This is a genomic window from Chryseobacterium potabilaquae, assembly GCF_902728265.1.
Lineage (GTDB): Bacteria > Bacteroidota > Bacteroidia > Flavobacteriales > Weeksellaceae > Chryseobacterium > Chryseobacterium potabilaquae.
Window position 1 is genome coordinate 1 of the sequence record NZ_CACVBR010000007.1, and the last position, 57671, is coordinate 57671.

The 57671-nt window shown below is 33.9% G+C and carries 43 protein-coding genes (1 of these 43 running past the window's edge); 13 read left to right on the forward strand and 30 right to left on the reverse strand.

Annotated features, from left to right (window positions below; translation table 11 throughout):
• Nucleotides 1-207: 207 nt before the first annotated feature.
• Together CHRY9293_RS05680 and CHRY9293_RS05685 are read right to left on the reverse strand one after the other, a co-directional pair.
• Nucleotides 208-390, reverse strand: a complete 183-nt coding sequence (locus CHRY9293_RS05680; RefSeq protein ID WP_162032007.1) for a DUF6496 domain-containing protein — start codon at nt 388-390, stop codon at nt 208-210.
• Between the two features lie 10 nt (nt 391-400).
• A complete protein-coding gene (locus CHRY9293_RS05685; protein WP_162032009.1) occupies nt 401-874 on the reverse strand; it encodes a hypothetical protein in 474 nt (157 codons plus the stop codon).
• 121 nt (nt 875-995) lie between these two features.
• Here CHRY9293_RS05685 and CHRY9293_RS05690 point away from each other — a divergent pair, with 121 nt between their 5' ends.
• The 6 genes from CHRY9293_RS05690 (at nt 996) to recG (ending at nt 11238) form a co-directional block, all read left to right on the forward strand.
• Nucleotides 996-3125, forward strand: coding sequence for a S9 family peptidase (locus CHRY9293_RS05690; RefSeq protein ID WP_162032011.1), 2130 nt, complete (start codon nt 996-998; stop codon nt 3123-3125).
• A 155-nt stretch (nt 3126-3280) separates the two neighbouring features.
• Nucleotides 3281-4936: a peptide MFS transporter gene (locus tag CHRY9293_RS05695; RefSeq protein ID WP_162032013.1), complete on the forward strand. Its 1656-nt coding sequence runs from the start codon at nt 3281-3283 to the stop codon at nt 4934-4936.
• A gap of 129 nt (nt 4937-5065) precedes the next feature.
• A complete protein-coding gene (locus CHRY9293_RS05700) occupies nt 5066-6820 on the forward strand; it encodes a peptide MFS transporter (protein WP_162032015.1) in 1755 nt (584 codons plus the stop codon).
• Nucleotides 6821-6976: 156 nt separating this feature from the next.
• Nucleotides 6977-8488 carry a peptide MFS transporter gene (locus tag CHRY9293_RS05705; protein WP_162032017.1) on the forward strand — a complete coding sequence of 504 codons (1512 nt, stop codon included), beginning with the start codon at nt 6977-6979 and terminating at the stop codon, nt 8486-8488.
• A 41-nt stretch (nt 8489-8529) separates the two neighbouring features.
• Nucleotides 8530-9063 carry a thioredoxin family protein gene (locus CHRY9293_RS05710; protein ID WP_162032019.1) on the forward strand — a complete coding sequence of 178 codons (534 nt, stop codon included), beginning with the start codon at nt 8530-8532 and terminating at the stop codon, nt 9061-9063.
• A gap of 90 nt (nt 9064-9153) precedes the next feature.
• The gene (gene recG, locus CHRY9293_RS05715; RefSeq protein WP_162032021.1) at nt 9154-11238 is read left to right on the forward strand and encodes an ATP-dependent DNA helicase RecG; all 2085 of its coding nucleotides are present in this window, start codon (nt 9154-9156) and stop codon (nt 11236-11238) included.
• A gap of 534 nt (nt 11239-11772) precedes the next feature.
• On the opposite strand, the gene CHRY9293_RS05720 is transcribed toward recG, so the two are convergent.
• The 4 genes from CHRY9293_RS05720 to dapA all read right to left on the reverse strand — a co-directional run bounded on the left by CHRY9293_RS05720 (nt 11773) and on the right by dapA (nt 14557).
• Nucleotides 11773-12219 (reverse strand): response regulator, encoded by a 447-nt coding sequence (locus tag CHRY9293_RS05720; protein ID WP_162032023.1) that lies wholly within the window; start codon nt 12217-12219, stop codon nt 11773-11775.
• Nucleotides 12212-12793, reverse strand: coding sequence for a helix-turn-helix domain-containing protein (locus CHRY9293_RS05725; protein ID WP_122548175.1), 582 nt, complete (start codon nt 12791-12793; stop codon nt 12212-12214). Before CHRY9293_RS05725 ends, CHRY9293_RS05720 begins: the two co-directional genes overlap by 8 nt.
• Nucleotides 12794-13077: 284 nt before the next feature.
• Complete coding sequence (locus CHRY9293_RS05730; RefSeq protein WP_162032025.1) at nt 13078-13590, reverse strand: GNAT family N-acetyltransferase; 513 nt, start codon at nt 13588-13590, stop codon at nt 13078-13080.
• A gap of 94 nt (nt 13591-13684) precedes the next feature.
• Nucleotides 13685-14557, reverse strand: a complete 873-nt coding sequence (gene dapA, locus CHRY9293_RS05735; protein ID WP_162032027.1) for a 4-hydroxy-tetrahydrodipicolinate synthase — start codon at nt 14555-14557, stop codon at nt 13685-13687.
• Between the two features lie 107 nt (nt 14558-14664).
• On the opposite strand from dapA, the gene CHRY9293_RS05740 reads away from it, so the two are divergent.
• The 4 genes from CHRY9293_RS05740 to recO are packed head-to-tail and all read left to right on the forward strand — an operon-like array spanning nt 14665 to nt 19305.
• Nucleotides 14665-15423, forward strand: coding sequence for a 5'-nucleotidase C-terminal domain-containing protein (locus tag CHRY9293_RS05740; RefSeq protein WP_162032028.1), 759 nt, complete (start codon nt 14665-14667; stop codon nt 15421-15423).
• Nucleotides 15423-16373 carry a bifunctional metallophosphatase/5'-nucleotidase gene (locus tag CHRY9293_RS05745; RefSeq protein WP_162032030.1) on the forward strand — a complete coding sequence of 317 codons (951 nt, stop codon included), beginning with the start codon at nt 15423-15425 and terminating at the stop codon, nt 16371-16373. The genes CHRY9293_RS05740 and CHRY9293_RS05745 overlap by 1 nt, the downstream gene beginning before the upstream one ends.
• 2 nt (nt 16374-16375) lie before the next feature.
• On the forward strand, nt 16376-18619 hold the full coding sequence (gene porZ, locus CHRY9293_RS05750; protein WP_185153195.1) for a type IX secretion system anionic LPS delivery protein PorZ: 2244 nt from the start codon (nt 16376-16378) through the stop codon (nt 18617-18619).
• Nucleotides 18619-19305 carry a DNA repair protein RecO gene (gene recO / locus CHRY9293_RS05755; protein ID WP_162032032.1) on the forward strand — a complete coding sequence of 229 codons (687 nt, stop codon included), beginning with the start codon at nt 18619-18621 and terminating at the stop codon, nt 19303-19305. The genes porZ and recO overlap by 1 nt, the downstream gene beginning before the upstream one ends.
• A 29-nt stretch (nt 19306-19334) precedes the next feature.
• Here the strand turns inward: recO and CHRY9293_RS05760 are convergent, their stop codons facing one another.
• From CHRY9293_RS05760 to CHRY9293_RS05770, 3 genes are all read right to left on the reverse strand, one after another.
• On the reverse strand, nt 19335-19808 hold the full coding sequence (locus CHRY9293_RS05760) for a GNAT family N-acetyltransferase (RefSeq protein WP_162032033.1): 474 nt from the start codon (nt 19806-19808) through the stop codon (nt 19335-19337).
• Between the two features lie 46 nt (nt 19809-19854).
• On the reverse strand, nt 19855-20472 hold the full coding sequence (locus tag CHRY9293_RS05765) for a DUF1684 domain-containing protein (protein WP_162032035.1): 618 nt from the start codon (nt 20470-20472) through the stop codon (nt 19855-19857).
• An 88-nt stretch (nt 20473-20560) separates the two neighbouring features.
• Nucleotides 20561-20959, reverse strand: a complete 399-nt coding sequence (locus CHRY9293_RS05770) for a hypothetical protein (RefSeq protein WP_122548183.1) — start codon at nt 20957-20959, stop codon at nt 20561-20563.
• A 333-nt stretch (nt 20960-21292) separates the two neighbouring features.
• Between CHRY9293_RS05770 and CHRY9293_RS05775 the strand changes: the two genes are divergently transcribed.
• Nucleotides 21293-21895: a hypothetical protein gene (locus CHRY9293_RS05775; RefSeq protein WP_162032037.1), complete on the forward strand. Its 603-nt coding sequence runs from the start codon at nt 21293-21295 to the stop codon at nt 21893-21895.
• A gap of 157 nt (nt 21896-22052) precedes the next feature.
• Here the strand turns inward: CHRY9293_RS05775 and mqo are convergent, their stop codons facing one another.
• From mqo to CHRY9293_RS05795, 4 genes are all read right to left on the reverse strand, one after another.
• Nucleotides 22053-23558, reverse strand: a complete 1506-nt coding sequence (gene mqo / locus CHRY9293_RS05780) for a malate dehydrogenase (quinone) (RefSeq protein ID WP_162032039.1) — start codon at nt 23556-23558, stop codon at nt 22053-22055.
• Between the two features lie 548 nt (nt 23559-24106).
• Nucleotides 24107-24439, reverse strand: coding sequence for a DUF6150 family protein (locus tag CHRY9293_RS05785; RefSeq protein WP_162032041.1), 333 nt, complete (start codon nt 24437-24439; stop codon nt 24107-24109).
• Nucleotides 24440-24701: 262 nt separating this feature from the next.
• Entirely contained in the window at nt 24702-25130 is a 429-nt protein-coding gene (locus CHRY9293_RS05790) for a lipocalin-like domain-containing protein (RefSeq protein ID WP_162032043.1), read from the reverse strand.
• A gap of 93 nt (nt 25131-25223) precedes the next feature.
• Nucleotides 25224-26264 carry an NAD(P)H-dependent glycerol-3-phosphate dehydrogenase gene (locus CHRY9293_RS05795; RefSeq protein ID WP_162032045.1) on the reverse strand — a complete coding sequence of 347 codons (1041 nt, stop codon included), beginning with the start codon at nt 26262-26264 and terminating at the stop codon, nt 25224-25226.
• A 226-nt stretch (nt 26265-26490) separates the two neighbouring features.
• On the opposite strand from CHRY9293_RS05795, the gene CHRY9293_RS05800 reads away from it, so the two are divergent.
• Nucleotides 26491-27462, forward strand: coding sequence for a M23 family metallopeptidase (locus tag CHRY9293_RS05800; RefSeq protein ID WP_162032047.1), 972 nt, complete (start codon nt 26491-26493; stop codon nt 27460-27462).
• Nucleotides 27463-27545: 83 nt separating this feature from the next.
• Here the strand turns inward: CHRY9293_RS05800 and CHRY9293_RS05805 are convergent, their stop codons facing one another.
• The 17 genes from CHRY9293_RS05805 to CHRY9293_RS05885 all read right to left on the reverse strand — a co-directional run bounded on the left by CHRY9293_RS05805 (nt 27546) and on the right by CHRY9293_RS05885 (nt 55477).
• Entirely contained in the window at nt 27546-28196 is a 651-nt protein-coding gene (locus CHRY9293_RS05805) for an NAD(P)-dependent oxidoreductase (protein ID WP_162032049.1), read from the reverse strand.
• 60 nt (nt 28197-28256) lie between these two features.
• Nucleotides 28257-28664, reverse strand: coding sequence for an Rrf2 family transcriptional regulator (locus CHRY9293_RS05810; RefSeq protein WP_162032051.1), 408 nt, complete (start codon nt 28662-28664; stop codon nt 28257-28259).
• Between the two features lie 89 nt (nt 28665-28753).
• Nucleotides 28754-29704, reverse strand: coding sequence for a hypothetical protein (locus CHRY9293_RS05815; protein WP_162032053.1), 951 nt, complete (start codon nt 29702-29704; stop codon nt 28754-28756).
• 127 nt (nt 29705-29831) lie between these two features.
• Nucleotides 29832-30266: an FKBP-type peptidyl-prolyl cis-trans isomerase gene (locus CHRY9293_RS05820; protein WP_122548193.1), complete on the reverse strand. Its 435-nt coding sequence runs from the start codon at nt 30264-30266 to the stop codon at nt 29832-29834.
• Between the two features lie 51 nt (nt 30267-30317).
• A complete protein-coding gene (locus tag CHRY9293_RS05825) occupies nt 30318-33227 on the reverse strand; it encodes a reprolysin-like metallopeptidase (RefSeq protein ID WP_162032055.1) in 2910 nt (969 codons plus the stop codon).
• Nucleotides 33228-33839: 612 nt separating this feature from the next.
• The gene (locus tag CHRY9293_RS05830; RefSeq protein WP_162032057.1) at nt 33840-34361 is read right to left on the reverse strand and encodes a hypothetical protein; all 522 of its coding nucleotides are present in this window, start codon (nt 34359-34361) and stop codon (nt 33840-33842) included.
• A gap of 70 nt (nt 34362-34431) precedes the next feature.
• Nucleotides 34432-34917: a hypothetical protein gene (locus tag CHRY9293_RS05835; RefSeq protein ID WP_162032058.1), complete on the reverse strand. Its 486-nt coding sequence runs from the start codon at nt 34915-34917 to the stop codon at nt 34432-34434.
• 72 nt (nt 34918-34989) lie between these two features.
• Complete coding sequence (locus CHRY9293_RS05840) at nt 34990-44034, reverse strand: lectin-like domain-containing protein (RefSeq protein ID WP_162032059.1); 9045 nt, start codon at nt 44032-44034, stop codon at nt 34990-34992.
• Nucleotides 44035-44990: 956 nt separating this feature from the next.
• A complete protein-coding gene (locus CHRY9293_RS05845; protein ID WP_122548198.1) occupies nt 44991-45317 on the reverse strand; it encodes a helix-turn-helix domain-containing protein in 327 nt (108 codons plus the stop codon).
• Between the two features lie 100 nt (nt 45318-45417).
• The gene (locus tag CHRY9293_RS05850) at nt 45418-45864 is read right to left on the reverse strand and encodes a transposase (RefSeq protein WP_162032061.1); all 447 of its coding nucleotides are present in this window, start codon (nt 45862-45864) and stop codon (nt 45418-45420) included.
• Nucleotides 45865-45917: 53 nt separating this feature from the next.
• Entirely contained in the window at nt 45918-46577 is a 660-nt protein-coding gene (locus tag CHRY9293_RS05855) for a LuxR C-terminal-related transcriptional regulator (RefSeq protein ID WP_162032063.1), read from the reverse strand.
• Between the two features lie 58 nt (nt 46578-46635).
• A complete protein-coding gene (locus tag CHRY9293_RS05860) occupies nt 46636-47775 on the reverse strand; it encodes a glycosyltransferase (protein ID WP_162032065.1) in 1140 nt (379 codons plus the stop codon).
• A gap of 641 nt (nt 47776-48416) precedes the next feature.
• Nucleotides 48417-48851, reverse strand: coding sequence for a hypothetical protein (locus CHRY9293_RS05865; RefSeq protein WP_162032066.1), 435 nt, complete (start codon nt 48849-48851; stop codon nt 48417-48419).
• 417 nt (nt 48852-49268) lie between these two features.
• Entirely contained in the window at nt 49269-50984 is a 1716-nt protein-coding gene (locus tag CHRY9293_RS05870; RefSeq protein WP_162032068.1) for a hypothetical protein, read from the reverse strand.
• A gap of 186 nt (nt 50985-51170) precedes the next feature.
• Nucleotides 51171-52886, reverse strand: coding sequence for a hypothetical protein (locus tag CHRY9293_RS18595; protein ID WP_185153196.1), 1716 nt, complete (start codon nt 52884-52886; stop codon nt 51171-51173).
• Between the two features lie 253 nt (nt 52887-53139).
• A complete protein-coding gene (locus CHRY9293_RS05880; RefSeq protein ID WP_162032070.1) occupies nt 53140-54843 on the reverse strand; it encodes an FISUMP domain-containing protein in 1704 nt (567 codons plus the stop codon).
• Between the two features lie 22 nt (nt 54844-54865).
• Nucleotides 54866-55477 (reverse strand): hypothetical protein, encoded by a 612-nt coding sequence (locus CHRY9293_RS05885; RefSeq protein ID WP_162032072.1) that lies wholly within the window; start codon nt 55475-55477, stop codon nt 54866-54868.
• 971 nt (nt 55478-56448) lie between these two features.
• On the opposite strand from CHRY9293_RS05885, the gene CHRY9293_RS05890 reads away from it, so the two are divergent.
• On the forward strand, nt 56449-57671 hold the 5' portion of the coding sequence (locus CHRY9293_RS05890; RefSeq protein WP_162032074.1) for a site-specific integrase. Its footprint extends 19 nt past the window's final position; the window shows 1223 of its 1242 coding nt (coding positions 1-1223); its start codon is at nt 56449-56451; its stop codon lies beyond the right edge, outside the window.

A 57671-nucleotide genomic window follows, 5' to 3' on the forward strand; every position in this document is an offset into this window, starting at 1 on the left:
ACAATCCGCACAGGATGATCCATAGGAATCAGGTCGTCAAAAGTATGCGGAAATAAAACCAGCTGATTTTGATTATAATGCCTAAAAGCCATATATCTAATTGATTACTAAATAAATATACAAAAAAACAAATCAAAATGTATAAAAATTATTCACTTTTTAACAAGAAAAACCGCCTCAGTTGTGAGACGGCTTCTTTATATTGAATTACTTTTTCTTCTTAGGAACTTTTAATCCTTTTTCTTTAGCTTCAGAAATACCAATAGCAATAGCTTGCTTCCTATCAGTTACTTTTTTTCCGGAAGAGGATTTTAATTTCCCTTCCTTAAATTCATGCATTACGGTTCCTATCTTGTCCTTTGCTTTTTCTGAATACTTTGTTTTACTCATACTGTAATTTTTAAGATTTTAGTACTGCAACACCTATTTCATACACTTTTGCATGTTTCAAATATTTTGAACGCTCTCTTGAAGTTACCGATTCAAAATGGTCATTTTTAATCACAATAATCGGATCTTCTACATTTTCAATCTCAAAATTGGCAAAATACCTTTCCTCTGGACTATACTGTTTTTCGTTTGATTTTATTTTTTGTAATTCATCTGCATATTTTCTAAAACCTGGATCTGATGAATGGATAAACTTATATTCTTCACCGGCATCGACATAATAATGTAGCTTTTTTTCAATCAGTCCCGCTTCTGTCGTAATTTCAGGATTATCATTTCCATCCTTAAATCCTACTTCTACTAACACACCTTCTTTTTTTTGTGCACATTCTTCAGCCTCTTTAAAGCTTGAAAACCCCGTATAAACAATTTGATTATTCAAAATATATCGGTTCAATTTCTGATTAAAAGCATTCGTTTCCATAATTATTATTTGATTTGATTATACCTAAATATATTCAATTTTTTTGCCAAAGCTCATTATTTAAAAAGCTTTTTTATGCATTTAATAAAATTATTATCTTTGAAACCTATTAAATTTGGAAATGAAAAAGTTTTTATTAGCACTTACTCTTGCTGTCTGTTTTCAAAACGGATTTGCACAGGAAATTACATTAGATAAAATATACTCAGGATACTATCGCGGAAAAGGCATTGCAGGAATATCTTCTATGAAAAACGGAGAAGATTATTTGGTTATTGAACCGAATGGGATCGCAAAATATTCCTATAAAACTTCACAAAAAGAAGGAAATATTGTTGATGGACAATTTAGCAGCTATGAATTTTCTGATGACGAATCAAAAATTCTTTTATTAAAAGAAAGCCAGCCTATATACCGTCATTCTTTTTTAGGAAAGTTCGATATAAAGGATCTGAAATCCGGTAAAATAATCAGCCTAAATGAAGGGAAACCTGTCCAAGAACCTAGATTTTCACCTGATGGTACTAAAATAGCTTTTATTGTTGATAATAATATTTTCTATCAAGATTTAGATAATGGAAAAATCGTTCAAGTAACGGAACACGGTGTTAAAAATAAGGTATTAAATGGCCTCGCTGATTGGGTGTATGAGGAGGAGTTCGGACATGCCCGACTGTATGAATGGACAAAAAACTCTAATGCGATTGTTTTCATAAAATCTGTAGAAACCGATGTTCCAGAAATTTACATTCCTATTTACGGAAAATCTCTATATCCGCAAGAAATGCGTTATAAATACCCTAAGGCGGGGGAAAAAAACTCTGTTGTTTCTGCTCATATTTATCTTTTAGAAGGAGAAAAAAAAACAAAAGTTAATTTAGACAATTTTAAAAATTATTATATTCCGAATGTCATCCAGACCGCCAAACCTGATGAAATTGTTTTAATCACTTCAGAAAGAACTCAAAATGCATCAGATATTCTAAAAGTAAATATCAAAACAGGCTCAGTCCAAAAACTTTTTACAGAAACGGATGAAAAATGGATTGATACTGATAATGTAACATTAGAGTTTTTAGAAGATAATTCATTCCTTTGGGGCTCAGAAAGAGATGGAAATCGTCATTTATATTGGTATGACCCCAATGGAAAACTGAAAAAACAAGTCACAAAAGGAAATTGGGAAGTCATTGATTACTATGGCTACGATCCAAAATCTAAAGATATTTATATTCAGACTACGGAAAAAGGAAGCATCAATAAAGTAGTTTCTAAAATTAATATAGAAAGTGGTAAGTCCCAATTAATTTCCAATACGGAAGGCAATAATTCAGCCAATTTCAGTAAAAATTATCATTATTTTATCGAAAATACTTCAACATCTGCAAAGCCTAATACGTATACTTTGAAAGATGGAAATGGTAAAATTATCAAAGAACTTCAGAATAATAATGACCAACTTCAAAAATTAAAAGCTGATAATTTTGTTGAGAAAGAGTTTATTACAATTCCTAATGAAGCCGGTGATCAAATGAATGCCTGGGTTTTAAAACCTAAAAACTTCGATCCAAATAAAAAATATCCATTATTTATGTTTCAATATTCCGGACCAGGTTCTCAACAAGTTTCAAATTCTTGGGATAATGGCAATACTTTATGGTTCAACCATTTAGTTCAGAAGGGCTATATCGTAGCCTGTGTTGATGGTCGTGGAACAGGATATAAAGGTGCTAAATTTAAAAAGGCAACTTATATGAATCTGGGAAAATACGAAATTGAAGATCAAATTTCTGCTGCCAAATGGTTTGGAAACCAACCTTATATAGATAAAACTAGAATCGGAATGTTTGGCTGGAGTTTCGGAGGATATATGACTAGTTTGGCTATGACAAAAGGAGCCGATATTTTTAAAGCAGGAATTGCAGTTGCCCCTGTTACGAACTGGAGATACTATGATTCGGTATATACGGAAAGGTTTTTGAGAACTCCTCAGGAAAACCCTGATGGTTATGATAAAAATTCGCCTACTGAGTATGCTGATTTACTAAAAGGAAAATTCTTACTCATCCATGGAACAGCTGATGATAATGTACATTTTCAAAACTCTATGGAATTTTCCGAAGCGTTAATTCAAAATAAAAAACAATTTGAATTTATGGCATATCCGGATAAAAACCATGGAATTTATGGAGGACAAACAAGACCACAGTTGTATCAAAAAATGACTGATTTCCTTCTCCAAAATCTTTAATAACTCTAATCAAATTTTGATATCAAATCCGGTTTCTCGTTGAAGCCGGATTTTCCTGTAAAATATATTAATTTAATTAATCATATTGGAAAGTATTATTTATTTTATCAATTAAAATTAAAAACTTATTTTTGGGAAATTTGAAAATTGAAACTATGAAGACTAAACATCCCAAGGGGTTACCTTTCCTCTTTTTCACAGAAATGTGGGAGCGTTTTGGATACTATTTGATTCTGGGAATCTTTGTTCTATATGTTATTGAACCGACAGGTTTAAAAGGAGGACTTGGCCTTCCTGATAAAACGGCTGATGATATTTTCGGAACTTATATTGCTTTAACATACCTTACCCCTTTCATTGGAGGTTTTCTAGCTGATCGAATTTTAGGATATATTAAATCAATTTATTTGGGAGGAATTTTAATGGCAGCTGGCTATATTGGATTGGGTATTTTTAAAGACCTTCCTTTGTTTTATGGATCTTTGGCGTTAATTATTATTGGAAATGGCTTTTTTAAACCTACTATTTCAACCTTATTAGGAAATCTTTACTCTGAAGAACCTTATAAAGCTAATAAAGATTCCGGTTATAATATTTTCTATATGGGAATTAATATTGGAGCTTTCATTTGTAATATTATTGCTGCCTTCATGCGTAATAAGTTTGGCTGGGGGGAAGCATTTATCACTGCGGGAGTCGGAATGATTATCGGTCTTATTATTTTCACTATTGGCAGAAAACACTACATCCATGCAGCTCAAATGAAGCCTGTACAGGAAGGAGACACCAAACTTTCTGAAATTTTAATTAAAGTTTTCTTACCTGCTATTATTGCAGGAGCTATTGGGTGGTTTATTCCTAATAACATTTTTGGAAGTGATAATACAGACGCTTTTATTTTTGCTTGTATTCCTGTAATTTACTTCTATGCCTCTCTTTATTTTAAAGCAAAACCCGAAGAAAAATCATCAATTGGTGCTTTGCTATCCGTTTTCTTAATCAGTATGTTTTTCTGGGCAGTATTTAAACAAAATGGCACAGCCTTAACGAGATGGGCCAATTATTATACTGATAGAAGTGTTCCTGCTTCGATGGAAAAACCTTTGGAAGGCATTTATATGGTAGATGGAAAAAGCTATGAAAATAAAGAAGTTCCGGTCTATGATGATCAATTCCAGTCTCAAAAGGATAAAGATGGCAATACGATTAAAGAACAAGGAAAAGATGTTTACTTCAAAAATATCTCTTCTGAACAACGTTCAGAGTTAGAAAATAATCCACAAAATAAAGTGTATTTATATAACACGGAATTATTCCAGTCTATTAATCCATTCTGGGTAATTGCTCTCACTCCCTTAGTCGTAGGATTTTGGGGATTATTAAGGAAAAAAGGCAAAGAACCCTTGACTCCCACAAAAATTGTTCTAGGGTTATTTATTTCAGGACTTTCTTGTTTAGTGATGGTGCTAGCCGTAATAGCCGGGGATAATGGAGCTATCAAAGTTTCACCATGGTGGCTAGTTGCAAGCTATGGAGTCATTACTGTTGGAGAATTATGTCTTTCTCCAATGGGGCTATCTTTTGTTTCAAAACTTTCTCCTGCAAGAATTACTGCATTAATGATGGGGGGATTCTTCTTAGCAAACTCAGTAGGAAATAAACTTTCAGGAATTTTGGCCAGCACGTGGTATAATTACGAGAATAAGATGAATTACTTCCTAGTCAACTTCGCATTATTAATTTTTGCGACATTATTAGGACTTTCTATGTTAAAAAGATTAAATAATATCATAAAAGAAAAAGGACATTAATTTTGATATTACGTAAACAATATTAAGCTGTAGAAGGTTTCTGCAGCTTTTTTATTTAATTATAAAATTAAAACATTGCCAAAAACTCAAAAAAAACTATATTTGTCAGTCTTAACAAAATTTAACATTATGGGTCAAACTGAAGCATTACATCCGAAACCGGATGAATTTGTAGAGAAAAGCAATTCCAGGCATCCGAAAGGTTTATGGGTTCTTTTCGGAACGGAAATGTGGGAGCGTTTCAACTTTTATGGAATGAGAGCACTTTTAACGCTCTTTATGGTAAATTCCTTATTAATAAAAGAAGCTGATGCGGCAATCATCTACGGTGGATTTTTGGCTTTATGTTATTTAACTCCTCTTTTAGGAGGGTTTATTGCAGATAAATATATTGGAAATAGAAATGCTATTTTAATTGGTGGATCATTAATGGCAATTGGTCAGTTTTTCCTTTTCATTAGTGCTTCAACTTTTTCCACAGGTTTAGAAACATCTAAACTTATTATGTGGCTGGCTTTATTCATTATTATTTTTGGTAATGGATTTTTCAAGCCTAATATTTCCTCGATGGTAGGAAGTCTTTATCCAAAACAGGAAAAATCAAAATTAGACTCGGCTTTTACCATATTCTATATGGGAATTAATATAGGTGCATTCTTAGGGCAATTCATTTGTCCATATTTAGGAGATGTTAAAGATGCCTCTACAGGTGTAAGAGATATTTTCGCTTTTAAATGGGGATTCTTAGCTGCATCAATCGCGATGATAATTGGAACTATAACCTTTTTTATCCTTAAAAACAAATATGTAGTAACTCCAGAAGGAAGACCGATTGGAGGTTTACCAAAACATAATACGAGTGAGGACTTTGAAGAAGGAGAAACTCAAACAGCAAAATTTTCAAGCCAATTTTTAGCGATTACCGGGGTTTTATTTATAGGCTTATTTTTCGCATTCAGATATTTACTCGTAGGAGAATTTGGATTTAATTCCGTAGAAATGGGCCAACTCATTAAAGGGATTATTTATCCTTTTATATATGCCGCCGGTATTTCATTAGCTTTCCTAATTATGTCTTCTGCAGAAAATAAAATTGAAAGACAAAGAATTTGGGTCATTTATATTGTATCATTTTTTATTATTTTCTTTTGGGCAGCTTTTGAACAAGCAGGTTCATCTCTCACATTTATTGCTGATAACCAAACGGATAGAAATATTTTAGGATGGAATATGCCTCCTTCTATGGTACAAATATTCAATGGAATTTTTGTAGTTGTATTAGCCGTTCCATTTAGTATTATCTGGGACAAACTAAGAGCTAAAGGAAAAGAACCTGTTTCTCCATTCAAACAAGCTATGGGATTGGCACTGATTGCTTTATCTTATTTTATTATTGCACATAATGTAAAAGATCTAGGAAATTCTGGTCTATTAGCCATAAAATGGTTAATGCTTCTCTATTTTATTCAGACTTGTGGTGAGCTTTGCTTATCTCCAATTGGTTTATCATTAGTGGGTAAATTAGCTCCTAAAAGATTTGCTTCTTTATTATATGGGGTTTTCTTTATTTCCAATGCTGCAGGTTATGCATTAGCAGGCTCATTAGGAGCCCTTATCCCTGCGACTGGTGACAAATTTAAGAAAGCAGAAGAAATAGGAGTCAACCTACAGGAAGTTTTAGATAAAAAAGTTACGTTAACAACGGATCAAGTGGCTGCTTTTGAAAAGGCTCAATTGCCTCTACAAAACCCAACATTTGCCGGATTTGAAATCCATAACTTATTCGAATTCTTTATGGTATTTGTAGTACTTTGTGGTATTGCAGCCGTGATTTTAGCTTTAATTTCCCCGATCTTAAAGAAAATGATGCATGGTGTAAACTAATTTACCTTAACAAAATATACACAAAACCTCTGCTAAGTCAGAGGTTTTTTTTATTTTCGTGTGTTCTTTTTCAAAATATTTAATTATTAATGCTATAGATTAATAGTTTTATCGGTTTTGATAGACTTACTTAATTAAACTTAATCATATACAATTATGAGCTTAACTTTAGATGAAATACAAAATTTCAAGGGAAAATATCCAAAACAAATTTGGAGCCTTTTTTTCTCTGAGATGTGGGAACGCTTTTGTTTCTATGGAATGCGTGGAATGCTAGTTTTTTTTATGATCTCTCAATTGAATTTTCATGAAAAAGAAGCTAATCTTCAATATGGAGCTACCCAAGCTTTTGTATACGCTTTTACTTTTGTCGGTGGACTTTTTGCCGATAAAATTTTAGGATTTAGAAAATCTTTATTTTGGGGCGGACTTTTAATGATCATTGGAAGTTTAATACTTGCTGCAGACCCCCACCAATTCTTTTTCTTGGGAATCGCATTTACCGTAGTAGGAACCGGATTCTTCAAACCTAATATTTCATCCATGGTAGGCCAGCTCTATAAGCCTAATGATCCACGAGCTGATGCCGGATTTTCACTTTTCTATGCAGGAATCAATCTTGGAGCTTTATTAGGTGGATATTTGTGTATTGCGATTGGAAAAGGAGAACTTTTCAGTCATATTATTTCAGAAGGAATAAGATGGAATATTGCTTTTGGATTAGCCGCTATTGTCATGGTAATTAGCTTAATTAATTTTGTTTTTACTCAAAGAAGTCTGGGAACAATTGGCCTACAACCCGGTCATCCAATGTCTGAGATAAAATCTGCTCCTATGCCTAAATGGAAAGAATACGGAGTCTATGTATTGTCTTTAATTTTTGTGCCTATTATCATGATTATGGTTGCCAAAACTGAATACACCGACTATTTCATGTGGACCATTGGCCCTTTAACATTGATTTATCTGTTCTATGAAATGACAAAAGTATCCTCTTCCGAGCGTAAAAAACTTTGGGCTGCACTCGTCTTTATTCTCTTCTCTATTCTCTTTTGGGGTATTTATGAGCAAAGTGGAGGTTCATTAAGTATTTTCGCTGCTAAAAATCTCAATAAAGATTTGCTGGGGTTAGATCCTAATGGCGTTAATAATTCCGGAGGTGCCTTTTTCATTATTTTCTTAGCTCCATTAATTGGTTTACTTTGGATTTGGCTCCATAAAAGAAAAATCGAACCTAATACCATCATTAAATTTGGGTTGGGATTCATTTTCCTTGGATTAGGGTATTATGTCCTGTTTGCCACCAAACTTTTTGTAAATAGTTTAGGAGTAACTTCATTAAATTTCTTCACCTTGGCTTTATTAATTATTACCTTGGGTGAGCTTTGCTTATCTCCTATCGGTTTATCAATCATGACAAAACTGTCCACTAAAAACCTTCAGGGAATGATGATGGGAATGTGGTTTTTAGCTTCTGCCTATGGACAATACGTTGCCGGAATTATTGGCGCGGGATTGGCTACAGCTAAAGAAGGTTCCACCAATTATGATGCTTTTATCACTTATATTAATGGATATAAACAATTAGGATTATATGCTGTAATTGCCGGAATAGTATTAATTTTGATTTCTCCGTTTGTGAAAAAATTAATGCAAGATGTAAAATAAAAATAAGAGAATAATGCTTATTTTTAAAAAAACATTAAGTTATGAAGAAAATTATAAGTGTTATTCTTTTGTTTTTTTTGAATTTTGCCTTTGCGCAAGTAAAGTGGATGACAATTGAACAGGCCCTAGAAGCTCAAAAAACTCATCCAAAAAAAATACTTATTGATTTTTATGCTGATTGGTGTAGTCCATGTAAAATAATGGATAAAAAAACGTACGGGCATCCTGTAATTGCTGATAATATTAATCAAAATTATTATCCTGTAAAATTCAATGCAGAAGAAAAAAATTCTATTGAAATATTCGGCAGAATATTTTCTAACCCTAATACAGAATCTACAAAAGGAAGAAACTCATTGCATGAATTCACCCAATATATGAATGTTGCGGCTGTTCCAAGTACCGTTTTCTTAGATGAAAAAGGAGGCCCCATTACCATTCTTCAGGGTGAGTTATCTGCAAAAGAATTAGAACCATATCTTGATCTTATTTCTAAAGATTTATATAAGAAAATACGAAGTCGGGATCAATGGGAAGATTATCAAAAGAAATTTAAATCTAAAATAAAAAATTAGAAGAATGCAGACTTTCATTTTGAGAGTCTTTTTTTGTATTAAAAATTTTATATTTATTAGTATTTTCCCGAAATTTGAGCTCATTTTTCAATGACACTAGAAACTTCCATAGAGTACATAAAAGGAATCGGTCCTGAAAAAGCCAAACTCATCAAAAGTGTGTTAGGGATACACTCTGTTGAAGATTTTTTAAATTTTTATCCTATCCGATATTTAGATAAAAATAAGGTATATAAAGTTTCAGAACTTCAGGAAAGCAATATTGATATCCAATTAAAAGGTAAAATCACCCAGATCCAGGAATTACAAACCGGGAAAATAAAAAGACTGGTTGCTAAATTTCAAGATGATACAGGAACCATGGATCTCATTTGGTTTCAATATTCAAAGTGGCTAAAAGAGCAAATTCCTATTCATCGGGAAGTGTACATTTTCGGAAAAATCAATCTTTTTAAAAGACAATTTTCTATGCCTCATCCAGAAATAGAAATTGAAGAAAAAAAAGAAAATGATCATCGATTAAAACCCATCTACCCTAGTTCTGATAAGCTGATAAAAAGAGGATTAAATCAAAGATTTTTTCAACATATCTTAAAGAATATCTGTAAAGAAATCCCTCACCTTATTGAAGAAAATTTACCAGATTACATGATCAAAGCATTCAAGTTTTTTTCTAGGCAACATACCTACCTCAATATTCATTTTCCCAATGACCTAGAACATTTTGAAAAAGCAAACAACAGGTTAAAATTTGAAGAATCTTTTTTTTTCCAACTGGGTTTTGGATTAAAAAAAATTCATCACAAAAGTCAATCAATTGGAAACCCATTTCCCATTGTGGGAGATTATTTTACCGGCTTTTATGAAAGTCACCTTCCTTTTGAACTTACGAATGCTCAAAAAAGAGTTTTAAAAGAAATTCGACAAGATATGAAAAGGCCCATTCAAATGAATAGGCTTCTACAAGGTGATGTAGGTTCCGGAAAAACAATGGTTGCTTTACTCACCATGCTTATTGCCATGGATAACGATTTTCAGAGCTGTATGATGGCTCCTACAGAAATTCTTGCGCAACAACATTATAATGGGATCAAAGATCTTCTCAAAGAGACAGGAATTAATATCCGCTTATTGACAGGATCTACTAAAGCCGCAGAAAGAAAAATTATCCATAAAGAGCTGGAAGATGGAACATTGTCTATTTTAGTTGGGACCCATGCTGTTTTAGAAGATAAGGTTAAATTCAAAAATTTAGGATTGGCAATCATTGACGAACAACATCGATTTGGGGTCGCTCAAAGAGCAAAGCTATGGTCAAAAAGTAGACTTCCACCTCATATCTTAGTGATGACAGCTACTCCAATTCCGAGAACACTAGCCATGAGCTTTTATTCTGATCTGGATGTCTCTGTAATTGATGAGATGCCAGTGGGAAGGAAACCCATTATTACTGCACATAGACGGGAAAAAGATCGAGCCTATGTATATCACTTCTGCCATGACGAAATTCGAAAAGGGAGACAGATCTATTTTGTGTATCCACTTATTGAAGAGTCCGAAAGTTTAGATTATAAAAATTTAATGGAAGGATTAGAGCATATTATGAGCTCTTTTTCGAATTATAATGTAACTATGTTACATGGTAAAATGAAACCCGATGAAAAAGATGCTGCAATGACTCATTTTGCATCGGGAAAATCCGAAATTATGGTTGCTACCACTGTAATTGAGGTAGGGGTAAATGTGCCTAATGCTTCTGTAATGGTTATTGAAAGCTCTGAAAGATTTGGTTTATCACAACTCCATCAACTGCGTGGACGCGTGGGGCGAGGAGCAGAACAAAGCTATTGTATTTTAATGACATCGGATAAACTTTCTAAAGAAAGCAGAACACGCATTAAAACAATGACTGAAACCAATGATGGTTTTAAAATTTCAGAAGTTGATATGCAGCTACGAGGTCCGGGAGATATTTTAGGAACACAGCAAAGTGGCGTTGTAGATTTTAAAAGACTGGATCTTGTCCATGATTCAGCAATCATAAAGGCCTCAAAGAATAGTGTGGAAAAAATTCTTGAAGTAGATCCATTACTTTCCAGAACGGAAAATCAAATCATTAAAAATTATTATTTAAGACACTATAAAGGTAAAAACAAATGGAGTAAGATATCATAAAAAAACCGCGAAAAGAATTATCTTTTGCGCGGCTCCCTTATAAAACTGTTATTTAGAAGAAATTACTTTAATATTGTTGTTTTATGTTAATATGTTTTGGTCTCTATATATTATTATTCTTTTTAGAATAAAAACAAAATGAATTATTTTTCCAACTTGCTTATTATAAAAACTAACCGTGATTCGTTAAAGGATTTGAAATGAAACGAATATAATACCTTTAACTTTTCAAGTTTTCATGACTGTACCGTTTGCTTAAAGATCTTCTGCGCTTTCTAAATTGGAAATTGACATAATTCATTTTGTTTAGCTAACATTTGCTTTATATAATTTAGTTTCAAGATTTGACGAACTCTTTTATTTTTTTACTTTATAAAAATTCGTGTTTGTGATTACGGTTGCAAATTTCGCGATCTCGGTCTTATTTTATCTTATATTATTTCACGTATTCATTATAAAATTTTCACATAACGGTGAATTTTTAAGTAAAAAACTAACATATGTAACTCATGATAAATGAATTATACTAATAATTTAGATTCTCGCAATAAAATTATCTTTATTTAAACCCGAGGTATGGTATTGCCAATTCATGATGACTGCATCTGAAATACGCTTTTTTATATCATCGTAATTGTCTGTTTTTAGCATAAAAATATTGGCCCCTTTTACGAAAACATCTTCAATACCATGTTCGCTAAGCTTTTCAGCATATATTACAGTTATTAGATTATTTAGTCTGTCATCTAATTTAATTTCCTCTAGACATTTGGGTTTGTTCTGTACAGCAATATCATAATCCATAAAAAGCACCTCAGGGATTATATGGCTAGGATCGTTAAGATATTCCATCAGAATATCACCATTATTAAAAGTCTGAAGCTTAATTCCTATCTTTAAATCTTTACATATATTTTTGAAAAGTAATACATTTTCTTCATCCGAATCAGCAACGATTATGTTAAGATATTCTTTATTCATAAAATGTCTCGGAATTAATTATCAGGCTTCTTTCTTTTCTTCTTTTAGTTATTATTCTCTGAAACTGAGACGGAGTAATGCCTGTGGTATTTTTAAACTGTGTACTTAAATGGGCCACACTAGAATAATTAAGTTTATCCGCTATTTCAGTTAAGCTTAATTTATTATTGACTAATAATTGTTTGGCACGTTCTATTTTTTGTAAAATAATAAAGTTTTCTATCGAACAATAGGCAATTTCTGAGAATAAATTCGATAGATATCCATAACTATGCTTCAATTTTTCAGCGATATATATAGAAGCTTTAACAGGAATCAACTCATCTGAAAACACAAATTCTACGATAGCATCTTTTATTTTTTGTACTAAAACTATTTTCTGGCTTTCAATAATCTCAATTCCGTAATCTTCAAGGTTTTTCTTAAAAATATCATGTTGTTCTTGAGTAAGAGGTTCATAAAATTCTACTTCTCCAAAATTGAGAAGTTGATATTTTAGACCATATTCTTTAAGTTTCTCATCCAGCACTTTTTTACAAAGAGTGTTGAAATCAAATTTCATATACATTTTCATCCTGATTGTAGTGTTCAATTATCACGTAAATATAGTAATTTATTTCAATTAAAAGTGAATAATGTTTATTATTACAGCCTTTTTAAGCAAAAAAAATTCTCGCATCTTTTGGATGCGAGAATTTAAACACTAAGGATGAAAAAAAAATATACTGATAAAAAGCTTATAAAAAGCTCAAACCAAGCATACGAATGTATTATTATTAAGTGATTTGGTTCTGGTACAAAATTGGACTAAAAAAAAATATCACGCGTTATAGAATTATATAAAAATGTTATAGAATTTCAATCCATTTTATCATGGATTAATAGCTCCATAAGATAATCATCCATAAAAAAATTATTTCCTATATCAAAAATACCTTCTCCATATACAGAAAACCCTAATGATTTATAGAAATTTATTGCAGAATTATATTTATTTACATTTAAAATAATCCTTTTATCTCCCGTTTCTAAAGCTTGACGAGCTAAAAATAAAATCGCCTCTTTTCCCAATCCTTTTCCTTTACTTTCAGGAATGAGATAAATTCTATGAAGCTTTGTTGTTCCTATATCATAATTATGTTCATAGCCCATAAACCCATCAAAGGAATTTTTATTTTCATCCCAAATCAGATCATAGTGATAATTGGGGTTTTTCAAATGTTCTATAATTTCCTCTTTGGAATACATTGTTTCCAACATATACTTCACTTGTTGGTCGGAAAGAATCTCAGCATATGCATTTTCCCATGATTTCTTTGCCAAATCCTGAATTAAAGTGATATCTTTTTCTGTAGCTTTTACTAGTTTCATAATTTTTTACAATCAAAAAAAATGAAAAGACAAGCGTCTTTTCATCTATTTATTAGGTATTTATTTGTATTATTAATTGCAAATTACCTATTTATTATATTTTTTTCATTTCAGCTTTAATTTTTTCATAAAGCCCTTCCGAAGCAGGAACCAATGGTAATCTCAAATGGTTTTTTATAATTCCTTTTTCTGCAAGAATTACCTTAATTCCACAAGGATTTCCTTCAGCAAAAATTAATCGTGTAATTTCTACCAATTTATTGTGAATGGCATACGCTTCATTTACTTTACCCTCAAAAGCCAATTGTACCATCGTAGAATATTCTTTGGGATAAGCCTGCCCTATTACAGAAATAACACCATCTCCTCCAGCTAAAGTCACAGGAAGTGTATATTCATCATCTCCAGACACCAAAGAAAATCCTTCAGGCTTCGTTCTCAAAATATCAAAATATTGTAAAATATTTGGAGAAGCTTCTTTAATTAAGAATAAATTGGGGAATTCTTTGGCTAAACGTAACGTGGTAGCCGCTTCAATATTCTGCCCCGTTCTTGAAGGTACATTATAGATAATAATATTTTGACCGGTTGAAGCTAATACTTTATAATGCTGATAAAGTCCTTCTTGATTAGGTTTGTTATAATATGGAGATACAGAAAGTACGGCAACAAATTCAGATAAGTCAGTTTCTTCAATTTGCTTTTTTACCTCAAGAGTATTGTTACCACCAATTCCTAGAACCAAAGGAAGATGTTTATTATTTACCTTAATGATGTGATCTACCACTTTTTTCTTTTCTTCAGCAGAAAGTGTTGCAGCCTCAGCTGTAGTTCCTAATACCACTAAATAGTCGGTGCCGTTATCAATATTGTATTTCACAAGTTTTGTTAAACTTTCGAAATCTACGGACAAATCCTCATTAAAGGGCGTAACCAATGCCACACCTACTCCTTTTAAAATGCTCATCTAATTAGAATTATTTTTTTCAAATTTAACAATTTACAATAAGAATTTGTAATAAATACAAATGTTTTATTATACTATATTTATATTTGCATATACTAATAGATATTATGAAAAATAAATTCTTGTTATTAGGAATTGCTATACTCTCACTCACGTCATGTAAAATAAAAGCCCCTTTACAAGTCGCTAATGTACAGATACAGAAAAATATTTCAATTAATAACGAGCTAAAAAATGATGATACATTCGTCACTATTATTGAGCCTTATAAGCAAAAACTGGACAAAGAGATGAATCAAAAAATATCTCACACCAATATAGATCTTACAAAGCAAGGCAATAATAGTAATTTGGGGAATCTTTTAGCTGACTATACCTTTGAAGGAGCTAATGCATGGGCTCAGACACATTTGAAAAAAAATATTGACGCAGCCCTCATCAACATCGGAGGAATACGTACTTCTATTGGAAAAGGTGATATTCTTCTAAAGAGTGTTTTTGAAGTAATGCCATTTGAAAATGAGCTTGTTATAGTTAAAATGCGAGGGAAAGATATACAAGAATTATTTAGTTACTATGCTAAAACTCAAGTTAACAACCCCGTTTCTCATTTATATATTGAAACTAATAATGGCCAAATAACCAAAACCTTGATCAATAATACCATCGTAAATCAGGATCAAGAATATTATATTGCAACTTCGGACTATTTAGCCCTTGGAGGTGATAATATGAAGTTCTTTTCAAAAGGAGAATCAATTTCAACAGGCATTAAACTTAGAGATTTATTTATTGAATATTTTAAGAAAAATCCTGAAGTAGTTACTACAACAGACATTCGTTTAAATTTTATTGGTAAAGAGTAATGGATAGAAAAAGTTTTTTAAAAGTATTAGGTGGAGGAACTATAGCAATGACTTTAGCTCCGAATATAATGATGGCAGAAGATTTGAAAATTATTGATGTACAATCGGCAACAAAGCTTACTATCCTACACACCAATGATCAACATAGCAGAATAGAACCTTTTGATGAAAATTATACAAAAAATCCCAATCAAGGAGGCTTTGCCAGAAGGGCAAGTTTAATTCAGCAAATAAGAAATCAAGAAAGTAATGTTTTACTGTTGGACTCCGGAGATATTTTCCAGGGAACTCCCTATTTTAATTTTTTTGGAGGAGAACTTGAATTTAAGTTGATGTCTATGATGAAATATGATGCTTCTACAATGGGAAATCACGATTTTGATAATGGACTAGATGGATTTCTAAAGGTTTTACCTCACGCAAAATTTCCTTTTCTTTGCTCAAACTATGATTTCAAAAATACCATCTTAGACGGAAAAACCTCTCCTTATAAGATCTTTAATAAAAATGGAATCAAAGTAGGAATTTTTGGAGTAGGCATTCAATTGGATGGCCTCGTAGGTAAAAAGCAATATGGAGAAACCATATATTCCAATCCTATTGAGACGGCTCAACATTATTCTCATTTTTTAAAGAATGACCAGAAATGTGATTTGGTTATTTGCCTTTCACATATTGGTTACGATTACAAAGATGAACCAGAAAAGATCAGTGATAAAATTCTAGCTGCCAACACAGAAAATATAGATCTTATTCTAGGAGGACATACTCATACTTTTCTACCAGAGCCCCAAACCTTTAAAAACAGACAAGGAAAAAATGTACTCGTGAATCAAGTAGGATGGGCAGGGCTCCTTCTAGGAAGAATAGACTTCTTTTTTGATATCCATAAAAATATTCAACATATTGCCTGGAATAATCAGGCAATAGATAGCAGTATAATCGCATAATTATGAAAAAATTCTCTATAATTTCCCTCGGTATATTAGCCTCTTTTCAATATGTAAATGCTCAAAATATTTCTTCAAAAAAATGGACGGATCAATTTTCCTACAACAATATTTTAGCCATAAAAGAAGACCATGGTAAAATCGTAGCGGCTACAGAAAATGGAATTTTTTATTATACCATTTCTACCGGAGAGATCAGTAAATTATCCAAAGCCAATGGATTACACGAAGTGAAAATTTCGGCTTTTGATTACAATCCACAAACTAAAATAGGTGTTGTTGGATATCAAAATGGATCTTTAGATATTATTACTTCGGGAGGTATTACGTATGTAGTTGATATTCCTATTGCCACAGGGTATAATGGAAGTAAGAAAATAAACCACATTTCTATAACAGGAGATAAAGCCATTATCTCTGTAGGATATGGGGTTTCTATATTTGATTTAAAAAAGAAAGAATTCGGAGATTCTGCTTTCTTTCTGAATGGAGGTACTTATGAAGCAAGTAATGAAGCAACAATTCTGGGAAACAAAGTTTTATCTGTAACCAATACAGGACTCAAAACCCATGATCTTAATACCACTTTTCCGGTATTTGCCACATGGACAACTGAGATGCCCGGAGCATTTAAACATATCGATTCAGAATCTGGTTTGGTTTTTTCTTCAGCTACGACTTCCTATCTTTATAATAACGGAGTATCTACACCATTCCCCCAGACATTCACAGATATCCAAGATATTGCGGTTAATACCAATAATATCATCATCACAGATAACGCAAGAGTATATACCTATAATCTAAACGGAACTTCTACCGGCATTGTTGACTTTGGTGAAGAATGCAATACTGCAAATACTATTAATGGTAAATTATACGGAGGAACCAAACTTTCCGGTATAAAAGATGAATCAAAAACAACTTATAGACCTGATGGCCCATACAAAAATACCTCTTATAAAATTTCATTACTCAATGATCAAATATGGGTATCTACAGGAGCACTAGAGGCTTATAACAATCCTGTTATACAAAATATTGGATATTATCACTTCGATGGATCCAAATGGGTATATCCTGAGTATTTCCTGAATAATCCAATCCAGTTTAATGTAAGAGATGTTGTTCCTAATCCTTCTAATCCCAGTGAAGTATTTTTTGTAAATTATTCTTTCGCGCCTAATGAAAAGGGAATTTACAAGATGGAAAATGATGTTTTTAAAAAGGTATATAAAAATAATGATGCCGCCAGTTTTCTCAATCGACCTTCAGGAATAACGTTTGACGAAAATAATCAATTATTTGTTTCTGCATCTCTATTAGCAGATGTTCCTGCTAATACCGGCTATTATCTCTATAGCAGCTCCGCTGATGATTTCACCCTTATCCCTATAATCAACGCGGGAGGAGCTCTGAAACCCTTTACAAAAGATGGGATATTATATATTCCAAGTCCATTTTTTGAGCCGGGAGGATTGATTATGAAAGCCTATGGAGATAACCCAGCTTCAACATCTGTTCCTGTAAAGCTTATTCGTAAAGAAAACAACTTACCCATTGGAGGAACTGTTTCAGCAGCAATAGACAAAGACGATAATGTGTGGATAGGAACTAGATCCGGATTAAGAATTCTTTCTAATCCAAAATCTGCCATTACTGAAACTTCTCCACAAACGGAAGCTATTATTATTGATGAAAAAGGTATTGCCGAAGAGCTTTTCAGAGATAATGTTATTTTACAAATAGAACCAGATACAGGAAACCAAAAATGGGTTTCTGTAGATGGCGGAGGTGTATACTACTTGTCTCCTGACGGAGAAAGAACCATACAACATTTCACTAAAGAAAATTCTCCCTTACCTACGAATAGTGTTACTGATATAAAAGTCGATAAAAGAAATGGGAAGGTATATTTTGTGACCCTTGACGGAATTGTTACCTATCAAGGAGATGTAGGAGATGTTACTTCCAATTTTGGAAATGTTCTCGTCTATCCTAATCCTGTTGTATACTCCAACTTTAAAGGTAAGGTCACCATTAAAGGGCTAGCCGAAAAAACAAACATTCGAATTACAGATGCTGCCGGCAATGTTATCCATTCCGCAGTGGCAAGAGGAGGTTATTATGAATGGGATTTAAATAACCAGAAAGGAGTAAGAGTAGCCTCAGGGATCTATTTTGTTTTAATGACAAATGAAGATGGTTCTGATAAAGCTACTGCAAAAATAGCAGTGGTTAATTGATGAACTCACAAACGGGATTTTTACTTTCCTCTATAAAATATGGTGAAAATGATGCCATTTTGCATTGTTTTACAGAAGAAGAGGGCTTTCAATCTTATTTTTTAAAGGGAATCTATTCTAAACGAAATAAGAAAAAAGCCTTACTTCTACCATTAAACCAATTAAATTTTTCCCTAAATCCTGGTAAAGGTAATGGTATATCCTCTATATTAACATTTGAGTTGGTAAAAAGTAATGATCTTTATAGCGATATAAGGACAAATACTGTGGTTTTTTTTATTTCAGATTTTTTAAATCAAAATCTAAAACACGAAAATAAAAATCCTAATATCTTTTTTTGCCTGAATGAATTTATTGATGAATTGGCATTGAAAAATTATCAATCTCATTTAATTTTCTTAATAAAAATTCTTACCATACAAGGAGTATCCCCTTTATTGAATAATGGAGAATATTTAGATCCTGAAACTGGCACTTTCTCATTAAACCTATCACACCAGCTATTTAATAGAGAGATTTCCAGTATATGGAAAGATATTATTGCTTCACATACACCCTATGAAATCAAGATTCCTCAGTCTTTAAGAAAAGATTTCCTAGATAGCATATTAGTATATTGCCATTATCATATGACCGACTTTAGGATACCCATTTCATTGGAGGTCATTCAGCAAATATTCGAATGAACAGATAGTTTTTTACCTCTTTGAGAAGATTAGATTCTTTTGTACATTAAGTATTGTAATCCACTTCTTCCCATTCTACTTTTTCCATCGTATATATATCCCACGGCTGTATATAACTTGTAAGCAATATGATTTTGTTGATTAACTGCCAAAACGATTTCATCACAATCTTTAAAATGTTCTTTCATAAAATTATCGATAGCAGCCATAGCCACTTTACCAATTCCTTTACCTTGCTCTAAAGGATTTATCGACAATGATCTTAATAAAACAGCATTTTTATTTTCGGTGAGATCAAATTTATCTTCACCAAAATCCAATACAAAAAATCCTACTTGATTTTCATATTTAAAAACTGTTACTGGAAATAATTGAGAATCATTCCTTTCATTAACTCTAATAAGTGCCTCTTCTACCGTAGAAGTGTATTTCAGCTGGGTTTCATCTAAAGCATAATTTAGCTTAGGGAAATCTTTGGGTGTAAAAAAACGTAAAGTAATCATAGAAAGAAAACAATGAATTTAGGATCGACCCTCTTTTATACAAATCTTAATGATGATATACATCTTGATACATTACTCCAGCAAGGATCTCTATAGGTAATCTATTTTCTTCAGGAACAATAGGGCAATTATAATCATAGGCATTATAAGCACAAAACGGTTGATATGACTTGTTAAAATCTAATACAATCATATTATCCTGAGGAACGACTAAATCCATATACTTTCCTCCTCCATACGTTTCTTTTCCATTGGTAGCATCACGAAAAGGTAAAAATAAATAATTTTTATATTTTTCTAATTTCATCAAGTCCAGGCTTTGGTATAATGAGAGTGTATAGAATTTTCCATCCAATTCAAACGTAGCTTTTCCATATTCCTGATAAGATTTTGTTTTTCCTGAAGAGGTGGGGATTTCAAAAGGCTGTGTATTTTCCGATTTTATAAATTTTGCATTTATCCGATATTTAGGATTAAAAGGAAAAAATGGATGTCCTTTAAAATTAGCAAAATTATCCCCTCGTAAAGGAGTTTCTTTTGAATTTAAATATTCTTTATTAAGCTCTTTTTGAAATTTTTCCACTTCTTTACGCTCTTTTGAAATCCTACTCTGAGACAAAGATAATAAAGGGAAAAAGCAAAGAATAAATATCCATTTTTTCATACTCTAGTAAATTTAAAGTTTAAAACTAACCATTTTTATTCAGCGCCTGAACTTTCTATTGATGAGAAAAATTATATTTATTATAAGATCACGATATTTTTACTCTATATACATCTAGAGAATTCCTTACAATAGACTCAACAAAAAAACCACCTTCTTCGGGTATGACTTCTTTCAAATCAAAACTCTTGCATTCCTTTGGCAACCCAGAAAAGACCAATGTAAACCAAAAGTCCTGCATAAAGGGTACATGTGTCCAATGAGGAAAGATCGTAATATTATCTGCGTAGATCAATTTACTTTGGTGCTCAGAATGATTATCAAACAGATAGGTGGTATGCCAAATTCTGATAAGATTTCCCAAAAATGGTGATGCCGGAAAACAACAATGTACAATAACTTGTTTTTCTTCATCTATTTTTGGTTGAAGAGATTCTAAAAGTTCTTTAGCAATGAATGGCTTTACAATAGTATCTGTTTCTGTCACTATCTGATTTGATTAATAGTTAATTTAACAACGTTGATTTTACAAATTTATTCATTTTAAATAGATAAAAAAAACAGTCTCCATTATGTGAATTATTAGTTTTTAAAAACAACTTACTAATTTATAAAACCATACAACTTAAAATACTCTCTATTAAGTGAATAAGATCCATTTTCTCTATACAAAAACATTTATCTGTGTCTGTTTAAATTTCCAAAACTGATACCATTTTCTTTTTTAGAGCCTGCTTACTTTTGCAACACTAAAAATTCATTTATGAAAAAACTAAAAAAAACCGCGGTAGTATTTCTTGGAATATTAATTTTCGAATCATTGACCTCTTGTAATGCAGATAGAGCAGATGAAATCTCTTCACCCGAAATAAGTACACCAAACTCCACTACTTTGGCAGCTAAAAATGACAAATTACCTAATTTCTTAAACGATAAAGGACGTGCAGCCATGCAGCTAAGTAAATCCAAGAAGAAAAAATTGGCATTTGATTTACTAAGTGGTAGAGAATCAGTACAAAATTATACTTCTGGTGTTTGTTATGAAGCCGTAGCATTTGTAAGATTTTTACTTGGTGATTCTGTTCCTAATAGTAATCAAGAAATTAGAAATCAGTATTTATATGACATCTCTCATAGTAGAGCTTGGAATGGCACAAGTGACTTTAACACTGGAGATGTAATTATTTTTAGTGAAAGAAGAAGAGAAGGAATGGAGCCTGTTCATACTGCCATAGCAACTGGACAAGGTTGCGAAGTAAGATCGGTAAATGGAGGCTTACTAGGTTCTGGATGGCGTCCAACTAATATTCGTACTGTTTTGGCAGGAACCAACTCTAGCGGTGAAGTAAGACACGATGGGACAACCATCACTGTCAGAATTCTAAATCTAAGAAGGCCTACTATACATGATGAATTATTATAATATATAGTTAGTTTCAAATTACAATTTGTAAGCATTTATTTTTAAATATTCCTTTGCATTTAATTTATGCAAGGGAATATTTGTTTATAAACCTAAAGATGTACCCAATAAACCCAATCAGGAAGATAGATTCCCCTTCATTATATCGAGTATTTATTTAATAATCAAGACTTAGCTTATCTTTTGTATAAGCTCTCACTTTCTCTGTAAGAGCAGGATCATTGGCCAGTTTTTTCCCATAAGAAGGGATCATTTCTACAAGCTTTTCTTTCCATTCCCCTTGAAGCTTTTCAGGAAAGCATTTCTCAAGAACAGTTAACATCGCATACACTGCCGTTGATGCCCCTGGTGAAGCACCAAGCAACGAAGCTAATGTACCCTTTTTATTCACTACCACTTCAGTTCCAAATTCCAGTTTGCCACCATCTTTTTCATCTTTTTTAATGATCTGCACCCTTTGCCCTGCTACTTTCAATTCCCAATCTTCTTCTTTAGCATCCTTAATAAATTCTCTTAAATGTTGCATTCGTTGAGCTTTATTCATTGCTACTTGTTGGATCAAATATTTTGTGAGAGGAATATTGTGCCACCAAGCACCAAATAGTGAACGTAGATTTTTAGTATTAATACTTTCAGGTAAATCAAGATAACTTCCTTCTTTTAGAAATTTAGTAGAAAAACCGGCAAAAGGCCCGAAAAGAAGTGCCTTTTCCCCATCTATAATTCTTAAATCCAAATGAGGTACAGACATAGGAGGAGCATCAACAGTAGCTTGAGTATATACTTTTGCATGATGTTTTTCAACCAATTCCTGATTATGACTTACCAGCCATTGTCCGGAAACCGGAAACCCTCCATACCCTTCACTTTCTTTAATATCTGAGCTATCCAATAAGGGTAATGCATATCCTCCTGCCCCAATAAAAACAAAATCTGCAACAACTTCCTGTTTATGGCTGTTAATTCTATCCTTTACCTTCATTTCCCATTTTTCATCATTACGAGGATTGATATCCCTTACTTCATGGTATAAAAAAACCTCAACATTAGAATCTTCCAAAAGATGTCGTCCCATTTTTCTTGTTAAAGTCCCAAAATTAACATCAGTACCCATATCCATTTTAGTAGCTGCCATGATTTCAGATTTATTTCTCTTACTCATGACCAAAGGAATCCATTCTTTTAACTTCTTATGATCATCCGAAAATTCCATGCCTTTGAATAAAACAGATTCAGACATTTTCTCATGTCGCTTTTTCAAATATTCACTATCTTTTTCTCCAAATACCAAACTCATATGAGGGCAAGAGTTTATAAAATCGTTGGGATTCTGAATATATCCTTTATGTATTAAATAGGACCAAAATTGCTTTGAAACTTCAAATTGCTCTGCAATATTTTCTGCTTTTGAAATATCAATTGTTCCATCAGATTTTTCAGGAGTATAATTAAGTTCGCAAAAAGCAGAATGGCCCGTTCCTGCATTATTCCAAGCTGCTGTACTTTCTTTAGCAAATCTACCTAGTCTTTCAAAAATAGCAATTTCAAGATTCGGATCAAACTCATGAAGTAATGTCGCTAAAGTAGCACTCATAATTCCGCCTCCTACCAGGACAACATCATATTTTGGTTTTGGTGTTCTGCTTATAAGGGAATGTGACATAATTTTAAATTTTACTTAAATTTCGGGAAAAATTCTTGAACCCATTCTTCTTTTTACAATTTTAACACCTTATTAATCAAGGAAAAATAGAAAAATTATTAAGCAAGAAATTATGATTGAATTGATCAATTAAAGAGTATATAAATGGCCTATGTAAAAAATATCCCATTATTATGATTTCATTTTCTTTGTTATCCCTCTCTATTAGATATAAAACATGATATTTTAGTAATAATTATACTACACATAATTAGTTATAATATTACGAGAAATATATGTGTAAAATATCAACTATAATTATATTTGTAATGAATATTATTAAACACTTATATCAAATTAAAACAAAAAAAATAATAACCTTAAAAATATACTTATCTTTTTCTAGAAAAAATAAAATGATAATATTATAGTTGATATATATTAGGCAAACACATTCGTTCTAGAAACACAAGTGAATACACATCCCTCAAAATAGCTAAGGTAATTCTTAGCTATTTTATAGTTTATTTGTTTTTACAGTGTAAAATATAGATTATTGATCACAAAATTTAATACAATAAGTGTTGTTTACTTTTATTTCTCCATCCTGCCTGACTTTGGTATTTTACAAAAAAAATTTTTATATCTGCCTGGCTTTCATAATCTACAAAATATATTTTGATTTTTGCCTGACTAGCATATTTTGTAAAAAACCAATTTCCATCATTAGTTCCTGCCTGGCTTTCATAATCCACTTTAAATACCTTCAAGTCTGCTTGGCTTTCGTATTTTGCTACAAAAACCTTAATATCGGCCTGGCTAGAATAGTCTGTTGAAAAAACAGTCTGAGCATTCAACGCCATACCCAAGATGACAAAAAAGGTTATTAATAATTGTTTCATCATAGTGTATTTTTTATTCATCATATAAATACAAAAATAATGCTAACCTAAGGCTTCTCTATAATTCCCTAATTTTCATATAAAATCATATCGGTATTTTACATAATTAAGCCCTGCAATTGCAGGGCTTAATTTATTTTTATATAAAATTATTATAGTAAATATTTAGATGTAAAGATTCTTTACAAATAAAAGTTTCATACTTTTTATATAATGGAAGACTTTTTTTGAGTAAACCATTACAAAAGGTATGACTTATATACTATTTTTCTTTATTATAAGTTTGTTCATCAGCAGGTCCACCTTTTAAAGGAGATACAACAAGTTCAGTTTCTGTAAGTTTTTTGATTAAAAGTGTATCTACATTTGCAGAAGCTTCTTTAACACCTTCTGTATGACTCCATAATAAAAGCTTATCATTACTCACTTCCCACTTATCATACAATAATGTATGAATGTTTAAAGAACTGGCCGTATTATCTTTATTTAATTGAAACCCTTGCTTTTGATTTTCTTGTCCTGGGATTGGTTGTAACCATTTTCCTACAAGTTGATCTTTATTTACTTCCTGCGAAGCCGGAGCTTCAGTTGATGTTGAAGTAGTGTCAGCAGCAGCAGCTTCCTCTTTCTTAGGAGAATTACATGCAACAAATAAAGCCGAAAGAATAATTAAAATACCTTTGTTTTTCATTATTTATAATTTTTAAAGTTGTAAATATAATAATTTAAATCTATGTTGAGATAATATTTTTGAACTACCTTCTCAATAATTTAAAGTTATTCTTTAATTCAATTTTGCGGTTAGTTTTCTGAATTGTTTTTCAGCATTTTTTCCTTCATATAAGATTCCATAAATGCAATCTATGATAGGTAATTTAAGTCCTTTCTGTTTTGAAGTTTTATAAATAGAATCCGCAGCATAGTATCCTTCCGCCACCATATTCATAGATTGTATTGCAGATTTCACAGTATACCCTTTTCCAATAAGATTTCCCAAATTTCTATTCCGTGAAAATAAAGAATATGCTGTTACCAATAAATCTCCTAAATATGCGCTTTCATTCACATCTCTTGGTTCTTCATAGATAGCTTCTAAAAATGTTTCCATTTCTCGAATAGCATTCGATACGAATACTGCTGTAAAATTATCACCATACCCTAGACCGCTGGCAATCCCTGCTCCAATGGCAAAAATATTTTTAAGAATAGCACTATACTCATTCCCTAGAATATCTTTACTTCCATGTACTTTAATAAAATCCGAATTAAATATACTTTCCAACTTTTCGGCAACCTTATCTTCCACTGTAGCAATTGTAAGATAAGAAAGTCTTTCCATAGCAACTTCTTCCGCATGACAGGGTCCTGCAATTACCGCTTGATTTCTAAAACCAATTTTAAACTCATCTCTTAAATAATGGGCAACTACATCATTTACTTTAGGTATAATTCCCTTAATTGCGGAAACAAAGATTTTTTCTTTGTAATCACATTTCATTTTGTCTAAGGTATCGGATAAATAAATGGAAGGAGTCGCTAATACCACAATATCGCATGCCGATATTAATTCGTTAATATCCGTAGTAAGCTTTAGATTTTTTAGATTAAAATTAACAGCGGTAAGATAAGTAGGATTATGTCCGCGTAGCTCAATGGCTCCTTTTACGAATTCACTCCTCACGCACCAATGCACTACTTTACAGTTTTCTACAAGCATTTTTACAATAGCTGTTGCAAAACTACCGCTTCCAACAACTCCAACAGATATATCTTTCTTTCCTTTTTTGTGATGTAAAGATTCCGAATGTGTCTTCTTTTTAGTCATAATAGAAATGTCAACTGCAAATATATTAAAACAAAGATGGAAGATCATATTTTTAAAACATGATAATAGAGGTTTTTATATAAAATTAACACTTATTCACAATTGATCATTTAATCAAGACAGAAGTTAATAAAAAACTAAATTTTTGTTAAAAATAATTCATAAAAAGTATTTTTAATTAAATTTGCCCACTTAAACTGTTAGTAATTATCTTAAGAGAAGAAAAATGAAGAATTTTTTAAGCCGCAAAAAAAACATAAACGTCCTTTTAGCAGGTCTTTTATTCATTGTTTTTGCACAAGGGATCTTTATCGCAAAATTATATTCCGAAAGGGATGATAAAATGTATGAAGTAAATCTTGTAAAAATTAATACTGAAAGAGATAGTGTAGATTATCTCAGAATGAAAACAGATCTTGTGTTAGTCGATCAAACAATATCACAGCTTAATTCCTTTCTAAAATCAAAAGATATTGCCAATGAAAAGATAATGGCTTTACATAACGATAGCATTTCCAATTCAGTATATCTCGCTAAACAAGCTAATCGGTACAGTCAGTATTTAATGAATTTGCAAAAAAAACTCATGCAAGTTCCTTTAGGGATGCCTACGGACGGTTATATTTCGTCAAACTTTGGTATTCGAAAAAACCCTATCCCATTTAAGACAGTATATGCATCAGTAAAATCCACTTCCACCAGTGAATCGGTTGTGAACAATGCGGATTCAAATACAAAAACAGAACCGGTTGAAAAAACAATTGAAGTGACGGATAGTTATGGCACCAAAAGGGAAGTTAAAGTCATGGTAAATCCTACCACTAAGCCTGTTGCCAATACCAATTCTACTGAAAAAAATGCCTCACCGTCAACTGAAACCAATCAAATGCAGTTTCATAAAGGCTTAGACATTGCGGTTCCTTACGGATCGGATGTAAGAGCGGCAGCGGCGGGAAAGATTATTTTCTCCGGACAAAAAGGAGGATATGGGAATTGTGTCATTGTTTCCCACGGCAATGGTTTAGCCACATTATACGGGCATTTATCTGAACTTGTTGTGCAAGCTAATGATGAAGTGAAAGTGGGGCAAGTTATTGCAAAATCCGGTAATTCCGGGCGTTCTACAGGTCCACATCTTCATTATGAAGTACACAAAAATAATACTCCAATTAATCCAAAATTATTTATGAATCTATAAAAAATGGCTGTCTTAAGGCAGCCATTTTTGTAATGTTTTGTGTTGAGATTCTAAAACTGGAATATATTTTATCCATTTTAAAATTAATATGCTGCGGTAAAACGTTCGCGAATATGATTATTTTGCTCGAGTTCATCAGTTAAAACAACAGCCACATCCTCCACAGAGAGAACACTTCTTCCATTTTCATCAAATACAGGGTTCTCCAATCCTGTTCTATATTTTCCCACTCTTATCCCTGCTGTTCCTTGATGCATCTCAATGGCCGGGCTGAAAAATGTCCAGTCTAATACTTTGTTTTCTTTAATTATATTTAAATAATCTCTTGCTGCAGTTGCTCCAGGTTTTATTTCCGAAGGAAAGTCTGGACCGTCTACTAACTGCACCTCTCCAATGTAAAGACTTCCTGCTCCTCCTACTGTAATAAATCTCTTTATTCCTGATTTTTCAACCGCTTTTTCAATATTCACAGAACCCTGTAAAAAATCATTATAAAGATTAGGGTTTGTCCACCCTCCATTAAAAGTATTGATCACAGCATCGTTTCCTTGTAGAGCCTTTACAAGATTGTCTATATCATTCACATCCACACTTTTTGCCGTTACTTTATCATGCTGCAAAACTTGAGAAGTATCTCTTGCAATAGCTTCTACCTCATATCCTCTATTTACTAACTCCTTCACTACTTGTGTTCCCACAAATCCTGTTGCCCCAATTACCACTACTTTTTTCATAAAATCATATTTAAAATTAATTGTAATATATTTTGTTACATATATAGTCAAAAAAATTTATCAAAACTGTTCTGTAAATTCCTTAAGGGTTTTATTTCCTAAAAAGTTTTTAACCAAAATATCAGTCTCTATAAATAAATTATTTAAATGATGGTTAATTTCTTTACCTATCTCACAAATCGGATTAGGACTTTGATTCTTTTTTCCTAATACCTCTGTATTTTTTACCGCTGAATAAATTTCAGAAATCGTAATAGAGTCAGCATTTCTAGATAGCTGGCTGCCACCTTCTTTGCCGTGTTTGCATACAATAAGACCAACTTCTCTCAGAACACTTATTTCTTTCCGAACAATAACAGGATTTATATTAATGCTACCTGCAATCCACTCAGAATTTAGCCAATCTTGAGGACTTTTTGCAAGTAAAGTCATAATATGTACTGCCGTAGCAAATCGGGTGTTATTCATTTATAATTATTGTACAAATGTAAACAAATTCAAAATGTAACAAAATATATTACAATTGATTATATCAATGATTTCGTTAAAGAAAGGGACTAAAGTATCAATTTATCTAAATCTAGAAGTAAATAATTGATATTTTGGTTGATTGTTCTGGTTGCAGATTGCATCTGGTTAAGCATTGCTGCCCGATTATGGAGATCATTAGCTCTATAGTACCCACCATCACTAAAAATAACCGAATGATCTGCTTCCTCTTTATCTTCATCAAATTGATAATGCAGCCATCTTTCTTTCATATTTTCTATAATGGAATGATTTTCTTTATTAGAAAACTTTTTTTCGGTATACATATACCAAATAAAGGGTGGAAAATTGGAAGATTCTAACCTACCTTTCCAAATATCTCTCAATAAATTTCTGTGGTGTATAAACTCTACTTTTTTTCCTTTAGGATTTAAAGTTGCTAAACCAAACCCTGCTCCTAATACCCCCCCACTTATATCTATGGCATTACTCCATCCTTCATCTTTTACAATTCCCCCGGCAATAGAAGCAGCGGCTCCTGCAATGATGGAATATAGAATGAGCTTATTGTTCTTTGAATCATTAAGATTATCTACATAATTCCCAATCTGAGCCACACGTTCTCCTTCACAATCAAACTCTGCAGCCACTGCATCTAACTCTGTTAAAGCAATGGTAATTTTACTGTTGATTTTACTTTTAAGCTGTAAAATCTTGACTTGTGAAGTTAAAGACGAATCTTTTTTAAGCTCTATAATTTTGTGAACCTCATCTAAGTTATCCAACGCATTAAGGATTAAAATACTTTGATCAGTAAAAGTTCCTTTTAAATTTTGATTAGCAACTAAAATAGAATCTGAATTATAGGATGGAACCTTACTCGTATAATTGTATTGAAAAGGAGCTTTGCAATAACTATCTCTGAGTGTAAGAATATTTTGTTGAATTACTTGATTTTTTTTAGAGACACAAGAAGATACTAATCCACCAATAACGAGAAAATATATGAGCTTATTCATTGGGTTATATTTTAATATATCCAGGTTAATTGCCAATATTAGCAATAAAGCCTAGTACTAATATAAAACAAATAAAAAAAAATTTACCTGAATTCAGGTAAATTTTTAAGCCAAATATATTTTAAAATTATTTTATATCCAATAATTCTACTTCAAACACAAGAGTACTGTTAGGGCCAATTTCTTTACTAACCTCCTGTTCTCCATATGCTAAATGTGGCGGGATAATCAATCTCCATTTACTTCCTACTGGCATTAACTGAAGAGCTTCTGTCCATCCCGATATTACCCTATTTAATGGAAATGATGCGGGAGTACCTCTTTTTACAGAGCTATCGAAAATTTTACCCGCAATAGTAGTTCCATGGTAATGACATTTTACTGTAGATTTTGGACCTGGCTTTGCTCCATTCCCTTCAGTAATAATTTCATATTGCAATCCGCTTGGCAATGTTACCACACTTTCTCTCTTCCCATATTCCTCCATATACTCTTTTCCTTCATTAAGGTTTTTTTCTGCCAATTCTTTTTTTCTTTTAAATAACATATCTGCTACTCCCATAATTAAAATATTTATACAAAGATAAGATAATGTATTTTCAAAACTAAAGAGTTACTTTTTAATGAATTTAGATCTGAATATATCCTTCCCTTTTTCTTCAATCGAAATAATATATTCCCCTGTAACTAATGCCGAAACATTGATCTGTCCATTGGTTATTTCTCCACTTCTTATCAACTGACCAACCGCACTATAAAGCTTAAATTTAGCCTTATCAGATATCTTAGTTATATGTAAGACATCGGAAACCGGATTAGGATATAATTGAATATCATTTGTTGATTTAATAGTGTCACTTGTAGACAATACCTCATTAATAACAACACTATAATCTTCTACTTCACCAGCCCCAAAAGTAGTACAAGGATAGGGTATATCGATAGGCCCACCTATCTCAGGAACATATAAAACAACCCTCATTCTCAATTTTTTGTTAAGAACGGCATTAGATGGTATTGTAAAGTTCGCTATAGCCGGATTAGGGCTAATTTCTTGCGGAGCCTGTATAATAGCTTCCGTATCATCAAATATACCATCATAATTAAAATCTATCCATGCAGACACCATATTAGACCGAGTTGTATTCTTCCAACTTTTGGTTATTGATAACGTATAAGTAGATCCTTTTATAAGATCGATCTCCAATGATGGATCTGAAGCATAATTCGTATATGAACCTTCTGCTGAAGGATTATTAACATTGCCCAAACTAACATTAGAAATATAATCATTAAAATTCCCTCCGGCATTACTAACACAATAATCCACCGTAGTAAAATTAACAGTATTTGAGAAAGTACCAGCTATTCCTGAGCAAACACTTGTTACCTGTACATCATATTGAGTACCTCCATCTAGATTACTTAAAGTAATTGAATTGGTATTCGAAGTTGTTTGTGACCAAGAAGTATCTGTCGATTTCTTATACCTAACCTGATAGGTAGCATTAAAAATCGGAAACCAACTTACTTTAGCTGAAGAAAACATAATATCACTAACTGCAATATCCGCAGGAGCTATGCTCTCACAAACACCGTTGGTTACATCTATTTTTCCTACAGCATAAAAAACATTGTCTATTCCTGAAATCCTCAGCTTAATGGGTTGATTATTTAAAGACATAGGGAATGAAAAACTTTCAGATCCATCATTAGGAGTAGAAGCAGATAAAACATTCCAAGTAGAACCATTGTCTGTGGTATAATCAATTTTTACATTAACAACATTATAAGGAGCCGCATTGGTATTCGCTACATCCCATTCTATCAATGAAGGTGTAGTAGGATCGACTTGTGTAGTATTTATTTTGAATGGGCCATCATTCCCTGCTAAAATAAATTGCGTTGCGGTTTGAGTTTGCTGCTCATTAGCAATAGGATGATTGTCTCTTACTGTTAAAGCAAAGCTCATGAGTCTTGATACATATGGAACAGTTTCCCAATCAGCTGGAACTGTTAAATTACCATTTAAAACAGATGATAATTTAGGAAAATATCTAGTAGGAGAATTACTTAGTGGCAGAGATCTAAATAATCCACCTGTCGTATTATTACCTGTAACATCTGTAACAGGGATGTTTGCTTGATCCATCTGTTCCCAAGTATAGGTCATGGGATCTCCTTCGGCATCTGTCACAGAAGCTGTTAATACAAATGCAGTCCCCTTTGGTATATTATAAATAAGAGGAAAAGGATCTATTATTGGAGGAGTATTGACAATGGGAGTCTGCGTAAAACAGGTTTTATTAATTAAATTAGTTGAAATTTGTCTCCCGCTCATATAATGATAATAGGGCAGCATAACATTTCCTACAGTATTTGCATAGCTCATAATGGTAAAACCTGCACCCGGTTCCACATTTGTTCCTGCTCCTTCTAAATCTTTATTAGAAAACGTATGAGTTGCGCCCAATTGATGTCCAAATTCGTGAGCCACAATCGATACATCAAAATAATCACCTTGAGGCACATTCGACGAAGAAAATGCAGACCCCTTCCCTGTCGAAGAAACATTGGCAGGATCTAAACATATACAACCAATACAACCAGCATTACCCGCAATACCTGTAGTGGAATCCTGGTGACCCACGAACAAATGTCCTATATCGTAATTAGCATTTCCTATAGTAGGGGTCAATATATTCTGCAACTGTAAATTCCAAACAGAATTCTGTGCTCCATTAGCAGCGTATGGATCTGTAACAGGATCCGTATAGATAAGCTGTGGAAAGTTCTGCACATCCAAATGCAATGCAAAATCTTTTTCTAATATCCCATTTACTCTGGTCATAGTAGCATTAATCCCGGCAAGAGCTCCTGAGACTGTTCCTCCATGAAAAGCAGCATAATCTGCAGTAGTAGAAACCGCCAATCGCATGGTACGAAATGTCTGATCTAAACTTTTGGAAAAATCTGTAGGCTGATGGCTAAATACTTTTCCTTGCTCTCGAAGTTGTTCTAATTGCTTTATTGAAATAGGATTTTCATCAACTCCACAAGCAAAACCCGTACTCCCCTTAGAGCTTGGATGAGCAGTATATATTGTCTTATCCTGCCCCTGGGCATCTATAAATTCTGATGCTCCATTTTTAATGATCATCGATTGAAAATCATTGGGAGCAACAGAAAACCTTACATATTTAGAAGGATCATCGATCCCAACCCCAACATATGAACCTAACTGATATTGATCTGCAAGTTCTTTGACCATAACTGGAAAACTGTAAACAGCGAACTTTTCCAATTTACCTTCTAATGTAGGTAATACAATTTCTATTGACTTAGAATTTTTACCGGGTTCTTGAGTATTTTTGAGTAATCTTCTCATAGCATCAAGATCCAATTTGTAGGAACTAAATTTATTCGAATCTCTCCCCGGAAACTCTTTATGGTTAATAGGAGTCCATTGGGAAAACATAGAACTTCCTAATACACCACATAATAAAATAAAAATTTTTTTCATTGTGTTATTTTTATGATGAAACGTATTTTAATTTTTATGATCAATAGGTTAATAAAACCTTTATGTATAATCAAATAGTTACTTATTTCATTATATATCAAATTTATTTTTTACTTTGTTTTATACATATTGATATTATTAAATGGGAACTTTAATTTTATACATTCTATTTATTCGAAATTGGTACATCACTGAGAAAATTTGAAGTATTAATCAGGATATTAAAAATTTCAAATACATTAAGTTTGGATGATATAATAACCTATACTATCCCTCAAAAATATTGGATTATAAATCAGTTTTTCCCCTTAAGTATCTATACAATTTCTGAAGAAAATCAACTACATAAAAATAAAATATAATTTCTCAATAATCTAATCGTAAGCATCAATGTTACTATTGCTATATCTAGATTTATCATTATTAAAATGTCGTTTTATAATTACAAGAATAGCAATATATGACTAACCTCCTTAAAATATATAGACAGTACTTTCTACACTCTCAACTTTTATTAATTTTCTTTTAAAAATTAAAAGCCGTCTCACCATTGAAGTGGAGACGGCTTTATAATATAATTTAGTATCTACCTACCAAAATATTACTCGCTAGTTATGGCTTCCAAAATGACCAAACTGTCCCATTATAGACTGCAAGTTGCCTACTTGTAGTATCATATACCATCATTCCGGCAGCCGGATTAATGATATTCAATTGGGGACTTGCCACTTTAGGAAGTACCATTGCTTTATTGGTGTCTGACAACACTAAAATACCATTAGTTGTATCACTCGCACCATTACTCCCTATCACCGTTTTAGCACTTGTATTTTCTGTTTTGGATGTCTGTATGGCTAAGTCGGCAGCTCCTGTTGTATCCACACTAAGATCAAACCAAACATTATTTTTTAAATATTTGACTTTATTATCTGTAGTGTCGAATATAATAGTCCCGTTTTCTGTAATTCCACTTTTGTCTTCTACATAGGGAAGTATCATTCCTCGATTTTCTGTATCGGCAAATTCCATAGATACCGAGCTATTGCTTACACTTTGCTTTCCAACTGCTACTTGCGACTTTACTAAAACAATGGTAAACAAAGCAGCTATTAATGTAATTGTTCTTTTTTTCATTTTTATCAGTTATAATGTTCTTTTTAGGTATATAAAACATTGTTCAGCTTTTTAAGCAGTTTACCATTTTTTAATAAACTCTTAATGTCAAGATATTTGTTATCAAATCCTTATTATTTGATAAATCCTGAATATTTACAATATTAAATGCTAAAACATCTCCCTTTTTCAATTGCATTTCAGTATATCTTTCTTCAGCATTTGTGCTTATTTTTGATATATTTGGTATTTCCTTATTATTTACCCTTACTGAATAAACTACATGCTTTTGTTTGTTACTAGCTGATTCTTCGCAATTAAGAGATAGTTTGTATTTCCCAGTTTTACCTACGATTATATTATTATTCTCAAGCTTGATATTACTAACATTGTGAGTGGCATATGCTACCATTTCTGAGAATACCAGCTGTTTTTTTATCCCGGAATCCGTATACCCTTTTCCCGTGAAATAGTAAAGAATACTATTATCTTGAGATGAAAGTTTTGTTTCTTGAGCAAAAAAAGAACTGCAGGACAAAATAATTGTTAAAATAGTGAGCCGTATATATTTGTACATTATTTTCTTTTTTAAATTTTAATTATAAGTAAAAACCATTAGCAGAGATATACTCTGCTAATGACCTAATATTTAATCTGGACACGTTTGTGTTTCCATACAATGCCATGCAAATGTAGTTCCCCCATCAGTGGAAGTGTACATTTTCAAACATTGATTGGTAGTATCATATATCATCATACCTTCTACTGGAGTAGTAATGATAAGTGTCGTACCATCATCAGCTACCGGTTGGTTGGATGTATTGAATTTTACTCTATTCAATACAAATCCTTTTGCTTTAGCTTCTAAAGCTATCCATCCTCCTTTACGCACCATTGGCCAATTATCAGACTGATCCGCTCCGGCTCTGCCTAGTGACGTGATTCCCAATTTGGTATCTAATGTAATACCTCCAGTAGTTGCCCCCGGTTTATAACAGAATGGAGTCACAAGACATAGGGCATCTTGAATTAAGCTATCTATAGAACTTCCAAGTCCCTGACCTTGTAGCCCATCTACATCGGCTGCTCCTCCTGGATTTACCATCAAAGGTACTCCTTGCGCATCGATACAAGCTGCGGTAGCACAAAGGTTTTGATTAGAGGCTGATGATCCTGTTCCTGCTTCTACTGTTCCTGCTGAATTGACAAGCATCGCTATAGCTACATTATCTCCTCCTTCCAAAGCATCAAGACAACCATCATTATCGGAATCTAGATCTAGATGATCAAAAATACCATCATTATCAGTATCCCTGAAAACAGGAAGAAGGCAAGGATTATCGAATCCTATTCTCTGATCATTAAACAATCCTCCGGTAGATCCCGTATACCCAAAATAGGCCTGTGTAGAACCTAAAATATCCATAATTGAGTTGGAACCTGACGCAGGAAATGTATGCGCAGCCACAGGATTGCCATCAAATGTATAAGCAAGAGTATTTGTTACTGCAGACCAATTGACAGTTACTTCATGCCACATTCCATCTTTTGCCGTAGTCTGATTAGGTTTCAAAGATCCATCTGCGGATAAAGCAGTCCAATTAGAAGATGTTCTTATTGTTCCATGATCATATCCTGGATCTCCCGGATTCATAAAAGTATCGAGTTCTAAGGCAATACCATTGGCAATCCCCTGAGCTCCAAGTCCTCCTCCATTAGAACCTATTGCATTATAACTACTGGGTGAGTTTTGGAATACCACTGCCAATCCATCAGCTCCTCCGGCATTTGCGCCTAAATAAACCTGCATTGTGAATGAAAAATTCTTAGAAAAATCGATTTTTCCATACGTCCAAGCATTACCTTCTTGGTTATTTGCAGGTGGAGTGATCTGAATTTGAAAAGCAGGTCCCGCCATATGATCTGTCGGAACATTTGAATTATAATTAATTTTAAATGAAAAGGCAGGGTCACCATTAAATCCACTTTCGGTACAATCAGGAATTCCGTCATTATCATCATCCATATCTAAATCATCAGGAATACCATCTCCATCAGAGTCAACGAATGGGATAACAAGACAAGTGGCATCCTGAATTGAGCTGTTTACAGAACTTCCAAGTCCCTGACCTTGTAATCCATCAGTATCAGCTGCTCCTCCTGGATTTACAACCAAAGGCACCCCTTGAGCATCTACACAAGTTGCGCTAGCACAAAGGTTTTGATTAGAGGCTGGTGAACCAGCTCCTACTACTACTGTTCCTCCTGAATTGACAAGCATCGCTGTAGTTACATTATCTCCTCCTTCTAAAGCATCAAGACAACCATCATTATCCGAATCCAGATCTAAATGATCAAAAATACCATCATTATCTGTATCCAAGAAAACAGGAAGAAGGCAAGGATTATCGAATCCTATTCTCTGATCATTAGTAGCACCTCCAGTAGATCCTGTATATCCAAAATAGGCTTGTGTAGAACCTAAAATACCTATAATTGAATTAGAACCTGATGTAGGAAATGTATGCGCAGCCACAGGATTACCATCAAATGTATAAGCAAGAGTATTTGTTACTGTAGACCAATTGACAGTTACTTCATGCCACATTCCATCTTTTACCGTAGCCTGACTAGGTTTAAGAGGTCCGTCCCCTGATAAAGCAGTCCAATCAGAAGATGTTCTTATTGTTCCATGATCATATCCTGGGTCTCCCGGATTCATAAAAGTATCAATTTCTAAGGCAATACCATTAGCAATCCCTTGAGCTCCAAGTCCTGCTCCATTAGAACCTATTGCATTATATCCATTTGGTGAGTTTTGAAATACGACTGCCAATCCATCAGCTCCTCCGGCATTTGCGCCTAGATAAACCTGCATGGTGAATGAAAAATTCTTAGAAAAATCGATTTTTCCATACGTCCAAGCATTCCCTTCTTTATTAGTTGAAGGTGGAGTAATCTGAATTTGAAAAGCAGGTCCCGCCAGATGATCTGTAGGAACATTTGCATCATAATTAATTTTAAATGAAGAGGTAGGTGTTCCATTAAATCCACTTTCGGTACAGTCAGGAATACCATCATTATCGTCATCCAAATCTATATCATCAGGAATACCATCCCCGTCCGAGTCAAGGACTGGCGTAACAAGACAAATCGCATCCTGAACTGAACTGTTTATAGAACTTCCAAGTCCCTGTCCTTGTAGCCCATCAGCATCAGCAGCACCTCCTGGATTCACTATTAATGGGACTCCTTGTGCATCTACACAGGTTGCGCTAGCACAAAGGTTTTGATTAGAAGCTGATGATCCTGTACCGACTCTTACATCTCCTTGAGCACTTACAAGCATAGCACTGGTAACATTATCTGAGCCTTCTAATGCATCAAGACAACCATCATTATCCGAATCAAGATCGAGATAATCCGGAATACCGTCACTATCACTGTCTTTAAGAATAGTGAGAGAAGGATTACCAGTATCTAAATTATAACCACCTATAGATAACGGAGTAGCGTCAGAAACAGATGGTCCGGTTCCATACCAATCTGTAAGGAAAGGAATAGTTCCTGTGGTAGAACTTATTTCTACTCGAGCTCCAGGAACAATACCTGAAGTATTGGTAAGGGTTGCAAATGAATAACTTGCATCATGTGAAAATGGTTGCCAAGTCGTAATAGGATTTCCATTAAACAACATACTACCCGTATTGGCAGTCTTAACAAATATTGTTAAGTAATTGGCATATATCATAGTACTAGGGATGGTTAGAATGGCAGGTCCCAAAGTAGCCTTATTAATATCCTGTATGGTTGTTATAGATGGATCATCATTATAAGGAATTACTTTTACAATTTGCACAGGAATATTGGTTTCAATGATTTGAGAAGACCCTATTGCTTGCGTATATACATAAGAGTCTCCAGGATCCGCTAATACTGCCATAATAGCCCCATCAATCTCAACAACTGTATTTTTTTTAGTTGCCACAATTGACATTCTTCCTGTATTTCCTGCACTTCTTGTTAGGAATTTAGTTCCCAACAATTTATCGGGCAGTAAATATTCCAGTAAGTTATCACACGCTCCCGATGTTCCATTAGCACATTTGGTATATACCATCACTCCTACATCTTTGGAAGATACTACAGAGTATCCTGTTAAATCTGTAGATCCATTTTCATATATATAATTTTGTCCACCGTTTAAAGCAAAAGTCGCAACAGTTACACCTGCTTTATTTTTAACTTCCACATTATTCCCATCGCTTGTACTGAATATCTGTACTCCATTAGCAGGGGTAGCTCCTACATTATAAGAAGACACGGTGTATTTCCTACCTCTCAAGGAAGAAGGATATACCACAGCAATATCTTGAGCTGTTGCAGTAGTCCCATATATCTCCTGTAAAATAGAAATAGGACCAGAGGAGTTTAATTCCACATATTTCCCGGTCGTAACCTGATTTATAGTATTATCCGGAACTTGATTACCCATCAAAGTGATCTCTAGAATTCCAGACGCCGGTATAGATTGTGTAGTAGGAGTACCATTATAAGGAGCATAAGTAACAGATGTACCTACATCTCCGGTCACATATAAAACCCATTTAATGGCTGTCGCGTTGATATAATTGGGCGTATTATAAATTTTAAAAGCAGTATCATTCAATGATAATGAGCTTTCTACGGTATCCAAAATTCCATCATTATCCGAGTCTAAATCCAAATCATCAGGAATACCATCTCCATCAGAATCTACTATGACAGTAGTTGGATCTGGTAATGGAACAGGATAATCTTCAATTTCACCATTAGCATAGATAGTCCCATAATTTCCTGTATTGAGTCCATCTCCAATAGAACGTTCGTCTATATCTAAGGTAGAAGTATTGTCTGTTAAAGTTGCTGTAGTCAAGCGTAATCTCATATAGGTACGATTAACTCCCGTATTGAAGTAGAACGGGGACGTCCAGGTGAGAGGTACTGTTTGAAGCCCTGAAGTTCCTGTTATAGTAGTCGATGTATATTCGAAAGGGGAAAATCGTCCATTCCCATCCATGTCGATCCAGGCATGCAATGTAGCTGTTCCGGCAATCGTTTTATTCACATTAACATTAACGCTATAGGTCGTCGTCGTTGGCCCTAGTTCGGGCAAGGTTCCTGTAATACCATCTTCATCAGCACCGTCACCATTAGTACCTCCATTATCTTCTCCCGGTTGTACCGCTATTTTAGAAACTTCAGTATCAAAAGCATTTCCTAAAAACAGAGTTGATTCCGGTTTATGCCTTGCCGGCACATAATTATGTTGGCTATTAAGCTCATAATCATCAGGTGCATCTCCGAAATCAAATACAGGATTTTCAACTGCAAGTCTATAATCTTCTACTTCTCCAATACTTGGTATTGCAAAAGTCCCTGAGATTGAACCATCTGCTATGGAGGCCTCATCATATGGAGTAATTCCATTATCAGTTAAATTGGTCCCAGCAAGTCTCAATCGTAAATATACATGGGGATGTACAATTAAACTTGTGACAGACTCCGGCCAGCTTAGATTAACAGAAGTTGTATTAGTAGGTACGGGTACTGAAATCCTTTCTCCTATTTCAAATATACCATTATCATTTGCATCCAACCATCCATATAATGTTCCGGAAGCGCCCGAAGTATTATTTACAGTAACTGGAAGAGTAAATGCAATAGTAGGAGATACTGGGGGAGCTGTTGGATCAATTCCGTCTTCATCCAATCCATCTCCATTAGTTCCATTATTATCTGCATTGGGTGCTACACTTTGAGGGCCAAATTCTGTATCAGGGATTGTAGCTCCAAGATAGAACGTTGAGCTAGGTAGATGTCTAGCTGCATATAATGCCCCTGTCGGCTGATCATAAGAAACGGGAACATCTCCAAAATCATATGCCGTATTTGTAGCAAGTCTATAATCTTCTACTTCTCCAAAGTTTTGGGTAGTAGCAGTATAATTTCCACTACTAAGACCATCGGCAAAAGATCTAGTATCTCCGTCGTTGGTAGAAGCACTATTAGATAGGGCATTATTTGCTAACCTGAGTCGCATATATACATTGGGGCTGCTTCCTGTACTTGCTGTTTGGGCAGCAGTCCAGTTAAGAGTCACCATTCCATTAGTTCCATTTGGAACATTCACAGAGCTGTATTCTGCAGCTTGAAATTTACCATCATTATTAAAATCTATCCAACCATAAAGCGTTGCACCGCTACCAATAGAATTGGTGACTGTAACCGGTAAAGCAAATGCCGTATTGGGAGTAATCGAAAAAGAAGAAGGATCAATCCCATCTTCATCTAATCCATCCCCATTGATTCCGTTATTATCTGCATCTTGTGCCACACTATGAGCTGTGGGCTCAATATCTACTGTGGCTCCTATTCTTAAAAGATCATTGGCTACTTGTCTTGCAGGCAAAAATCCTGAAGCAGAAGTAGCATAAGTATTAGGAACATCCCCAAAATCATACAAGTCTACAGGGAGTTGATAATCTTCCACTTCTCCAAAGGGAGTAGTAGCCGCATTCGCACTATTTGCACTAGACGTGGCTCCATTTCCAATACTTCTTTCATCAAGCGTTGCTCCTCCTGAAGCTACCGTAGTAAAGTCCTGAAGGTTTTGATTAGAAAGTCGTAATCGTAAATAAATTGTATTAACTCCTGAAGGTATTTGTGCTGTTTGTGCGGCGCTCCAGGTGAGAGTAAGATTAGTATTGGTGGCTAATGAAGTGCTTGTTGTAGCCACTTCTTCCACTTGAAACCGTCCATCGTTATTTAGATCAATCCAGCCATATAAGTATTTAGTTCCGGTTAAAGAGCTTGGAATACTTATTGGAACAGAAATACTAGAAGCCATACCTCTACTTATAGATACAATAGAAGGTTGTAGGGCGTCTTCATCAGCAGACCCTACGGCATTATCTCCTGTTGTATTGTTTTCATTAGGTGAAGTGACTGACGCAGGAGTTGATTCAAAATCTATAAGAGACCCTAAGGTAAATCCTGTCAAAGGAGCATGCGCTGCAGGTAATAGATTATTATCTTTGTCATTTTCAAAAGACGCAGGAGCATCTCCATACTCATAGGTATCCACCACCTCAATTTGATAGTCTTCGACTTCACCATTAGTAGGGTTTACATGATTTGTAGCATCTCCCGTTGAAGTTGCTCCATTACCAATACTCCTTTCATCTAAAATAGCCCCTCCTGTGGCTACCGTAGTAAAGTCATTCAAAAACCTATCAGAGAGCCGTAATCTCATATATAATTGAGTAGCTCCATTAACTATAGTAGAAGTCTGTGCGGTTGGCCAGGTCAGAGTTTGTGTACTACTTCCTGCTGTTCCAAAAGAAGTAGTAGCCACTTCTTCCACTTGGAATTTTCCATCATTATTGAAATCAATCCAACCATATAGATATTTGGTGCCTGAAGTATTTACTACAGGAACACTTAAAACATAAGAAACTCCCTTTCTAATTTGGTTCAAGGAAACATCTATGGCATCCTCTTCCAAACCATCTCCATTCGCACCATTGTTGTCTGCGCCGACCGCTACACTATGAGGAGTAAGTTCAACACCAGGAACTATATTTCCTAAGGATAGACCAGCAAGTGAAATATGACCTGCAGGTACAAAGTTTCCATCTTTATCATTATCATAAGAAATTGGGACATCTCCAAAATCATAAAGATCTACAGGAAGTTGATAGTCTTCTATTTCTCCGAAAGGAGTAGCAGCAGCATTCACACTATTAGCAGTGGTTGTTGCTCCATTACCAATACTTCTCTCATCCAGCGTTGCTCCTCCTGTCGCTACCGTAGTAAAATCTTGTAAATCTAAATTGGATAATCGTAATCTTAGATAGATTTTAGTCGTTCCGGAAGCAATCTGATTGGTCTGAGCAGTTGTCCACGTGAGTGTAAGATTGGTTGAGGTATTCCCCGTAGTATTATTAGTAGCAATCTCTCCAGCCTGAAAACGACCGTCTCCATTGAGATCTAGCCAGCCATATAAATATTTCCAGCCGGATAAAGAACTTGGAATACTGATAGGAACTGAAAGACTATATGGAGCTCCACGATTTACACTCATTAAAGAAGTTAAAGCATCTTCATCCGCTAATCCCACTGCATTATCACCAGCAATATTATTTTCATTGGGAGAAGTGACTGAGGCTGGATTTGATTCAAAATCTATAAGAGACCCTAAGGTAAATCCGGTCAAAGGAGCATGCATTCCAGGTAATGGATTACTATCTTTATCATTCTCAAAAGAAGCAGGAAGATCCCCATATTCGTAGGTATTCACGACTTCAATTTGATAATCTTCTACTTCACCATTCGCAGGGGTCACATAATCGGTAGGATCATTGGTCGACGTTGCTCCACTACCAATACTTCTTTCATCAAGAGTTGCTCCTCCTGTTGCCACTGTAGTAAAATCATTCAAAGATCTATCTGAGAGTCTTAATCTCATATACAGCTTATTCGCACCTGAAGCTATTGTCGCAGTTTGAACAGCTGTCCAAGTAAGAGTTTGGGTACTGCTTCCTGAGGTTGAAAATGAAATACTCGCAAATTCTTCGGCCTGAAACTTTCCATCATTATTAAAATCTATCCAACCATATAGGTATTTAGTACCCGAAGGATTAGTAACAGGAACACTTAAAACATAAGATACTCCTTTCCTGATTTGGTTCAAGGAAACATCTATAGCATCCTCTTCCAAACCATCTCCATTTGTCCCATTATTATCCGCACCATCAGCCACACTGTGAGGAGTGAGCTCGGTACTGGGAAGTAGGCTTCCAAGAGACAAGCCGGTAAGCACTGTATGGGCAGCAGGAACATACACACCATCCTTCGTAAAATCATAAAGGGTCGGGGTATCTCCGTAATCAAATATAGCTGAGGTTACACTAGCCCAGCTTCTTCCTACATTGATCCCATCAACCTCAAGAGTAGGAGCATTTGATGCATTTCCCTGGTAAAGAAAAGCATACGTTAACAAGCCTACATCACCGATAGCTGGAGCTGTTACAATATCAGCGGTAACAGGCTCTGAAGCAAGGGAAGGATTGACATATAATTTTATCTCATCATTCTGAGCTCCCGTAACAAACTCATATTTAAGAACCAACATAATATTGGTATTAAAAGGTCGTACGGTGGTTTCGTATTCCGCAGAAGCCGCTGTTTTTCCAACTCCGAAGCTGAAACCAATACCATTTGAGCGGATATACACACTGGCATTAGGGCCAGAAGCTCCTAATGCAAAAAAGAAATCACCTATAGCCTGGGCTTGGGATACATTAACGATCAGGGAAGAATAAACTCCCGGATTAGAGACATCTAAAGAAGCAGAGGTAAAAGAATGGTATACATCCTGTCCACTACTACTTAAACTTACCTTACTTCCGATATTATTTGAGATCGTATTCGGATAAGTAAGATTGCCATTCGCAACAGTCACGGAAGGGCTTCCTCCTGCTTGTTGGGACCAATGGGCATTAGTCAACAAAGTTCCCGAAGGATAATTGAAGCTTTCTGTAAGAAGAGTCTGAGCTTCAGCTCTTCCTATCAAAACTGTTATCACAAAAGAAACAGTCAGACAGAAGCTCCGGATACCGGGATCTAAAAAATTGTATTGTAATATTTTCATGGAAAATTAGTATTAGTATATATGTTTAGTTATTCTACTCTATACCATTCATAGCCGATAAATCAGAGCATCAACATGAGAGGATGATATGGGGGGAGGTCTGGACCTGATATCAGGATAATACCTCGAACATATTAATAAACTAGAAAGTAGTATGAGCATCTTACTATATGGATGATCAAAAACAGAATACCAGCTTTGTTGGGCTTCTATCAGAAGAAGCTTTCTCAAAAAGGAAAAAACAATTATTTTTTCTTTCATTATATACAATGTTAGTTTTGGAAGAAATAAAAACGTTTTCAATAAAGTCACGAAAGATCCTGTCGCTTCTTTATTAGAAACAATAATTAATACAGACTATATTTTCTGTATCTATGTAAAATGATTTTTTTATCAACAAATACCTACCTATCCTGAAAGTCGATTGTAATATATTTTCATAATTTTATTTTAAGGTTATTAGATTATTAATCATTCAAATTATTTACAATAAGGTCAAAAAGAGGTAAATAAAAATGGGAATCCTAATATGTGTAAATATACACCATGTATAGTATGTTCTACTTCAGGAGATCTATAGATTTATAATTATTAAAATTCAAAATACTATTTACTTGAGAATAATGAAAATATTACATTTATAAACAGTAAATAATATAAAAATTAATATTATAAGTAAATTTTAAAACTTTGAATAATATTATTTATAGTTTTAAAATAACATTATTCAACTAAAAAACTTCAAAATTAATAGCAACCAACAACTTCATTTGTTAATATATGGAAGGTGAGTCGGTATAAGAATGTACAGAATATTTTAAATAATATGGCTATTTATAGTTTTCATTAAGAATTCACAATTATATAGGAAATTAACTTTATCTCAACTTTTACATCTTCTATCATACAGCTAAAATCACCTATTAATTGATGAGAAAACTTTCGTTTGACATCTTTCAAATAAGATATCTCTTTTTCCATTCTCTAAGAGTATATCTACTTAATTTAAAATGCCTTGCCGCTTCAGAATTATTAAGTTTAAATTTTTTTTGGTAGTCTAGTATATATAAAATGCTGGATTGGCTATAAGCCTTGTGACTTTGGTTAAAAGATTCTGTATCTTCATCAACAGCCCCAAAAATTCTTTTATTCAAATCTATAATATCCATTGTTGATAAACTCTCCTTGCTAAGAAGAGGTTTACAGAGTTCTTTTTTTTCCGGATATTTTTGATCTAAAATATCCTTGAAGATAAGTTTGTAATTAATGGTGGATTTTATCATAGTAACTAAATGGTTTTTATATTAAAAGGAATATATTATTTGTTCTTTATTTTCTTTCAGTATATAATTAAGTAAGCATAGTATAATAGCCTCCTCTCTACTATTCCTTAACTTGTATATATTTTTTGATCCATGTATGGAGTGTACTGGAAGGAATCCCATACTCTTCTATAATTTGTTTGGTCGTTTTCTTTTCTTTTTCAATAAGCTCTAAAATAAAATCAATAATTCCTTTAGAATAAATATTCTTACGAAACTCTAACGATTTAACGCTATTTTTGGAACTCTTTGAACCTGCAGTTGCCTGCCTTGAATAAAGAATAAGATGTTGGGAATAAATTCTGAAAAAATCATAATGCAATAGCTTACTCCAACTCAATAAAATATCTAATTCCAGACTTTTGGATGCATACATTCTTTCCAACTCACCTTCTTCACAGTTAAAAAAACTACAAATACAAGAAGTTTCTATTTCACTTTCCAACACTTTGAGATGAATCAATTCTCCTATATGAAAATTCTTGAACGTAAAGGGTTTCTCTATCATAAACTGTTCTTTTTTAGTATACTTTTGCGCCAACAACCTTTGAAAGAAATGCATTACATCAAATCACTTCCGTTGATGGTATATATTTTGTGTTTATTATGAAAATCAATAAGCCCTGCCAATGTTTTAATTTGAAGCTTCTCAAAAATTCGTCTTTTATAGATACTTACTGTGGATTGATGAATTTCTAATAGATTAGCTATTTCTAAAATTCCATTTCCTTCTATTAAATGATAATACACCTCCCTTTCTCTTTCCGACAAGCTATCTAACAAACTCCGAGGATACATACTTCCCGCTTTCATCGTATGGATTAAATCATACAGCAATTCCTGCTGATAATAATAACCTATATTAAAAATAGATTCTATAGCTTCATGAATTTTTTCCTTACTATATGATTTATAGAGATAAGCCTGAGCTCCTCCACATAAATAAGGGAAAACCAAATTCTCATTACTCTCTGTAAAAACCATAATTTTAAGATCCGGGTTGAACTCTTTTAGTTTTTGGATACTCGGCTCAAAAATGTTCCCGAATATTTTAATCTCCAAAATGAGAAGATCATAATGATTATGTTTAAGCCTTTCTAAAAGCTCTTTCTCATCCTTAACATGTTCAATCAAAATATCCTTACTGATACATTTTAATATGAATGTGGTTCCGTTTACTGATACAGAATGGTTGTCAGCAATAAGTACTATTTTATTCATTAGATTTTTTGTTTTTATATTGATATTTAATAGAGATTCATTAATACAGAACTCTATTTTATAAGATCCCTTCTAGTTGTTCACAAGCATATTCATCATATTGACTAAAATCAAGAGACTTTAAATTCTTATCAAGATGGGTCACAAAATCCGTATCTAATAAGAATTTTTTAATCCCTTTCTTTAATCCATATTTTGAAAAGTTGATCAATAAACCGGTTTTGTCTTGAAAAATCCTTCCTTTGGAGTCCAAATCATACGTACTAATTACAGGCTTACCCAATATTATTGCTTCTTCAACGCATAAAGAATAAGCTCTATAACAAAGCGGTTGAATATAACAAGTAGCTTTTACGATGTATGGATAAGGATTCTCCTTATTTCCCAAAAGATGAAAGCTATTTTCTATTCCTAATGATTTGATTTTTTTCTTCAAAGAACTATAATCCGGGCCATCGCCTATCACTATAATGCGATGATCTATACCCTCCTTCATTAATTCCCAATGTGCTTCTATTAGTACATTGTATCCATTCTGATAATCCAAACTTCCCACCGACACAAAAGTGGTAGAGTCTTGATTTTGGAATAATTGATCATCCCCTAAAGGCTCAAGAGAGCGGTATTTAATTTCTTCCACATTATATAGATTTCGAATACAAATTCCGTTGTACACTTCCGTACCTAGACACCTCTCTACATGTGATTTTGTACTATGAGAAATAAAAATCGTCATATCGCATTGGTGTGTTAATGATAATAATTGCTTTCTATCCATTTTTGAATCAAGGCACTTATCGGAATAAAACCAATTAATTTTTCTAGACTTCTTAAAGGGACTCTTGATAAGATCTTCTAGCACCGAATCCATCATCGCAATCTCAATATCAGGAGTCGGCATATCTATTTTTCTCATAAACCACTTAGGAAAATGATGATACATGGCAAGTTTAGTTCTTCTTAATACTCCTCTAAAAAAACTTAGCCCTATATTAGGTTTATAAAATTCTTCTCCTTTTGCTATAAAAAACACAGGAATATGGGCAGGAACGGCTTTCAATAAATCTCCTTGGAAAATATCCAGAAGAACCAGGGGCTCATATTTTTTGATATCTAAAGAATTGAGAATACTTAATAGTATATTTTGCCGCTCACCCCTTTCCATGGAGTAAATACGAAAAAGAACTCTTTTTCTCATAGTTTTCAATGATTAGTTTTTATATAAGTAGTATAAAATAATATATTCATTATCAATGTATATCGAAATAAAAGAATAGACATAAATCATTTTAAATCAAAATATTACAATCAATTATATTTTTATTATAAATACTTCAACTGGTTTTATCACTTATCCATAAAACTATTTATACAAAGACATTCAATCACTAAACATCATCATTTCTATTTTTGCCATTTCGTTCCGATATCTTTAGAAATAAATTGTATTTACCCCTACCTGGGCGCTAAACAATATTTATTCATAAGAATATCACTAAGAAATTGGTTTTTCTCATTATATAATTAAAATTTAGATGGATAAAAGTTTTTATTTGTTTTTATAATAAGCTTCACTACACCCCAAAAAAGGAGCATGGATAAAAAGATTATTTTTAATCATTATTAGAATTTATATATTCATTCATACTACAAATAATATTAATGATTTCTTCTATTGATAAAATCCGAGGACTAAAGTTTAGCCCTCGGATAAGAGAACTTGATAATTATTACAAGGGAATAAATCCCTAACTCAAACCTTCGTTCTATAGACGCAAAATAACAATACGTCCATAAATACCAAGAAATTAACAACTTTACATAAACCTTTCTCCGGGTTTAGGGCTTCGGAGAACAAGCATCTAAAAGAAGAGGTCTCCAAGTACCTCCTGTCAGACTCGTGGATGGATTATCATAATACCAATATCCTCTACACAATCCTCCTTCAGTAGCGCCTACTCCGGCCGTTCCGGAAGCTGCTGTATTAAAAACCAGGAATCCATCAAAATGAGAAGGATAAGCACTGGGATCATCTGTTGAAGGACCTGAAAATGAAGTAAATGTGGTCAAATCCATACGAGGATGCAATAATCCCTTTCCTACATTCGGAGACAAATTATACTCCGGATTGGAAGATGCATCAATAAATGCGGAACTATTAGGTGCAACCGTATTAAGTATACTATTAGAAATTCTTACTTGTCCATAATAATACCCTACTGAAAGTAAAAAAACAACAGTAAGTATCTTTTTTAAATTAAATTTATTTTCCATGTTTTTTATATTTTGCTATTAATAATACAGGATATATTACCTGATTCATTCAGCATCAATATTCATATAGCTACGTGAATAATGATGGGTGTCAACATGACGAAAACACACGTTTTTAATTTTATATCCCAAGCCATCTTTTATAGATTATATTCCATAAAAAGATATGCCCATTCATTACTCTCACAAGTAATCAGATTATCATATAAAACAATCTCTTAGATTACTTGTCCCTATTCCGGCCTGCCCATATGCAATGGTCCAAAAAACGCAATAGGTAATTTATAATTCTTTTTTTCATTGTTATGAGATAGTGTAAAAGAGATCCAAGAGCCAAGGATCAGCCCTTGGAAAACTCAATTACGATAAAAATTTACTTTTTATCTCTATCTTAATTTTTTATAACAAATTTCAATTCTATTCCGAAATACAACGTATTGGACTTCCATTAGACCTAAACATACCATTCGAAATACTACCTGTAGTCTGTGTAAAGTAAAGTCCATACGCATGATCAATCGCACCTCCAAATGCTGGTGTACTACTAAAATAATGGGCACCTACACCTAAGTCATAAATTTGCCCATTGAGTGAACCTCCACTTCTTCTACGAACTCCACTAGCCGGAAAAGTTATATGATTATTAGTACTTGGACAAGTTAATACAAGAGCCGCTCCTTGATATATAAATGTGCTTGGGTCAGTAGCCCATGTTCCTATACGACTTGGCGTGTTATTATTTATTAGAATATTGAATTCTGTAGATGTTGGCACACGGAACCCTGAAGGACACGGGTCATTAGCAAAATTTTTACTAGGGAGACCTTCGCTTCCTACGTTCCAAGCATTATCCGGGATAGCATTGGAATCATTCCAACCAGGCTGAGGACCTAAGTCATTGCCCGTACCCCTTACAGCACTTCTTCCCCATTGATAATAATTACCTATGCTATTTACGGTAGGATTATCTGGATTACTTGGATCCGCTCCGACATTCGACTTTTTCCAAACTTTACTTGAACCACACATTACAACTTCATCAGGGTTAATAGGAGTTCCCCCAACAACAGTTCTTGTAAAAGAACAAACTTGCCCTTGAAAAACAAAAACAAAAGTCGCTGTTCCTGAATTAACAGTTTGTCCGCTAATATCAAATATTAATTGATGATCACTCATTTGACCTGCTCGCAAAGTAGCAACTAACCCCAATACTTGACCACTCGAAGGAATTGTTTGACTCCCGTAAGTTCCAGTTCCTCCGGTAAATGGAATAATAGTATAATACGTACCCGGGAACAAAGGAGGATTCAAACTTTGAGGAATATTTGGATTCGCCAGAGGATAATGTATAGCTCCACTACAGTTTAGCACAACCGGAGATGATTCCGGGGCAACTGTCACCTGCAAATCACAAGCTTGCCCTCCAAATGAAATCGCAAAATGCGCTATACCTGAAGAACTTGGTGTTCCTGCAATCATATAAGTTAAAGAACCATTTCCATTCGCTAAGGTCCCGGCTTGTAAAGTAGCAGTAAGTCCCGTTACTGTAGTAGAAGGAATAGCGGTTCCCGCAGGATAAGCTACTCCATTACCTCCCGTATAAGGAACTTGTACACTTACTCCAGAAGCAACTGCCCCTTGAGTAAGAGTTCCTGTAACAATAGCTCCTGGACAATTAAGCACTGTAACTATAGGATTCGTTGGGGAACATAAATCTGGTCGAAATGGTCTCCATGTTCCTCCTGCATCAGAAGACGAAGAGGGATTATCATAGTACCAAAACCCCCTACACAATGTTCCTTCTGTAGCTCCAACCCCGGCTGTCCCGGAAGTAGCCGTATTAAAAACCATAAACCCATCATAATAAGAAGGATAAGAATTAGGTATTCCTACCGGTAATCCGGAAAACTGCATAAAAGTTGTCAAATCCGTACGTGGATATAATAATCCCTTTCCTACATTCGTAGACAAATTATACTCCGGATTGGAGGATGCATCAATAAATGCAGAACTATTAGGCGCTACCGTATTAAGTATACTATTAGATATTCTTACCTGGCCATAAAAACAACTTGCCAATAGTACAAAAACTATAGGAAGTATCTTCTCTAGATTAATAAATTTGTTTTTCATATTATTAAGTTTTATTATTAAATACAACAGAGTATATTAACTGTTTAATTTAGCATACATATTTTTTGGGTTCTTTAATTACTTTAAATACTGTAAAAGAAAATCCAAGGGCTAGGGGCAAAATAAAGCCCTTGGAAAACTCAATTACGATAAAAATTTATTTTGTTATCACTATTTTTTATATTTTTATTCTGAAATACACCGTATGGGAGTTGCATTCGCTCGGAACAGACCTCCTGCATTCCCTCCTAAAGTCTCTGTAAAACGAATCGCATCTGCGCTTTCATAAAAAGCTCCAGATAAAGCTGTACTACTAAAATAATTAACAGATGACCCAAAACCATAAATTTGCCCATTGAGTGAAGCTCCCTGTTTTCTACGAACTCCACCAGCAGGAAAAGTAATACGATTATTAGTAGCTGGGCAAGTGAACACAACAGCCGTTCCTCTATATGCAGTCATATCTACACTAGAATTCCATACTCCAATACGACTTACCGTGTTATTATTTATTAGGATATTAAATTCTGTAGCTGTTGGCACACGGAATCCTGCAGGACAAGGATCATTAGCCAAGTTTTTACTAGGAACAGCCTCGCTACCTACATTCCATGAGTTATCAGGGATATAAGGAGAGTCGTTCCAACCCGGCTGAGGACCTAAATCGGTGCCCGTACCTCTTACAGTATTTCTTCCCCATTGATAATAATTACCTATACTATTTACGGTAGGATTATCCGGATTACTTGTATCTGCTCCAACATTAGACTTTTTCCACACTTTACTTGAACCACACATTACAACTTCACCTGGGTTAACAGGAGTTCCCCCAACAACACTTCTTGTAAAAGAACAAACTTGCCCTTGAAAAGTAAAAACAAAAGTTGCTGTTCCTGAATTAACAGTTTGTCCGCTAATATCAAATACTAATTGATGATCACTCATTTGACCTGCTCGCAAAGTAGCAACTAACCCCAATACTTCACCTACCGAAGAAATTGTTTGACTCCCGTAAGTTCCAGTTCCTCCTGTAAATGGTATAATAGTATAATACGTACCTGGGAACAAAGGAGGGTTCAAACTTTGAGGAATATTTGGATTCGCCAGAGGATAATGGATAGCTCCACTACAGTTTAGCACAACCGGAGATGATACCGGGGCAACCGTCACCTGTAAATCACAATTTTGACCTCCCAATGAAATCGCAAAATGCGCTATACCTGAAGAACTTGGTGTTCCTGCAATCGTATAAGTCAAAGTACCATTTCCATTCGCTAAAGTCCCGGCTTGTAAAGTAGCAGTAAGTCCTGTTACTGTAGTAGATGGAATAGCGGTTCCCGCAGGATAAGCCACTCCATTACCTCCTGTATAAGGAACTTGTACACTTACGCCAGAAGCAACTGCTCCTTGTGTAAGCGTTCCTGTAACAGTAGCCCCTGAGCAATTAAGAGCTGTAACTACTGGAGGATTTGTTGAGGAGCACAAATCCGCTCGAAACGGCCTCCATGTTCCTCCTGTAACAGAAGAAGATGGATTATCATAATACCAAAATCCTCTACACAATGTTCCAGCCGTAGCTCCAACCCCGGCTGTCCCAGAAGTAGCCGTATTAAAAAGCATAAATCCATCATAATAAGAAGGATAGGAATTGGGAATTCCAACCGGCAAGCCGGAAAAAGAAGTAAAGGTTGTTAAATCCGTACGAGGATACAACAATCCTTTACCTACATTCGTAGATAAATTATACTCCGGATTAGAGGAGGCATCAATAAAGGCAGAACTATTGGGAGCGACCGTGTTAAGGATACTATTAGAAATTCTTACCTGACCATAAAAAGAACTTACCAATAGTACAAAAACTAGAGGAAGGCTCTTCTTTAGGGTAATAAATTTATTTTTCATTTTAAGTTTTTCTATTAAATACGACAGTATAAATTAGCTGACTCAGTCAACATCATATTCTTCCGGCTATTTCTATTTCGATCTATCCCAATGCGATGGTCTCCCAAAGTACAATAGACAATTCTTAATTTTTTTCATCACCAATTATAATTAGAATATGTTACTATAAAAGAGTTCCAAAGGCCAAGGATATTAGCCCTTGGAAAACTCAATTACGATAAAAATTTACATTCGTATCATTATTTTTTATATTTTATTCTGAGATACAACGTATTGGAGTTGCGTTACTTTTTTGCAAAGAAGCATTTGCTCGATTCGTATTAACAGTGAAATAGAAGTTAGTTCCATAAGTGTCTGGTACTAACGGTGCAGCTGTAAAATAATAACCTGCATATCCAAGCCCATAAACAGCTCCGGGCCTCGTGGTAGTGGTTCGGTATCCTGCTGCTGGAAATGTTAATTTATTCCCATTACTAGCACACGTAAGGACGAGTGCAGCAGAAAAGTTTACAGCGTCTGCAGTAGTACTCCAAGTTCCTGTACGAGACATTATATGACTATTATTTAAAATAGTCCATTCAGTAAGTGTCGGAACGCGATAACCTGCAGGACAGGGATCATTGGCTGTATTTTTAATTGGAACAGCTTCACTTCCTAAATTCCAAGAGTTACCGGGAATATTGTTATTTGAATTCCAGCCATTTTGCGTACCTAGGTCATAAGCACTTGCTGCAACTGATCTTCTTCCCCACTGATAATAGTTTCCAACTATTGCTTGGCTTGGTACATCAGCGTTCAGGTTAGGATCAACTCCTAAATTATGTCTTTTCCATCGGCTACTAGACCCACACATTACAACTTCACCTGGATTAATAGGAGTTCCCGCAACAACAGTTCTTGTAAAAGAACAAACTTGCCCTTGAAAAACAAAAACAAAAGTTGCTGTTCCTGAATTAAGAGTTTGTCCGCTAATATCAAATATTAATTGATGATCACTCATTTGACCTGCTCGCAAAGTAGCAACTAACCCCAATACTTGACCACTCGAAGGAATTGTTTGACTCCCGTAAGTTCCAGTTCCTCCGGTAAATGGAATAATAGTATAATATGTACCTGGGAACAAAGGAGGATTCAAACTTTGAGGAATATTTGGATTCGCCAGAGGATAATGGGTAGCTCCACTACAGTTTAGCACAACCGGAGATGATACCGGGGCAACCGTCACCTGCAAATCACAAGCTTGCCCTCCAAATGAAATCGCAAAATGCGCTATACCTGAAGAACTTGGTGTTCCTGCAATCGTATAAGTTAAAGAACCATTTCCATTCGCTAAGGTTCCGGCTTGTAAAGTAGCAGTAAGTCCCGTTACTGTAGTAGAAGGAATAGCGGTTCCCGCAGGATAAGCCACTCCATTACCTCCTGTATAAGGAACTTGTACACTTACTCCGGAAGCAGCGACTCCTTGCGTAAGAGTTCCTGTAACAGTAGCCCCTGAGCAATTAAGCGCTGTAACTACTGGAGGATTTGTTGAGGAGCACAAATCCGGTCTAAAAGGCCTCCATGTTCCTCCTGTCACATTATTAGATGGATTATCATAATACCAAAATCCTCGGCATAATGTTCCATCCGTAGCTCCAACCCCGGCTTTCCCGGAAGTAGCGGTATTAAAAAGCATAAATCCATCATAATAAGAAGGATAGGAATTGGGAATTCCCACCGGCATTCCGGAAAACGCAGTAAAAGTTGTTAAATCCGTACGAGGATACAACAATCCTTTACCTACATTCCTAGATAAATTATACTCCGGATTAGAGGAGGCATCAATAAAAGCTGAACTATTAGGAGCCACCGTATTAAGTATGCTATTAGAAATTCTTACCTGACCATAAAAAGAACTTACCGCTAGTAAAAAAACTAAAGGAAGGATCTTCTTTAGGTTAACAAATTTATTTTTCATCATTTATGTTTTGTGTTTTTTTTTAATATCCTGTTACCCAATCCCATTCGCCACCACCTAAATAGACCAAAGCTCCAGATGACTTAGCTTGCCCTTGCGTCACGGCAGGGTTTCTAGGAGAAGGAGAAATATTAATATTACTAGTTCCAATATTGGAAATATAGACTCTCTTACCCACAGGAATACCAGTAGTAGGAAGAGTTAACGTACGTCCTGATGTCGAAATATTTAGCCTAACAAAATCATCAGTAGCTAAAACCGTATAATCTGAAGTCTGGTCAGCGGTTACATTAAAAGATGTGGAAGCAGTATTTCCTCCCATTCCCTTCCATTTTGAAGTGGGATTATCATAGTAGTAAAAACCAGCTCCGGTAACCTCTGAGGTTTTACCTGAAGATCCTGTACCTGAAGTGACAAATACAAATACTCCATTTTGAGAAGCACCATAGGCAGCATCTTTTGTCGCTAATTCTGCCACTGTATAACGGGGAACCAACACCCCATCAGCTACCGTAGCAGATGAAGTACCTGTAACATCCAATGTTGACTGAGGTGTCTGAGTATTTACGCCCACTTGCCCGAAAGCAAATGCACTCATTAATACTGTCATTGCTGTAATAAATTGTTTTTTCATTTTTTAATTATTTAATGTGTTCTTTTAACTTTATTATTCTTTGATATATAAATACAAAGAGGACTATATCCATCTAAATTTCCCTCCATCCATTGAATCAGAATCTATATCTACCTAGACACTATTAATACAAATGGATATTGAGATTTCTAAATCGAAATCATATAAGATTAGTTTATTCTCATTAATAAACTAATTTCAATTCTTTTAAAATTTTTAGATTCTTTATTGCTGAAACTCAACAATAGACACTGTGCATTCTGGACATTATATTATATAAATGTCTGTTGGATAATGAAGCATCAATTACTTCTATCATCCATCATTGAGCACTCTGAGGAACATAAAATAGAGTAAATTCATTTTTCCATTGTTTTTAAAATATTTTAGTTTTTTTAATAATTTAAACCATATTATGAATATTAAAAACCCATTAATATTCTTTTTTTAAGCCAAGGGCTTTTTATTGAGCCCTTGGATAAAAATCAATTACGATGAAAATCAATTCCGTCAATACTATTATTTCATAAAATAGCCTATAAATACTTTATATAAAATAAAACCTAACTTTAATTTCAACTTATAAAAACACCCCCAACATTACAAATAGTACATTCAAACACTCTTAAATTCAATCCATTGCATTAAAAGGTTCAATCCCTATTTATCCACACTTACACGTAAGAAAAACATGGTAAAAACTAGTCCTATCTAGACTATATATATTTTAAAGTCCTTGGTTTTCAAGAATATTTTATTTATTTTTAGCCAAAATATATTCAATATATGTTATGATTAAAATTTATCTATCAATTTTAATGAATAAATGATTTTTCAACAATTTATAAATCAAGTGTTTATTATTTGGTAATTCATTTTTTTTGTGTATATTTGTGCAGTGAAAGTAGTCTAGATAGGACTATTTTTTTATGGTAATTTCGGTGAAAATTAATTATTTAAGATTTTAAACAATGAAATTTAATTTTTTTCTACCGCAAAATGGAACTTTCAGGTACATCAAACTCTCTATTAGTGAGCATGTTATGCTAGAACAGAAGCTTACTTTTAGAATACCCTTATGCATCTCACACGAGGAGTGGGATGAGGCTAAACAGCGCCCAAAAAACATCTACCTTAAAAAAAATAAAAAACTTAATAATATACTCGACTATATTAAGGTAAGAATTACAGAGTATATTAATAATCATTTTAAACGAAGTAAACCCATCAGCCAAAGAGAGCTATCAAAAGAAATACAAAAAATCTGTATTGAAAAGGAGGTTATCAATCCAGAAAATTCACTTCTTTATTATATGCAGACCTATATCAACTCTAAGAAAGAACTGATATGTGATTCTACACATAAAAGATACAATGTTTTTTATAATCTCTTAAAAAGATTTGAAGGATATACCACCCAAAGACTTTATATTGATTCTCTTAATGGACATTTTATTACGGATTTCATTGCGTTTGGAAAGCAAGAAGAATATAGCGAAAATACAATCTATAGAAGTATTCATTTTGTAAAGACCATTCTTAATTTTGCAGAAAGAAAGGGCATAAAAACATGTGTCCGAGAGCTAGAAGTACGAAGAGAGAAATCACAGAAAACAATTGTTACGTTGACAGAAGAAGAAATTGTTGATATAAAAACTGCAGAAATCCCTCAAGAGCTCGAACCGGCTAGAGACTGGTTATTAATAAGTTGCTATACAGGACAGCGATTTTCTGATTTCATGAAATTTAAAAGTGAAAAAATCGTTAAAATCAATGGAAGGGAATGCATATCCTTTACACAGCAAAAAACACAAAAAGAAATCACACTTCCTTTGCATCCTACCGTACTACATATTATTAAACGTAATGGAAATGATTTCCCAAAACTAATGGACATTCAACAATATAATAGTGCCATTAAAACAATTGCTAAACATTCCAAAATAAATGAACTTTCCAGCGTTAGAAAACGTATCGGACATAGAAGTAAAGTGCTTAAAATTAAGAAATGGAAAGCTATTTCAAGTCACATAGGGCGAAGAAGTTTTGCTACTAATTTCTATGGTAAAATACCCACTCCATTATTGATGGAAGCTACAGGCCATTCTACCGAAAAAATGTTCCTTAGATATATCAATCCTGTTGATAACGATCGCATATTGAGTTTAAGCAACTATTTTAATGACATACATAA

Coding starts and splice junctions, on each gene's coding strand:
- CHRY9293_RS05765 (WP_162032035.1), bottom strand. CDS start 20,472: ATGAAAAAATGGATATTTATTCTTTGCTTTTTCCCTTTATTATCTTTG.
- CHRY9293_RS05700 (WP_162032015.1), top strand. CDS start 5,066: ATGGGTCAAACTGAAGCATTACATCCGAAACCGGATGAATTTGTAGAG.
- CHRY9293_RS05745 (WP_162032030.1), top strand. CDS start 15,423: ATGGATAGAAAAAGTTTTTTAAAAGTATTAGGTGGAGGAACTATAGCA.
- dapA (WP_162032027.1), bottom strand. CDS start 14,557: ATGAGCATTTTAAAAGGAGTAGGTGTGGCATTGGTTACGCCCTTTAAT.
- CHRY9293_RS05870 (WP_162032068.1), bottom strand. CDS start 50,984: ATGAAAAACAAATTTATTAATCTAGAGAAGATACTTCCTATAGTTTTT.
- porZ (WP_185153195.1), top strand. CDS start 16,376: ATGAAAAAATTCTCTATAATTTCCCTCGGTATATTAGCCTCTTTTCAA.
- CHRY9293_RS05840 (WP_162032059.1), bottom strand. CDS start 44,034: ATGAAAATATTACAATACAATTTTTTAGATCCCGGTATCCGGAGCTTC.
- CHRY9293_RS05835 (WP_162032058.1), bottom strand. CDS start 34,917: ATGTACAAATATATACGGCTCACTATTTTAACAATTATTTTGTCCTGC.
- CHRY9293_RS05855 (WP_162032063.1), bottom strand. CDS start 46,577: ATGAATAAAATAGTACTTATTGCTGACAACCATTCTGTATCAGTAAAC.
- CHRY9293_RS05795 (WP_162032045.1), bottom strand. CDS start 26,264: ATGACTAAAAAGAAGACACATTCGGAATCTTTACATCACAAAAAAGGA.
- CHRY9293_RS05685 (WP_162032009.1), bottom strand. CDS start 874: ATGGAAACGAATGCTTTTAATCAGAAATTGAACCGATATATTTTGAAT.
- CHRY9293_RS05850 (WP_162032061.1), bottom strand. CDS start 45,864: ATGATAGAGAAACCCTTTACGTTCAAGAATTTTCATATAGGAGAATTG.
- CHRY9293_RS05680 (WP_162032007.1), bottom strand. CDS start 390: ATGAGTAAAACAAAGTATTCAGAAAAAGCAAAGGACAAGATAGGAACC.
- CHRY9293_RS05825 (WP_162032055.1), bottom strand. CDS start 33,227: ATGAAAAAAATTTTTATTTTATTATGTGGTGTATTAGGAAGTTCTATG.
- CHRY9293_RS05830 (WP_162032057.1), bottom strand. CDS start 34,361: ATGAAAAAAAGAACAATTACATTAATAGCTGCTTTGTTTACCATTGTT.
- CHRY9293_RS05740 (WP_162032028.1), top strand. CDS start 14,665: ATGAAAAATAAATTCTTGTTATTAGGAATTGCTATACTCTCACTCACG.
- CHRY9293_RS05880 (WP_162032070.1), bottom strand. CDS start 54,843: ATGAAAAATAAATTTGTTAACCTAAAGAAGATCCTTCCTTTAGTTTTT.
- CHRY9293_RS05865 (WP_162032066.1), bottom strand. CDS start 48,851: ATGGAAAATAAATTTAATTTAAAAAAGATACTTACTGTTGTTTTTTTA.
- CHRY9293_RS05710 (WP_162032019.1), top strand. CDS start 8,530: ATGAAGAAAATTATAAGTGTTATTCTTTTGTTTTTTTTGAATTTTGCC.
- CHRY9293_RS05815 (WP_162032053.1), bottom strand. CDS start 29,704: ATGAATAAGCTCATATATTTTCTCGTTATTGGTGGATTAGTATCTTCT.
- recO (WP_162032032.1), top strand. CDS start 18,619: ATGAACTCACAAACGGGATTTTTACTTTCCTCTATAAAATATGGTGAA.
- CHRY9293_RS05810 (WP_162032051.1), bottom strand. CDS start 28,664: ATGAATAACACCCGATTTGCTACGGCAGTACATATTATGACTTTACTT.
- CHRY9293_RS05820 (WP_122548193.1), bottom strand. CDS start 30,266: ATGGGAGTAGCAGATATGTTATTTAAAAGAAAAAAAGAATTGGCAGAA.
- CHRY9293_RS05885 (WP_162032072.1), bottom strand. CDS start 55,477: ATGAAAAAACAATTTATTACAGCAATGACAGTATTAATGAGTGCATTT.
- mqo (WP_162032039.1), bottom strand. CDS start 23,558: ATGTCACATTCCCTTATAAGCAGAACACCAAAACCAAAATATGATGTT.
- recG (WP_162032021.1), top strand. CDS start 9,154: ATGACACTAGAAACTTCCATAGAGTACATAAAAGGAATCGGTCCTGAA.
- CHRY9293_RS05860 (WP_162032065.1), bottom strand. CDS start 47,775: ATGAGAAAAAGAGTTCTTTTTCGTATTTACTCCATGGAAAGGGGTGAG.
- CHRY9293_RS05785 (WP_162032041.1), bottom strand. CDS start 24,439: ATGAAACAATTATTAATAACCTTTTTTGTCATCTTGGGTATGGCGTTG.
- CHRY9293_RS05725 (WP_122548175.1), bottom strand. CDS start 12,793: ATGAAAATGTATATGAAATTTGATTTCAACACTCTTTGTAAAAAAGTG.
- CHRY9293_RS05845 (WP_122548198.1), bottom strand. CDS start 45,317: ATGATAAAATCCACCATTAATTACAAACTTATCTTCAAGGATATTTTA.
- CHRY9293_RS05690 (WP_162032011.1), top strand. CDS start 996: ATGAAAAAGTTTTTATTAGCACTTACTCTTGCTGTCTGTTTTCAAAAC.
- CHRY9293_RS05695 (WP_162032013.1), top strand. CDS start 3,281: ATGAAGACTAAACATCCCAAGGGGTTACCTTTCCTCTTTTTCACAGAA.
- CHRY9293_RS05805 (WP_162032049.1), bottom strand. CDS start 28,196: ATGAAAAAAGTAGTGGTAATTGGGGCAACAGGATTTGTGGGAACACAA.
- CHRY9293_RS05705 (WP_162032017.1), top strand. CDS start 6,977: ATGAGCTTAACTTTAGATGAAATACAAAATTTCAAGGGAAAATATCCA.
- CHRY9293_RS05800 (WP_162032047.1), top strand. CDS start 26,491: ATGAAGAATTTTTTAAGCCGCAAAAAAAACATAAACGTCCTTTTAGCA.
- CHRY9293_RS18595 (WP_185153196.1), bottom strand. CDS start 52,886: ATGAAAAATAAATTTATTACCCTAAAGAAGAGCCTTCCTCTAGTTTTT.
- CHRY9293_RS05720 (WP_162032023.1), bottom strand. CDS start 12,219: ATGAATAAAGAATATCTTAACATAATCGTTGCTGATTCGGATGAAGAA.
- CHRY9293_RS05790 (WP_162032043.1), bottom strand. CDS start 25,130: ATGAAAAACAAAGGTATTTTAATTATTCTTTCGGCTTTATTTGTTGCA.
- CHRY9293_RS05760 (WP_162032033.1), bottom strand. CDS start 19,808: ATGATTACTTTACGTTTTTTTACACCCAAAGATTTCCCTAAGCTAAAT.
- CHRY9293_RS05730 (WP_162032025.1), bottom strand. CDS start 13,590: ATGAAACTAGTAAAAGCTACAGAAAAAGATATCACTTTAATTCAGGAT.